The 40,819-nt window shown below is 48.7% G+C and carries 46 protein-coding genes; 15 read left to right on the top strand and 31 right to left on the bottom strand.

Annotated elements, in window-relative coordinates:
* Window positions 1-233 (bottom strand): hypothetical protein (locus tag KDK16_RS09780; RefSeq protein ID WP_257275841.1); only part of this gene is annotated, 233 nt, incomplete at its 3' end.
* Window positions 234-253: 20 nt separating this feature from the next.
* On the opposite strand from KDK16_RS09780, the gene KDK16_RS09775 reads away from it, so the two are divergent.
* A complete protein-coding gene (locus KDK16_RS09775) occupies window positions 254-805 on the top strand; it encodes a C2H2-type zinc finger protein (protein WP_257275840.1) in 552 nt (183 codons plus the stop codon).
* A 156-nt stretch (window positions 806-961) separates the two neighbouring features.
* Here KDK16_RS09775 and KDK16_RS09770 read toward each other — a convergent pair whose 3' ends face one another.
* Together KDK16_RS09770 and KDK16_RS09765 are read right to left on the bottom strand one after the other, a co-directional pair.
* Window positions 962-2,170, bottom strand: a complete 1,209-nt coding sequence (locus KDK16_RS09770) for an MFS transporter (protein ID WP_257252946.1) — start codon at window positions 2,168-2,170, stop codon at window positions 962-964.
* A 35-nt stretch (window positions 2,171-2,205) separates the two neighbouring features.
* Window positions 2,206-2,649: a hypothetical protein gene (locus KDK16_RS09765; protein WP_257275838.1), complete on the bottom strand. Its 444-nt coding sequence runs from the start codon at window positions 2,647-2,649 to the stop codon at window positions 2,206-2,208.
* Window positions 2,650-3,119: 470 nt separating this feature from the next.
* On the opposite strand from KDK16_RS09765, the gene KDK16_RS09760 reads away from it, so the two are divergent.
* Both KDK16_RS09760 and KDK16_RS09755 read left to right on the top strand, forming a co-directional pair.
* A complete protein-coding gene (locus KDK16_RS09760; protein ID WP_257275836.1) occupies window positions 3,120-3,662 on the top strand; it encodes a hypothetical protein in 543 nt (180 codons plus the stop codon).
* A 9-nt stretch (window positions 3,663-3,671) separates the two neighbouring features.
* On the top strand, window positions 3,672-3,968 hold the full coding sequence (locus tag KDK16_RS09755; protein WP_257255361.1) for a DUF6482 family protein: 297 nt from the start codon (window positions 3,672-3,674) through the stop codon (window positions 3,966-3,968).
* On the opposite strand, the gene KDK16_RS09750 is transcribed toward KDK16_RS09755, so the two are convergent.
* From KDK16_RS09750 to KDK16_RS09735, 4 genes are all read right to left on the bottom strand, one after another.
* Window positions 3,934-4,227, bottom strand: coding sequence for a hypothetical protein (locus tag KDK16_RS09750; RefSeq protein WP_257255362.1), 294 nt, complete (start codon window positions 4,225-4,227; stop codon window positions 3,934-3,936). The genes KDK16_RS09755 and KDK16_RS09750 overlap by 35 nt on opposite strands.
* Before the next feature lie 16 nt (window positions 4,228-4,243).
* On the bottom strand, window positions 4,244-4,447 hold the full coding sequence (locus KDK16_RS09745; RefSeq protein WP_257255363.1) for a DUF2905 domain-containing protein: 204 nt from the start codon (window positions 4,445-4,447) through the stop codon (window positions 4,244-4,246).
* A 54-nt stretch (window positions 4,448-4,501) separates the two neighbouring features.
* A complete protein-coding gene (locus tag KDK16_RS09740; protein WP_257275835.1) occupies window positions 4,502-5,833 on the bottom strand; it encodes an acetyl-CoA hydrolase/transferase C-terminal domain-containing protein in 1,332 nt (443 codons plus the stop codon).
* Window positions 5,834-6,039: 206 nt separating this feature from the next.
* Window positions 6,040-7,098, bottom strand: coding sequence for an AraC family transcriptional regulator (locus KDK16_RS09735; RefSeq protein ID WP_257275834.1), 1,059 nt, complete (start codon window positions 7,096-7,098; stop codon window positions 6,040-6,042).
* A gap of 911 nt (window positions 7,099-8,009) precedes the next feature.
* Between KDK16_RS09735 and sstT the strand changes: the two genes are divergently transcribed.
* Window positions 8,010-9,260: a serine/threonine transporter SstT gene (gene sstT, locus KDK16_RS09730; protein ID WP_257275833.1), complete on the top strand. Its 1,251-nt coding sequence runs from the start codon at window positions 8,010-8,012 to the stop codon at window positions 9,258-9,260.
* Between the two features lie 68 nt (window positions 9,261-9,328).
* Here the strand turns inward: sstT and katG are convergent, their stop codons facing one another.
* From katG to KDK16_RS09715, 3 genes are all read right to left on the bottom strand, one after another.
* Window positions 9,329-11,509 (bottom strand): catalase/peroxidase HPI, encoded by a 2,181-nt coding sequence (katG, locus tag KDK16_RS09725; RefSeq protein ID WP_257275832.1) that lies wholly within the window; start codon window positions 11,507-11,509, stop codon window positions 9,329-9,331.
* A gap of 242 nt (window positions 11,510-11,751) precedes the next feature.
* A complete protein-coding gene (locus KDK16_RS09720; protein WP_257275830.1) occupies window positions 11,752-11,940 on the bottom strand; it encodes a hypothetical protein in 189 nt (62 codons plus the stop codon).
* 77 nt (window positions 11,941-12,017) lie between these two features.
* Window positions 12,018-12,269 (bottom strand): hypothetical protein, encoded by a 252-nt coding sequence (locus tag KDK16_RS09715; RefSeq protein WP_257275828.1) that lies wholly within the window; start codon window positions 12,267-12,269, stop codon window positions 12,018-12,020.
* Between the two features lie 427 nt (window positions 12,270-12,696).
* On the opposite strand from KDK16_RS09715, the gene KDK16_RS09710 reads away from it, so the two are divergent.
* From KDK16_RS09710 to KDK16_RS09695, 4 genes are all read left to right on the top strand, one after another.
* The gene (locus KDK16_RS09710) at window positions 12,697-12,831 is read left to right on the top strand and encodes a hypothetical protein (protein WP_257275827.1); all 135 of its coding nucleotides are present in this window, start codon (window positions 12,697-12,699) and stop codon (window positions 12,829-12,831) included.
* A gap of 124 nt (window positions 12,832-12,955) precedes the next feature.
* The gene (zigA, locus tag KDK16_RS09705; protein ID WP_257275826.1) at window positions 12,956-14,155 is read left to right on the top strand and encodes a zinc metallochaperone GTPase ZigA; all 1,200 of its coding nucleotides are present in this window, start codon (window positions 12,956-12,958) and stop codon (window positions 14,153-14,155) included.
* The gene (locus tag KDK16_RS09700) at window positions 14,152-14,583 is read left to right on the top strand and encodes a TraR/DksA C4-type zinc finger protein (RefSeq protein WP_257275825.1); all 432 of its coding nucleotides are present in this window, start codon (window positions 14,152-14,154) and stop codon (window positions 14,581-14,583) included. Before zigA ends, KDK16_RS09700 begins: the two co-directional genes overlap by 4 nt.
* 93 nt (window positions 14,584-14,676) lie before the next feature.
* Window positions 14,677-15,045, top strand: a complete 369-nt coding sequence (locus tag KDK16_RS09695) for an STAS/SEC14 domain-containing protein (protein WP_257275823.1) — start codon at window positions 14,677-14,679, stop codon at window positions 15,043-15,045.
* Between the two features lie 191 nt (window positions 15,046-15,236).
* Here the strand turns inward: KDK16_RS09695 and KDK16_RS09690 are convergent, their stop codons facing one another.
* Both KDK16_RS09690 and KDK16_RS09685 read right to left on the bottom strand, forming a co-directional pair.
* A complete protein-coding gene (locus KDK16_RS09690; protein WP_257275822.1) occupies window positions 15,237-15,863 on the bottom strand; it encodes a glutathione S-transferase family protein in 627 nt (208 codons plus the stop codon).
* A gap of 134 nt (window positions 15,864-15,997) precedes the next feature.
* The gene (locus KDK16_RS09685; RefSeq protein WP_257275821.1) at window positions 15,998-18,169 is read right to left on the bottom strand and encodes a carboxy terminal-processing peptidase; all 2,172 of its coding nucleotides are present in this window, start codon (window positions 18,167-18,169) and stop codon (window positions 15,998-16,000) included.
* Between the two features lie 466 nt (window positions 18,170-18,635).
* Here KDK16_RS09685 and KDK16_RS09680 point away from each other — a divergent pair, with 466 nt between their 5' ends.
* Window positions 18,636-19,613, top strand: a complete 978-nt coding sequence (locus tag KDK16_RS09680; protein ID WP_257254124.1) for an NAD(P)H-quinone oxidoreductase — start codon at window positions 18,636-18,638, stop codon at window positions 19,611-19,613.
* A gap of 80 nt (window positions 19,614-19,693) precedes the next feature.
* On the opposite strand, the gene KDK16_RS09675 is transcribed toward KDK16_RS09680, so the two are convergent.
* The 4 genes from KDK16_RS09675 to minC form a co-directional block, all read right to left on the bottom strand.
* Window positions 19,694-19,870 carry a hypothetical protein gene (locus KDK16_RS09675; RefSeq protein ID WP_257275820.1) on the bottom strand — a complete coding sequence of 59 codons (177 nt, stop codon included), beginning with the start codon at window positions 19,868-19,870 and terminating at the stop codon, window positions 19,694-19,696.
* 305 nt (window positions 19,871-20,175) lie between these two features.
* Window positions 20,176-20,433, bottom strand: coding sequence for a cell division topological specificity factor MinE (gene minE / locus KDK16_RS09670; protein ID WP_257253361.1), 258 nt, complete (start codon window positions 20,431-20,433; stop codon window positions 20,176-20,178).
* Entirely contained in the window at window positions 20,430-21,245 is an 816-nt protein-coding gene (gene minD, locus KDK16_RS09665; RefSeq protein WP_257275819.1) for a septum site-determining protein MinD, read from the bottom strand. The genes minE and minD overlap by 4 nt, the downstream gene beginning before the upstream one ends.
* A 47-nt stretch (window positions 21,246-21,292) precedes the next feature.
* Entirely contained in the window at window positions 21,293-22,075 is a 783-nt protein-coding gene (gene minC, locus KDK16_RS09660; RefSeq protein ID WP_257275817.1) for a septum site-determining protein MinC, read from the bottom strand.
* A 270-nt stretch (window positions 22,076-22,345) separates the two neighbouring features.
* Between minC and lpxL the strand changes: the two genes are divergently transcribed.
* Window positions 22,346-23,293: an LpxL/LpxP family Kdo(2)-lipid IV(A) lauroyl/palmitoleoyl acyltransferase gene (gene lpxL / locus KDK16_RS09655; RefSeq protein WP_257275816.1), complete on the top strand. Its 948-nt coding sequence runs from the start codon at window positions 22,346-22,348 to the stop codon at window positions 23,291-23,293.
* Window positions 23,294-23,426: 133 nt separating this feature from the next.
* Here lpxL and rapA read toward each other — a convergent pair whose 3' ends face one another.
* The 9 genes from rapA to KDK16_RS09610 form a co-directional block, all read right to left on the bottom strand.
* Window positions 23,427-26,297: an RNA polymerase-associated protein RapA gene (gene rapA, locus KDK16_RS09650; protein ID WP_257275815.1), complete on the bottom strand. Its 2,871-nt coding sequence runs from the start codon at window positions 26,295-26,297 to the stop codon at window positions 23,427-23,429.
* 381 nt (window positions 26,298-26,678) lie between these two features.
* Window positions 26,679-26,975 (bottom strand): YebG family protein, encoded by a 297-nt coding sequence (locus KDK16_RS09645; protein WP_257275814.1) that lies wholly within the window; start codon window positions 26,973-26,975, stop codon window positions 26,679-26,681.
* Between the two features lie 146 nt (window positions 26,976-27,121).
* On the bottom strand, window positions 27,122-28,033 hold the full coding sequence (gene rluB / locus KDK16_RS09640) for a 23S rRNA pseudouridine(2605) synthase RluB (RefSeq protein ID WP_257275845.1): 912 nt from the start codon (window positions 28,031-28,033) through the stop codon (window positions 27,122-27,124).
* 117 nt (window positions 28,034-28,150) lie between these two features.
* Entirely contained in the window at window positions 28,151-29,056 is a 906-nt protein-coding gene (scpB, locus tag KDK16_RS09635) for an SMC-Scp complex subunit ScpB (protein ID WP_257254257.1), read from the bottom strand.
* Window positions 29,056-29,919: a ScpA family protein gene (locus KDK16_RS09630; RefSeq protein WP_373690692.1), complete on the bottom strand. Its 864-nt coding sequence runs from the start codon at window positions 29,917-29,919 to the stop codon at window positions 29,056-29,058. The genes scpB and KDK16_RS09630 overlap by 1 nt, the downstream gene beginning before the upstream one ends.
* Window positions 29,920-30,067: 148 nt before the next feature.
* Window positions 30,068-31,282, bottom strand: a complete 1,215-nt coding sequence (locus tag KDK16_RS09625) for a tryptophan--tRNA ligase (protein WP_257275812.1) — start codon at window positions 31,280-31,282, stop codon at window positions 30,068-30,070.
* A 161-nt stretch (window positions 31,283-31,443) separates the two neighbouring features.
* Window positions 31,444-32,067: an L-threonylcarbamoyladenylate synthase gene (locus KDK16_RS09620; protein WP_257275843.1), complete on the bottom strand. Its 624-nt coding sequence runs from the start codon at window positions 32,065-32,067 to the stop codon at window positions 31,444-31,446.
* Window positions 32,068-32,227: 160 nt separating this feature from the next.
* Complete coding sequence (locus KDK16_RS09615) at window positions 32,228-32,686, bottom strand: hypothetical protein (protein ID WP_257275810.1); 459 nt, start codon at window positions 32,684-32,686, stop codon at window positions 32,228-32,230.
* A gap of 128 nt (window positions 32,687-32,814) precedes the next feature.
* Complete coding sequence (locus KDK16_RS09610) at window positions 32,815-33,762, bottom strand: PHP domain-containing protein (RefSeq protein ID WP_257275808.1); 948 nt, start codon at window positions 33,760-33,762, stop codon at window positions 32,815-32,817.
* Window positions 33,763-33,942: 180 nt separating this feature from the next.
* On the opposite strand from KDK16_RS09610, the gene ispZ reads away from it, so the two are divergent.
* From ispZ to KDK16_RS09595, 3 genes are all read left to right on the top strand, one after another.
* On the top strand, window positions 33,943-34,518 hold the full coding sequence (ispZ, locus tag KDK16_RS09605; RefSeq protein WP_257275806.1) for a septation protein IspZ: 576 nt from the start codon (window positions 33,943-33,945) through the stop codon (window positions 34,516-34,518).
* Window positions 34,519-34,818 (top strand): YciI family protein, encoded by a 300-nt coding sequence (locus tag KDK16_RS09600; protein ID WP_257275805.1) that lies wholly within the window; start codon window positions 34,519-34,521, stop codon window positions 34,816-34,818.
* Between the two features lie 101 nt (window positions 34,819-34,919).
* Window positions 34,920-35,618, top strand: a complete 699-nt coding sequence (locus KDK16_RS09595; RefSeq protein ID WP_257275804.1) for a TIGR04211 family SH3 domain-containing protein — start codon at window positions 34,920-34,922, stop codon at window positions 35,616-35,618.
* A gap of 122 nt (window positions 35,619-35,740) precedes the next feature.
* On the opposite strand, the gene KDK16_RS09590 is transcribed toward KDK16_RS09595, so the two are convergent.
* Window positions 35,741-36,022, bottom strand: coding sequence for a SelT/SelW/SelH family protein (locus KDK16_RS09590; protein ID WP_257255404.1), 282 nt, complete (start codon window positions 36,020-36,022; stop codon window positions 35,741-35,743).
* 205 nt (window positions 36,023-36,227) lie between these two features.
* Here KDK16_RS09590 and KDK16_RS09585 point away from each other — a divergent pair, with 205 nt between their 5' ends.
* Together KDK16_RS09585 and KDK16_RS09580 are read left to right on the top strand one after the other, a co-directional pair.
* Window positions 36,228-36,863 (top strand): O-methyltransferase, encoded by a 636-nt coding sequence (locus KDK16_RS09585; protein WP_257255403.1) that lies wholly within the window; start codon window positions 36,228-36,230, stop codon window positions 36,861-36,863.
* A 179-nt stretch (window positions 36,864-37,042) separates the two neighbouring features.
* Window positions 37,043-37,663 (top strand): phosphoadenosine phosphosulfate reductase family protein, encoded by a 621-nt coding sequence (locus KDK16_RS09580; protein ID WP_257275802.1) that lies wholly within the window; start codon window positions 37,043-37,045, stop codon window positions 37,661-37,663.
* 63 nt (window positions 37,664-37,726) lie between these two features.
* Here KDK16_RS09580 and KDK16_RS09575 read toward each other — a convergent pair whose 3' ends face one another.
* The 5 genes from KDK16_RS09575 to KDK16_RS09555 all read right to left on the bottom strand — a co-directional run.
* On the bottom strand, window positions 37,727-38,425 hold the full coding sequence (locus KDK16_RS09575) for a DUF3313 domain-containing protein (protein ID WP_257275801.1): 699 nt from the start codon (window positions 38,423-38,425) through the stop codon (window positions 37,727-37,729).
* Window positions 38,426-38,523: 98 nt separating this feature from the next.
* Window positions 38,524-38,970 carry a hypothetical protein gene (locus KDK16_RS09570; protein WP_257275800.1) on the bottom strand — a complete coding sequence of 149 codons (447 nt, stop codon included), beginning with the start codon at window positions 38,968-38,970 and terminating at the stop codon, window positions 38,524-38,526.
* 102 nt (window positions 38,971-39,072) lie between these two features.
* Window positions 39,073-39,564, bottom strand: a complete 492-nt coding sequence (locus KDK16_RS09565; protein WP_257275799.1) for a hypothetical protein — start codon at window positions 39,562-39,564, stop codon at window positions 39,073-39,075.
* Window positions 39,565-39,659: 95 nt separating this feature from the next.
* Complete coding sequence (locus KDK16_RS09560; RefSeq protein ID WP_257275798.1) at window positions 39,660-39,971, bottom strand: BolA family transcriptional regulator; 312 nt, start codon at window positions 39,969-39,971, stop codon at window positions 39,660-39,662.
* 92 nt (window positions 39,972-40,063) lie between these two features.
* Window positions 40,064-40,819, bottom strand: a 756-nt coding sequence (locus KDK16_RS09555) for a hypothetical protein (protein ID WP_257275796.1), incomplete at its 5' end; no start/stop codon positions are given.

Genomic DNA, 40,819 nt, shown 5'->3' with positions numbered 1-40,819 from the left:
CTTCCGACATAGCCTTGACGAAAATTGCCATGAACAGCCCTGTTGTCATCGACAAGGACGCTGTATCTTCGCTCCCTCCACAAGTACCCAGTGTCGTTCAACCTCAGACGACTCTTTCGCTTGCAGAACAGATGTTTATTTGCAGACAGGTGATAAGACATCTGGCTCGGTAAGTCATCCTGCTGAAGGCCCGACCGTTGTCTCAGGTACTCACAGCACAGCTGCTCGATCATTAAAATTAAATCCACCTCCTGTGAAAAAACAAAGGAAGGCAGGCTCCAAAAAATACCGATGTGATCACTCTGGCTGTGAAAAATCTCTTGGCTCTCAAGCCTCATTGAACACTCACAAAAGTCAATATCACACCGGAGAGCGAACCTGCCCTGAGTGCCAGAAGACCTTACCAAACGCTCAAGTCCTGTCAGTTCACAAAAGAAAAGATCACACCCCGGAGCAAACTTGTCCAGAGTGCCAGAAGACCCTGCCAAACGCTCATGTCCTGTCAGTTCACAAAAGTCAATATCACAGCGGAGATCAAACCTGCCCTGAGTGCCATAAGGTTCTGTCAAACACCCAAGCCCTGTCGGTTCACAAAATTCAATATCACACCCCAGAGCAAACCTGCCCTGGGTGCCAGAAGGCTCTGCCAAACAAGAAAGCTTTGTCGGAACACAAAAGTCGATACCACACCGGAGAGCAAACCTGCCCTGAGTGCCAGAAGTCCCTGCCAAACGCGAAAGCCCTGTCGGATCACAGAAAGCAACACCGAAAACAAAAGTTTGATGATGCACAGTCAAGTGATTGATTTTTTCGGTTTGTGCAGCCCTGCACGACGTGTCCATGGCGCCAGTCGATCCACATACTATTTCGAATACCTCAAAAATACAGCTATTTATCTGAAAAGGAGAGCTATGACGGGATGCATTCATGCACGTATTCCCGGAGGCTATTTGTCTTTTACTCAAGGCGCAGCCATGGTTGGTGTTTGGTGCGTGGAGTCATACTTTCTCAGTCTGAAGCACATCCAGTACATTAATCCATAGAGCGTCATTGACCCCACTAATACTCCCCCCCAGGCTGCTGTCTGCCAGCATGCGATCAGAAGAAATCCTCCCAGACTGCCGCCCAGATAATAAGCAACAAGGTACAGAGCGGTAGCCGTAGCCTTGGCACGGGTGGCATGATGACTGACCCAGCCATAAGCCAGAGAGTGAACAAAGAATGCTCCGGAGCTGATCAGCAATAATCCGATAATGATTGTCGTCAAGGCCTGAAAACTGGCTATCCATAACCCACACATGCTAATAAATGTTCCGATCAACAGGCCTTGGGTGATGGTGTTTTGCTTACGCCAGTGCCCACTGAGTCGGGAAGAAATAGTGCCGCTCAGGTAGCAAAGAAAGATCAGTGCAGTCCAGCCCACAGGAAGAGAGTGGGGGGGAGCAATCAGTCTGAGACCCATGACAGTGTATAAATTGACGAACAGGGCAAAGTTTAGGCCACCAATTAATACAGCCAGTAACAATTTTGGATTATGCAGGTGCCCGGCAATAATACGGGTAGCTCCTTTAACACTGACCCCGGATTCTTGCTGAAAATGAACCGCTCTGGGCAATAACGCGTAGACAGTCAGAGCACATAGCAGACTGAACAGTGCCATGGCCGCAACGGCTGTCTCCCAGTTCCACTGTTCGGACACCAATCCCCCAAAGATACGGCCACTGATACCTCCCAGGGAGTTTGCGCTGATATAAGTGCCGACAGCCATCACGAGGGCGTTTTGGGTGAATTCTTCTGCCATGTAGGCCACTGCTACGGCAGCAAAACCTGCCAGAGCGACGCCCAGCAGTGCTCTGGCAACAATCATAACCGTCAAGCTGTTTGAAAGGAGTATGCCCAGTCCTGTCAGAGGTATCAGTGCCAGGCTAATCATCATCACAGGGTAACGTCCCAGCTTTTCTGAAAGAATGGCCCAGGGCAACAGTGACATTGCCAGACCGGCCGTACTTGCTGCCAGCAGGCCATTGGCCTTGAGCACAGATATCGAGAATTGATTAGCCATGACAGGAATCAATGGCTGAAACAGATACAGGTTACAGAATATCAGGAATGACCCCAGTGCCAGGGCAAAGGTGGCTTTTCGATAAGAGGGCGTGGCTAGATCAATCATGTTATTACTGCTACCTGAATGCTGAACTATATATTTTACAAGTCAATTTCTTGTGAGCTTATAGATTTCTGGAATGCTAATTTCTCTTTATTGAACCATGCTGTTGATTCACAATCCCATCCCGGAATAAAAAAATCTTCTGTGCAGTGTACAGCATCAAACTCAGTCGCTACTCGTTCCCAGTCTATATAATTATCATCTTCTGCATGAGGGAAGTTTTTTAATAAGTATTCATATTTTTCAGTGGAGTCAATATTAAATATTTTTGCTGTTTCTGAAACCTTAAATTGAGCAGCACTGGTTCCTAACCAAAAATTCAATCCATTTTCCCTGCACCATTCTATCCATGCAGTTGTACTTTTACCTTTTGGTATAAATACCTGGAATGAATGATAATCGTCAGTTGTTGTAAGTTGATTTGAAAACGCAGTAGCTTGGGAGCTTGTTGGCTCAGAGGGCTGAACAGGAGGTAAATTCATAGTAAATTCCTTATAGTTATTTATTCTTAGAGAGTTCATTCACCATAAAGTTCATAACAATCCGGCAACCGTGTCTGACAAATTCTTCCCGTTCGTTCCCGGGTTCTACCCCTCCACCTCACTCAGCTTTGCCTCACGGTTAAAGCAAACGTTGAATTTGAAGCCAGTGTGAGAATAAAGTTATATGAAGACAACCTTGCTATGTGCCTCTGCCGGAGGCTCGTTGCGCAGAGTGAACGCCAGGTCTGCTCTCTACCTTTCTCTGAGCCGCTAAAATTGGAAATTGTGATGGTCTGGCGAAAAAAACGGTTATCTGTCTCTGGCTGATTGAGCCTTCAAAGAGTTAGTAAGAGAGAGGTGCGTTATAAAGTCCTGATTCTTTCCATATGATCCAAATTCGCTAATTATGCGTAAACGCTCTAACATTGGGTTTTGAGACCTTAATTAATCACCGAAGAAAGGTGTTTTGTATGTTAAGAGTACTCTATCGTCTGCCTGACCTCTCCTTCGCCCAAAAGTTGAACGATCTTGCAGAAGCTGAAGGGGTTAACCACAACCGGATCCACATCGCTCACAAAGATCATCTGGCTACGCAAAAAAAACATCTGAATGATCTGTCCTTCCTCGAGGAATACGACACTGTCCACTCGGGTGGACGAGGGTTTCTCGTGGGCATCCTGTTGACAGTTCTGACCGGACTCTCGGTTCATGAGTTAACGGAGGGACATCCCGTTGCCTCAGTCGTTACCTTTTTCTCTTGCCTGGTGGTACTGGGTTACTCCACCTGGCTGGGAGGTTTGATCGGAGCTTCCAGTGACAACTTCAGGCTTCAACCTTTCCATGATCACATAGAGCAGGGTGGAAGTGTGGTCATGCTGGATGTTGAACCTGACTCCCTTTCAAAACTGATGCATGTGATTGCACAACACATCCCTGAGGCGGAACCGGCTGGCAGAAGCCAGAGGTTAGACAACCCATTTAAGGGATCATGGATTCTCAAAAAACACTCGTGAGGCTAGCTTATGAATCTGAAAACGCTGACTGCCATTGTTCGCCGGAAGCCGACCCACCTGGAATTGATCTCGGCTGAGGGTGACATCTATCTATGCCGCATTAACGATAAGGAGTGGCTTACCGAGCGTGCCGAAAAAAAACCCAAGGTCTTTCACAGCATCTTTGAGGCCAAATACACGTTAGGCAAATATCTGTCGGATCAGCTGGATATGGTCATGTCTACAACCTACGACGAAATGATCAGCTCAGGGGATTACCGCGAAGGTAGAACTATTCGTCATGGGCTTTCAAAAATTGATCGATAGCCTCGCACCAGCGATCACTTGATCGATCAGGTAACAGGCCCTGATCTCGTAGATCCAGCCTGAACTCCACAACGGAACGCCACTCCGGAGAGCCGAGATCAGGGCCGTGACCCATGGAGTCACCAGTGAATAGTATCGACTCTACAAACTCATACCAGCTTTCGGAACACATCGACTTTTTTTCTGACCCTTTAAAAGCAGAACACCCCGTCAGAAGCAAGCCGATGGTTAACCCTGTCAGAAGATAGTGTGACTGCATCACTTCCTCCCTCCATTCAGCGCCATAGTTGGATGATTAGTGTCAATAACACACTGATGATAATCATTGAGGTGACAGGAATGAAGACCTGAAAGTCATTACTCTTCCAATGGAGGTCACCGGGAAGGTGACCAAACCATTTCAACAGCCCTGGCGCAAAATGCAGAATCAGTCCAAGGGACACCAGAACCAGACCCACGAAAATCAACAGCTTTACCATGGTAACGGTTTTGCTTGGCAATATAGGATTTCAGAATAGGATAAAATGTCCGCTTTAGTCGATCAGACCCGCTTCACGGGCCTCAATGGTGAGGGTCTCGCGAAAGTCCGGATGAGAGATTGCAATCAGGGCCGCAGTACGATCTTTCAGTGACTTGTTGTGCACGTCGGCAACACCGTACTCTGTCACAATGAACATAGCGTCACTGCGTGGTGTGGTCACCGGAGTTCCGGCGGGCAGGGTCAGTTGAATACGGGATTCCAGACCGTTTTTGCCTTTGAAAACAGACGACAGGGCGATAAAGGACTTGCCACCTTTGGACATGCCTGCGCCGCGGACAAAATCAAGCTGACCACCTGTGCAGGAAATCTGGTTCAGGCCAACACCTTCAGCCGCAATCTGTCCCGTCAGGTCGCACATCAAAGCACCGTTGATGGAAATGAAATTATCCTGCTCCGCTATTTTTTCCGGCTTGTTCAGGGTTGGCAGGGGCATGACGTGGGCGTCGTCGTTGTTATCCAGAAAATCCAGAAGTTCACGACTACCGACGGCCAGTCCGTAAACCAGTTTGTTTTTGTCAATGGTTTTATTGCTGTTATCAATAGCGTCTTTTTTAATCAGGTGCAGCAGAGAGTCCGTCATCATTTCCGAATGCACGCCCAGGTTCTTTTTATTTTCCAAACCATAGGCAACCGCATCTGACAGTCCGCCAAAACCAACTTGAATGGTATCACCATCATTAATGTAAGGCAGAATGTGGCTGGCAATACTCTGTTCCAGTTCGCTTGGCTGTGCCTGGGGCGCGAAGGGCAGTTCGTGGCTGCATTCAACCAGTTTGTCAACCTGATCCACATGGATAAAGTTACTTTCACCTTTAAGGTAAGGTACCTGATCGTTGACAACTACTATAACCTTTTCGGTACTTTCAACAACGCTGTCGCCTAACAGGGCACCAATATGACCCAGACTCATAAAGCCATTTTCATCAGGCCGGGAAACTTCCATCAGCAGAACATTTGGCTTCATGATGTTTTTCATAAAGCTCTGTGTCTGCGAAAAATGCACAGAATTAATCTTTATATTGCCATGAGGTCCCAGGAATTTTCTTTCCAGTGGCCCGGTAAACAAGCAGTTGTAATTAATGTGGCCTTTAAATTCTGCCTTGAGAAAATCAAAAGGAAACATTAATAGTGCGCCGTATAATTCAACGTCTTTTAATTCATCTTTACGATGGCAAAGCTGTTTGAGAACCGGAATGGCAATACCATTGGCACCGCCAATCCAGACCCGGTCCCCGGATTGGATTTCATTGGCCGCATTGTCCAGGGGTGAACATTTACGATCGTAGGTAGATTGCCAGTTTTTGATATCAAATTGAGCAGTCACGATGACTCCTTTTTTGTCTGCTAATAGTGACCCATTTGATGAATGCCCCGTAAACATTGGAAACGCAGGGTCTTGTTTGAAAACGATAGGGTCTTCACTCTACATCAATGGCCCACTAAAAACTTGACAGGGCGCGCCATGTACTTGTTTGTTACCGACTGTGACTAAAGGCGTTGATTTGAATCATATTTCGAACTGTTTCAATACTAAACGCCGGAGGCTTGGGTATTTCGGTACTGCCTTGGTGACATACCTGTCCAGCTTTTAAATGCCCTTGAAAAGCTGCTTAAATCGCCAAATCCTAACTCATAAGCGACAGTGGACAGCGGTGTGTCACTGGACTCAATCAGGGCAATGGCTTTTTCATGGCGTATTTTGTTAACCAGCTCCCGGTAACTCAGCCCCAGCTCTGACAGTTTTCTCTGGAATGTACGACCGCTTATATTCATTAGGCCGGCCATTTTAGAAGTGGCCGGCGGAATAAGCGGGCTTAGTTCCAGCAGTGAGCGACTGACTCTTAAAACGAGGTTTTTTTGTTCAATCATTAACAGTTTTTTCTGTACCAGTGATTCAGTTGCCTGAAGTAACTCCGGGTCACTGGTCCGCAAAGGCAGATCCAGCGCATCGACACTGAATTCTATTCGATACTGAGACATGGAGAATTTCAGAGTGCACTCCAACTTGTCCTTGAGTTTTTTATGGTATGTGGGTTGTTCAAATGGCAAGTGTATCGTTATTTCAGTTTCATGGTCCCAGCGTATTACCCTGGCAACTGCTGAGACCAGGGCCATCATGCCGTGTTTGGTCAGGTTGACCTGTTTATCGACAGCGTCATTGTCAATTAATAATAATGACGCTGTCCCGGCTGTTTCATTGAAGATGATTCGCGTGGTTGTCGTGATCAGTGACTGATAAGTTTCCAGTTTTTCAATTCGTTGCCTGAGTGATGCAGAGCTCCATAAGACAATACCCAGTGACTTGAAATCAAGCGGTTGCAGTGAAAGCCCCAGATCGACAGGCAACAGGGGTTCATCCGTCTGCTCTACGGCCCAGTAAAGCAACCTGCGAGCGCCATCGACAGGGATTGGCCTGTCGCAGTATGACCCGCTTTCAAGAGGAATATTAAAATGCTCGGGAGGTAATGGACTGACCCCATGTTTCTGTAGTTGCAGATTAATCAGGTCAAACCATCGTCCACTGACCGTTCCGCGGTACTTATTAATCACTTCCGATGATGAATCGGTAAAAGATGTTTTACGGTGCATAAATTTCTGGTTTGTTGTAAAGGTGTGCTGAGAACAAGCAAACTTGGTGGATTAACCTTTCAGCATGGCCTCGCGGTCCAGCGACAAAAGACCCGACTGAACGAGCCGGAGTGCGGGTACACCCGTGTACGCAATGATGATAATGTTTGCATCACTGCTGTTCAGCATTTTCAATGCCTGTTGCAGATTATACCGCTCAAAAACAGACTTGAAACTGATCTTTTCCTCATTCCAAAAGAGGAGTATGTGTCCTTGGATCTTGATGGATTACTTATGCGGCAGAAGACAGTGTCGCAGAACGAATATACGTATTTCTTATCGTGAAAAATATTTCATCCCTGAGTGTGAAGAAGAATTGTTTCAGTTGTTCATGGCTGATTGATGTAATTTACTGACAAATGTCTGGGGGAGCCCCTTCTTATTACCGTTTAATCCACAATGGCCTGTGGTCAGAGATTCTCTATTCTCAATTTTGTGTTCAATAAACAAATGGGTAAAAAAGCAGTTTTCAAAGCCGGAAAACAATGGAAAAAGCTTATTTTTCAGCCCCGAGACAAAAAGTCAGCAGAGTTGAGGGGCGTATTTGAATGTCCTTTAAAATGACCATTAGGCCAGCTGGCGGAAAAATAAGAGTGAACTTACTCTATGGATTAAAGGTCTAATTAATTGACACATATCAATACTGCAGTGGGGCTGATCCATTAGGTTTGCACACTCGATTTGTGCGAATTGCTTATAAAGTGATCACCCGATTGGTGATTTCCGTACCGTGAAAGGGTCTTTCAGACAGATGACACGCTATGGAAGTTGGAATGATCAAACAGCCTGGAGCTGGGGGTTTAGCCTTTCCCTGATTATCACCTGATTATCAGAAAGGGCGCGAACTCTATTATAAATAAAGTAGGTACAGTATGGGTGAAACTCAATCTCTATTCGAACGCATGGCCAGCACGAGCCTGGTGCTGAGGATTCTCATTGGTATTTTGCTGGGTGCAGGCCTGGCGGTCGTTGCTCCCGATACAGCTCTTTCTTTCTCTGTTCTGGGCTCTTTGTTCGTCGGTGCTCTCAAGGCCGTAGCGCCGGTTCTGGTTTTTATGCTGGTGGCTGCCTCTATTGCCAACCAGAAAAAAGGTCAGCATACCAACATGAAACCCGTGATTGGCTTGTACCTGATTGGTACTCTGGCTGCTTCTCTGACGGCTGTTGTCATGAGCTTTGCCTTTCCGGTCACTCTGACTCTGGTCACCAATGAAGCCAGCGCCAATCCTCCACAGGGTGTTGGCGAAGTACTGAACACCCTGCTGTTCAGCATTGTCCAGAACCCTGTTGAAGCCCTGATGAGCGGCAACTTTATCGGTATCCTGGCTTGGGCCGTTGCTCTGGGTCTCGCGCTGCATCGTGCTTCAGATACCACCAAACGTGTGGTTCACGACCTTTCCGATGCGGTATCCAACGTCGTTCGCTTTGTTATCCAGCTGGCACCTTTTGGCATTTTCGGTTTGGTAGCCAACACAGTAGCCAAGACTGGTTTCTCTGCCCTGGCTGAGTACGGCCAGCTGCTGATGGTTTTGATCAGCTGCATGTTGATTATTGCGCTGGTTGTAAACCCACTAATCGTGTTTGCCAAACTGAAGCGCAACCCATACCCGCTGATTTTCCAATGTCTGCGCGAAAGCGGTGTAACCGCATTCTTTACCCGTAGTTCTGCTGCCAACATTCCAGTGAACATGGAACTGTGCAAAAAGCTGGATCTACATGAAGATACCTACTCGGTATCCATACCTTTGGGGGCGACCATCAACATGGCAGGCGCTGCTATCACCATCACTGTGATGACCCTCGCCGCAGTTAACACTCTGGGTATTCAGGTAGACATGCCAACCGCTCTGATTCTAAGTGTGATCGCTGCCATCTCGGCCTGTGGCGCTTCCGGTGTTGCAGGTGGCTCTCTGCTGCTGATTCCACTGGCTTGCAGTCTTTTCGGGATCTCTGCCGATGTGGCCATGCAGGTGGTTGCTGTCGGTTTTATCATCGGCGTTATCCAGGATTCTGCTGAAACCGCTCTAAACAGTTCAACCGACGTTGCGTTCACTGCTGCAGCATGCATCTCTGCTGAAGAAAGCGGTCAGGTCGTTCAGGTGACCCGGGAGGTCAATGCCTGAGACTGAAGTACTATCCAGTCCATAAAAACCGCCAGCTGATCCTGGCGGTTTTTTTTATGATGAAACAATCAGGAAGCTCTGAGATCGAATCGGTCAAGATTCATCACTTTGACCCAGGCGGCAGCAAAATCATGAACAAACTTCTCGCCAGCATCGGATGAACCGTAGACTTCAGCCACAGCACGCAGTTCGGAGTCAGAGCCAAAAATCAGGTCTACACGGGTTGCACTCCACTGACTGGCACCGGTTTTACGATCATGACCTTCAAAAATATCTTCATCCACAGACGTCGGTTTCCACTCAGTATTCATATTCAGCAGATTGATGAAGAAATCATTGGTCAGTGCATCTGTTTTAGAGGTAAAAACCCCATGCTGACTCTGGTCACTGTTGGTATTGAGAACACGCATGCCTCCAATAAGCACCGTCATTTCAGGAATGGTCAGGGTCAACAGCTGAGCCTTGTCGATTAAAAGTGCTTCAACAGGTACATCTGTGGTTTTTTTCTGATAGTTTCTGAAGCCGTCTGTCATGGGCTCCAGTAGCCGAAAGCTCTGAACATCCGTTTGCTGCTGTAAAGCATCCATACGACCAGGGGTGAATACCAGTTCAATATCGTGGCCAGCATTTTTAGCAGACTGTTCAATGGCTGCACAACCGCCCAGAACAATCAGGTCGGCCAGGGAAATCTTTTTATTACCTGATTGAGAGCCATTGAACGCTTGCTGGATATCTTCAAGTTGCTGCAGAACACGTGAGAGTTGTTCTGGTCTATTAACCGCCCAGTTTTTCTGCGGCTCAAGTCGGATTCGAGCGCCATTGGCACCTCCACGCATATCCGAACCTCTGAAGGTTGAGGCAGAAGCCCAGGCGGTTGATACCAGTTCGCGGATGGAGAGGGTCGAATCGAGAATCTGCTGCTTAAGTGCCTCTTGATCATCTTTATCCACCAGTTCATGATCAACAGGTGGAACGGGGTCTTGCCAGATCATCACTTCGCTGGGCACTTCCGGACCCAGGTAGCGTGCTCTGGGCCCCATGTCTCTGTGAGTCAGCTTAAACCAGGCGCGGGCAAAGGCATCGGCAAACTGATCCGGGTTTTTATAAAAGTTTCTGGATATTTCCTCGTATGCTGGATCAACCCGGAGCGACAGATCGGTGGTTAGCATGGTGGGCTGATGACGTTTTGCTGGTTCATGAGCGTCAGGAATGGTGGCTTCACTGTCCTTGGCCATCCATTGATAAGCTCCGGCCGGGCTTTTGGTCAGTTCCCATTCGTATTTAAACAGATTTTCAAAATACAGGTTGCTCCACTGGGTAGGCTGGCTGGTCCAGGTGACTTCAGGACCACCCGTGATGGTATCACCGGCTTTACCGCATCCATGGCTGCTGCTCCATCCCAGTCCCTGTTCGGTGATGTCTGCCGCTTCGGGCTCAGGACCAACCAGAGAAGGGTCACCCGCCCCGTGAGATTTGCCAAAAGTATGACCACCAGCAATCAGGGCAACGGTTTCCTCATCGTTCATGGCCATGCGGGCAAAAGTACTGCGAATTTCCATAGCAGCGGCTTTCGGATCAGGGTTGCCATCGGGGCCTTCGGGGTTAACGTAGATCAGGCCCATCTCGACCGCGGCCAGTGGCTTTTCCAGGTCGCGTTCACCGATGTGGCGCTCATCACCCAGCCAGGTTTTTTCGTTGCCCCAGTATATGTCTTTTTCTGATTCCCAGATATCCACTCGTCCGCCGGCAAAGCCAAAGGTTTTAAAGCCCATGGCTTCGAGGGCTACATTGCCTGCGAGAATCATTAGGTCGGCCCAGGACAGTTTTTTGCCATATTTCTGTTTAACAGGCCAGAGCAAACGACGGGCTTTGTCGAGATTGGCATTGTCCGGCCAACTGTTGAGCGGTGCAAAACGCTGGCTACCTGTGCCTGCACCGCCCCGGCCATCAAGGGTCCGGTAGGTTCCGGCACTGTGCCAGGCCATTCGTACAAAGAGAGGGCCATAATGACCAAAATCTGCTGGCCACCAGGGCTGGGAATCAGTCATCAGTGTTTCCAGGTCAGTTTTGACTGCTTTGAGGTCCAGAGTGTTGAACTCAGCCGCATAATCGAAATGCGCGCCCATCGGGTTAGAGGCATCACCGTGTTGTCGGAGAATTTCCAGCTTTAACCGATTGGGCCACCAATCCTGATTGGAAGTGCCGCCGCCAGCGGTATGATGCAAAACCGGACATTGACTAGCAGACATACAGTGCCTCCGATTCATTCCTGCAGTGATGTAGATCAAACTTCTTAAGGTCAAGATAGCCGCTTGAATGCGTCAAAGAAATTGTGTGATTACGATGAGGCTACCCAAATGCAGTTGGATTTTAGCCAAGGGGTATGGTGACTAGAAGTGTAAGAGCCATTGGCTGCGTACGCAAATGATAAGGTGATTGCTTACGAGACAGGCTTTCAGTCCCAGTCAATCATTGCTCAATAAGTTCTGGATCAATGATCAAAGTTCCTGAGCAAGCTGAATTGAGTGAGGCGTGAAGCCCTGCGATCAAATGTCCGGGTGGCTTTACATTGAAGCTGGTTATGATGACCAATCATTGCATCGGCAAAATCGTAACCGTTGGTATAATCATCAAGGGCTTTGAGCGTGGCCTGATAATCCTGCGTCAGGCACTTTTGCAACTGAATAACGGCTCTTAATTTCTGACATTGCTGACCTGGACTGACTTGATAGTAGTGAGTGAGTACCCAGGCACTTTCTACTTCAGTTCTGCATTATGAACGCCGCCAACCACCATCAGCAAGTCAATGGGAGGGTGGTTATAGAATCCATAGTCAGGATTCACGCTATATCCGGCGCGGGCAGAAACAGTTTCACCAGTCTCTCTTATCAGAAAGACATTAAAAGGCTTGTGGTCTGCACAGACCCGACTGGCTGTTGAAAATACTTCAAAAGAACCGGAAAAATCCAGTACTTCTGCATTGTCGTATATATAAATGGCAATGTTCATGGATTCTTATTCTTGATTTGGCTACTAATGAGTTTCCCGAATATAAAGAGATCTGAACAGTGGGGCAAGCTACAGAGCAGAGATACCAGACTCCTCTCAGCTCTGAATGTTGTTGGCTTTAATGCTCTGATAGCTCCAGCTGGCTTTGGGCCAGCGAAATCCTGTGTTTATCGAGGTTTTTGATCAATCAAGGTGAGCGCCGATGATCTCAGCGCCTGCTGCATTTGATTTCAAACCCTGTCTGTTGATACCAGGTTTTTGTCTGAATTTCGCTCCAAAAAGGACATCAGTTGTTCTTTATTCGGATTTGCGAACATGCTAAACAAGATGTGTTCACAGGTCTTTCCTGAAATCAAACTCATCTTTTCAACTTTGTGTTGTGACCAGAGGTTCTATGTGCTTGCCCTGAAGGGATTTAGAAAATGTAATGGATACAAAAACTGACATCAGGATCGGCTTCAAGAGCCCATTGATGTTTACCCTTGACAGGGACAAACACCAGATAGGTATCAGTGTTGCTAAAGCCGAAGCTTTTGGACATGGACTGTCATTCCCCGATTAGCTTGGTCGGGCTCAGGTAAGAACCAGCATTCAGTTGTCATTGACTAGATTGTAATTGTTATAATATAACATAACAAATTAGGGTGTACTCACCTGTATATTTACCTCAACCGGAACTATCCGTCATGACTCAACTCCCCGTCACTGTGCTGTCAGGCTTTCTTGGCGCAGGAAAAACTACTGTACTAAGCCATATTCTGAATAACCGCCAGGGTAAAAAAGTGGCCGTTATCGTTAACGATATGAGCGAAATCAATATTGATGCAACTCAGGTTCAAAACGAAGTGTCGCTGAGCCATCAGGAAGAGAAGCTGGTGGAAATGAGCAATGGCTGCATTTGTTGTACCCTGCGTGAAGATCTGTTGCTGGAGATCAACAAATTGGCCCGGGAGGGGCACTTTGATTATCTGGTGATTGAATCCACCGGCATTTCCGAGCCTTTACCCGTCGCTGAAACCTTTACCTTTGCCGATGAAAAGGGTAAATCGCTTTCTGATGTCGCCACGCTGGATACGATGGTCACAGTGGTGGATGCAGTGAACTTCCTCAAGGATTATGACGAGGCCAAATACCTTCAGGATACCGGAGAGTCTCTGGGGGAAGAGGATGAACGCAGTGTTGCTGACTTACTGGTAGATCAAGTCGAGTTCGCCGATATACTGTTAATCAGCAAAACCGATTTGATAGAACAGCGCGAGCAGGAACGTTTGACTGCGATCCTGAAAACACTCAATACCAATGCCCGAATCATTCCCATTACTCATGGTCAGGTAAATGTTGACGATGTATTAAACACTGGGCTGTTTGATTTTGAGCGGGCACAATTAGCGCCGGGCTGGCTTAAAGAAATGCGCGGCGAACATGTGCCGGAAACGGAAGAATACGGCATTGGAAGTTTTAGTTACACCGCTCGCCGACCCTTTCATCCGGAAAAGTTTTATCAGTTTCTCCACACGGCAAGAGACTATGGAAAACTGATTCGATCTAAAGGGTACTTTTGGTTGGCCACTCGTCCGGAATTTGCAGGCCAATGGAGTCAGGCTGGTGGTATCGCGCGCTATGGTTTTGCAGGGATGTTTTGGAAAGCTATCCCGAAAGAGAACTGGCCTACCGATGAAGATTACCTTGCCTCGATTAAAAGTAACTGGGTAGATCCCTTCGGCGATATGCGGCAGGAGCTTGTTTTCATCGGTCAGGCTTTAGATCAACAGGCCATTACTAAAGCCCTCGACGATTGCTTATTAACAGAAGGCGAGGTTCTCAAAGGTAAAGAGCACTGGGCAACTTTGAGTGATCCTTTTCCTGACTGGGGAGAAAATCAATGAGCTCAACATCACCAGGGCAATGCCCGTTGACTGAAGATCAGATTAAACAGGCTGCCGAGTCTGACTACATGAATAGTGAGCAACTGGATTTTTTCAAGCACCGACTATTGGTGCTTCACGAATCGACGGAAGCTCGAATTCAAGAAGCCAAAAATCAAATGGCCAGCCCACCAGAGTTGAATGATGATAGTGACAGAGCATCTTGGGAAGAAGAGTGCAGTACTTCTTTGCGTATTTTAGAACGAGAACAAAAATTACTATCCAAGATCAGACTGTCACTGCAGCGTATACGATCAGGTAGCTACGGTTATTGTCTTGAGTCGGATGAACCCATAGGCATACCTCGTCTTTTAGCAAGACCCACAACAGAATACTGTGCCGAAGTGAAAGCCCGGATTGAATACAAGGAGCAGGTGTACCGAGACTGAGGGTTTCGGTAGTTGTGGAGTGGAGAAGACGGTAATTCGGCCTATAGTGATTGCAGTGAAACTCTATTTCATTCATATGGAGGCTTAACTAGTATGCTTTCTATTGAGATGGACAGGGAAGACGGCATTGCCTTTCTGGAACCCCATGGACCTCTTTCAAAAGAGGACTTTGTTTCTGCCGCCCAACAGATTGATCCTCTGATTGAAGAGAGGGGTGGGCTGGCTGGGCTGATTATCCATACCGATCATTTTCCCGGTTGGGAATCCTTTGGTGCTCTGGTCAGCCACATTCGATTTGTGAAAAACCATCACAAACATCTGAGAAAAATTGCCATTGTCACGGATGCAAGAGAGGGCGGTCCAAGAGAAAAAATAGCAAGGCATTTTATTGCTGCAAAAATCAGGCACTTCAGATACGAGCAGCTGGAGGCGGCAAAGCTCTGGATTCTGGAAGAGGATTAAAACACAAGTGAACGGGCCGATTTGTGCGAGCATTACCTTTTTGCCGGGCGGCCAGGTGCTCGGAGTTATTCATGCAGAGCCAGCTCGCGCATACGCTGGGCAAGTTGACTGTATTCCTGATCCAGTTGTTTGATGGTGGCTCTGAAAATGACAGCGTACATAGGCATTTTTTCGTTAGGTGGCGTAAAGTATCAGGCGCAGGAATCCATTGAAACAAACCCCGGTAAAGAGCGAATACGTGAAATCCAGCGTTGGATCCCCGGATACTGTGACAACTCAAAACCGCCTTCGTGGGCGACATGGGTGTACCCAAACAAAGATACGTCAGCCGTTGTAAGTTGCTCGCCAACCAGAAAAGCGGTTTTCGAAAGCCGCTGCTCCATGACCTTAAGAGCTTTGTGGCCGCCTTCCTGTTTCCTTTCGAACTCTTCCCGTCGATTGTCCGGCATGCCCAGATACTTGTTAATGAAGCGGGCAACGGCAATATAAGGTTCATGGCTGTATTGCTCAAAAAACTGCCATTGCTGGTTTTTTGCCTGTAAAAAAGGGTCCGTCGGCAACAGCTCAGAATCTCTGGCCAGGAAGTTCAGGATGGCATTGGATTCACTGAGAATGCGGCCATCATCAAGCTCCAGCAAAGGAATTTTGCCGTTAGGGTTTTTGGCGAGAAAATCCGGAGTCTGGGTTTCATTATTCAGAATATCAATGGCAACCCATTCATGATTCAGGTCAAGCAGGGCAGTGAGCAGTTTGATTTTGTAACAGTTGCCGGACTGGATATCGCCATATATTTTCATTCTTGGGGTTCTACCTACCATTGAGCCACTGATGTTTTGAGTGATATTGTGCCAGTACTTTTTATCGAAAGGTAGATATCAGTCTCTTAAGAGCTGGCAAGAGTATGAACTCTTGAGACTATAAGGGCCTGAAAAACAGGCCCTGAGAGGGATAGTTAACGGCTGGCAGTTTGTTTTTTCTGTATCTGAATCAGGTCCACCAGAACCATTCCAGCTTCCTTGATAAAGGCGTCGGTTTCTTTCTTTTTCTTCTTGGTTTCAGTAGAGGCTTCTTCCTGTTCTGCTTCTTCCAGTTCATCCAGGTTATTCAAAAGGGGTTCACCCTTGGCCTTTCTTAGCCGGTTCTCAATGGCCAGTCTCTGACTGCGCATGGTCTGGATTTCGTGCTTGCGCTTTGCTTCGTTAAGTGACACTTTTTCCTGGTTTTCGTAGCGAGACAGGTAGTCTTTCATTTCGTTCAGGTAGACAAAATCCGGATCCTCGTGCGTCCGCTTGCGGTGCTTTTCATCGAGAGGTTTCAGAAAAGGTTTCATGTCTGAGTACTTTCTGTATGGGATCGGCTTGATGGTATCCCAGGGCAGGGCATCAGGCAGCTTGCTTTCGCCGATATCACGGCCATCGTACAGCGATGGAAAGGCGATGTCGGGCAGTACGCCCTGGTTCTGGGTGCTCTGACCGGAAATGCGGTAGAACTTGGCCAGAGTCAGTTTCAGCTGTCCGTGGTTAAGCGGCTGAATGCTCTGAACAGTACCTTTTCCGTAAGTCTGACCACCAATCACCAGTGCCCGTCCATAGTCTTGCATGGCGCCGGCAAAGATTTCTGAAGCAGAAGCACTCAGTCGGTCAACTACAACAGCCATGGGACCACTGTATACCTGAGTCGGGTCCGGGTCTTGCTGACGCTCGGTGCGTCCTCTGCTGTCCCTGACCAGAACCGTTGGACCCTGCTCAATGAACAGGCCAGTCAGTTCGTTGGCTTCCTGTAAGGAGCCGCCGCCATTGCCTCGCAGGTCTATAATCAGGCCGTCCAGGTTTTCTTTCTTGAAATTATCAAGCAGCTTGCGCACGTCGCGCGTTGTGCTCTTGTAATTGGGGTCGCCGGACTGGGCGGCCTTAAAGTCAATGTAGAAGGTAGGTATTTCGATAACACCCACACGCTTGGTCTTATTATTCTGTTTAAACTCAAGAATGTGGCTTTTGGCATCCTGTTCTTCCAGCTTGACTTTGTCCCTGATAATTTCATAAATACGGGTGTTACTGCTTTTGCTGGAGCCTGGAATAATTTCCAGTCTGACCAGAGTTTTCTTTTTACCGCGGATCAGATTAACCACATCATCCAGACGCATGCCCACGACGTCCTCCAGCGTGCCTTTGAGGCCCTGGCCAACGCTGATGATTTTGTCGCCAGGTTTCAGTTGGCCTGCTTTATCGGCAGGACCACCGGGGACCACGCTGACCACTTTGGTGTATTCATCCTCCGAGGACAGAACCGCACCAATGCCTTCCAGAGAAAGACTCATGTTAATGTCAAAGTTCTCGGCAGTCTGGGGCGAGAAGTACTGGGTGTGGGGATCAAAAATTCCGGTAAAAGAATTAATGTAAGTCTGGAAAACGTCTTCGCTCTTACTCTGATGCAATCGGCGCAACAGGTTGGTGTTGCGTCGAGTCAACTGATCTGCAATTTCTTCATCAGTTTTGTTGTTCAGCTTCAGGGTCAGTACACTGTCTTTGAACTGTTTTCTCCAAAGGTCTCGCTGGTTCTTTTTATTGGCCAGCCAGGGCTGTTCCTTGCGGTCAACAATCAGGTCTTCGTTCTTTTTCAGATCCAGTTTGTTAACACCCTGCTTGACCAGAGCCAGCATGTAGCGGGCACGTTCTTCTGCCCTGACTGTGTATCGATTGAATATTTCAAAAGCTGGTTTCAGGTCGCCGCTTTTAAGAGAGCTGTCGAGCTTTTCTTTATAAGGGGCAAACTGGGCAATGTCGCTTTGCAGGAAGAAGCTGCGGTTGGGGTCCAAACGGTCGAGATAGCGCTGAAATACTTTTTCTCCACTCTCTTTGTTCAGGTCAATTTTGCGATAATGGTTGCGTGACAGCAGTTGCACCACATTGACACTGGCAATGGCCTGTTGCAGGCTGGGTTTTAGTTCGTCAATGGGGCGGTCAAGATTCTGATCAGCGGCAAAAACCGAACTGGTGGTTATACAGAGCGCGGTGAACAGGGCAAAAAAAACCGATGGTATTTTCCTGGCGTTTAGCAGGGTCGGTATCATGGATTGTGAAGCTCCGTGTCGTTTTTCGATATCGGGTGTGCCGCCTCGGCTCATGAAGGAATAAGTCCTGTTATGGAGTGTTTAAGACGACGTTCATCGACTATAGGCTACTCCACCCCTCTGTGCCTGAAACACATGTACCAAAAATATCCGGAACATGCGTTTAAGCCTGTTCCACACCGGAGATAATCCAAAGCCTGTCAGGGCGTTGTTTCCAGCTGATGCTGCTTGTGGTGCATGTGGCACTGCTGGCTACCAGACAGTCGGTCCATAGGCCTGTCCCAGAGCATTGGTTGACTTCTATTTTTAAGTTACCAGTGCTTTGGGGGCTTTCTCAATCAGTTTTGTTCAGTGATTGTGAATATCCCCTGAGACATAATACAGTCTATAACTGAATGCAGCCAGTCAGGGGACTTTACCGGACTCCAGTCAGGCTGATAACCCCCTATTCAATGAAGCCCGATAACCGAGGTATTTCATTGATACCTGTATCGGCTTGATCATTAAGGTTTGGGTAAAGATGCAAGAGAGCAAAAACTTTTACGGACTTGTGGCTATTGACAGGGCGTTACAATGGCGGACCTTTCCCGGTGAGCCTTTGGGTAAAGATCAGGTAAAAATTCGAGTAGTGGCCGCAGGCCTTAACCGTGCCGACCTGTCGCAGTTGGCTGGAACCTACAATCCACCAAAAGGTGTAACACCCGTCTTGGGACTCGAATGCTCCGGGATCATTGAGGCGGTGGGAGCCAATGTCAGCCAATGGCTGCCAGGCCAGCATGTTTGTGCGTTGTTGCCGGGTGGAGGTCTGGCGACAAGCGCGGTGTGTGATCAGCGGCTGTTGTTACCAGTTCCTGAATCACTGAGTCTCGTGCAGACCGGAGGCGTTGTTGAGGTTTATGCAACCGCCTGGCTCAACCTGTTTCATCGTGGCAAAGTCAAAGCCGGAGACAAGGTTCTGTTAATGGCTGGCGCCAGCGGTGTGGGTACCGCAGTTCTGCAGCTGTGTGCTTATTTTGGAATCGACGTAACCGTGGTGGTCGGCAGTGATGAAAAGTTGCAATTCTGCAAGGAGTTGGGAGCGAAAAATGGCTTGAACCGACATCAGCAGGATTGGAAGCTGTTAAAGGCTTTTGGTCCTTTTGATATGGTGCTGGATTGCTGTGCCGGAGACTGGCTGGAAAGATATCTGTCTTTAATGAATATCGGCGGAAGAATTGTCACCATTGGTTTAATGGCAGGACGACAAGCACAATTGGATATGGGGCAACTACTGATGAAGCGGATTCAAGTGATGGGATCCACTCTGCGCTTTTTGCCCATTACCGAAAAAGAAAGGTTGTTAACCGAACTAATGGAAAAGGTTTGGCCTTTATTCGCCTCGGGTCACTTAAAACCGATTACAGATACGGTTCTCCCAATCGATCAATATCAGAAAGCGTATGATTTAATGGCATCCAATAAAACAACAGGCAAGGTTATTCTCACCTTGCCTGCTTAATCCATTATGAATGGCTTTAAAAAACATTGAGGCCTCTGATCATTCTGCGGTGGACATTGAAAGGTGTCTGGCAGAGTCGATCAGTTATACCCGAGCTCAAAGCATTCGTTGCCTTCGGGCTTGCTGTTTGGCAGCTGGCTGGTGTTTTTCATCAGGGGCTTCAGATTTTTTGGGTAGGCTATAGCATTAATAGCGCGACCCTGTGTGCGAATAGTGGTTTTCCGGCTTTTAAATGGCGCAGAGTAGTGGTGTTTCATAGTCTTTCCTGACCGTGCTGGCTTTTGCATGAATACTATTTAAGAATAACAGTAACTCAACCGTTGGGTTAGTCTGAATTTGTACTTAAGTGAGAGTTTCAATTGCAGTATGCAACGCTATGTTAATAAAAGGTTGCAAACTGTTGAGCTAGTAAAATTCTGGTGATTTAAACAGTATTTCTTTTAACACGGTATGGCTGTTAATAGAAATTGAGTAAAGCAAGCGATAGGAGTTTGCAAAGAGAGGCCGACACAGAATGGATCTGTGCCAGTGCTGTAAGAGTATCAAGAGAAGGCTTCGGGTGTCAGGAGTTTTCCGGTAACTGCACGTTGACTTCAAGGGTCGAGCAGTCACCATCGGTATCCAGCCGGACGGAGATGGTGTTATCGGCGACCTGAAAATACTTTTCCACGACTCTCAGTATGTCCTGTTTCATAGCTGGCAGAAAGTCATGACCAGAGCGGTTCAGCCTTTCATGGGCAACCAGTATCTGAAGGCGCTCCTTTGCGACCGATGCGCTGCCCCCGGATTTGCTGGATTTAAAAAATTGCAGCAGACTCATGCACGACTCCTGAAAACTTTCTGGAAAAAGCCTTTTTTCGGAGGTTCAATAAACCGGTGAGGTAATTCAGCGCCCAGAAAGCGTGCGACCATATCGTTGTAAGCCTGACCGGCATCGGTTGTCTGCTGATGGATAACCGGAATACCATGGTTTGATGCCTTCAGAACGTCCTTGGATTCCGGGACAACGGCCAGCAATGGAATGGCAAGGATCTCCTGAACGTCTTCAACATTAAGCATATCGCCCATTTCCACCCTCGTCGGGTTATAACGGGTCAGCAACAGATGTTCTTTGACAGGATCAAGCTTCTTTTCAGCTCTCCGGGATTTGCTTTGCAAAATCCCCAGGATCCGGTCTGAATCCCTGACGGAAGAAACTTCAGGGTTCGTTGTTATGATCGCTTCGTCAGCAAAGTACAGAGCCATAAGCGCACCATGCTCAATACCGGCCGGTGAGTCGCAGATAATGTATTCAAAATCTTTTGCCAGCTCGTCAAAAACCGCTTCAATGCCTTCCAGAGTGAGTGCTTCTTTGTCGCGGGTCTGTGATGCCGGCAATACACTCAGGTTCTCGGTGTGTTTGTCTTTAATCAGGGCCTGATGGAGAGCTGCTTCACCATTAATAACATTCACCAGATCATAGACGACTCTGCGCTCACACCCCATGATAAGGTCGAGATTTCGCAGCCCGACATCAAAATCGATCACCACGGTTCTGTGTCCTTTCATGGCCAGACCTGTGGCGAATGAAGCGCTGGTCGTGGTCTTACCAACACCGCCTTTTCCTGACGTTACGACTATTATGCGTGCCAAGTTCAAATCCTGTGAATAGTAAGTGATGGTCGATGTTCAAGTATTTATTAAAGCCTGCTGATGTGCAAGCGATCCTCAGTGAGCTTTATTAAAACAGACTCACCCCAGTGGCGGCTCCAGGAGGATTCTTCCGTCTGGCCGGTCAGTTTGTAGTGACCACTGATGGAAATCAGTTCGGCCTCAAAGCGATGACAAAAAATTCTTGCCTCAGGGTCACCATTAACCCCGGCAAGCGCTCTGCCCCTTAAAAGTCCGTAGACGTGTATGTGCCCGCCAGCCAGCAATTCTGCACCCGGACTGACCTGTGATAGTATAACCAGGTCGCCCGGGGCATAGATTTGCTGACCGGAGCGAACAGGCTGATCGATAATTTTTGTTTCTGAACCTGAAATGCCTGATGTATCTTCTTTTTGCCCGGTGCCATTAAGCTCATGACGTTCGACCGGCATCGGTTGTCCGTTCTGTTGCATCATGACCACATTTTTCTCTGACTTTGTCTTCTGAAATGGCAGCCAGGCCAGGCCGGCAGACTCTGCCGTGTATCTGAACTGTTCACCACCACGAACGGCAACCAGAATCATACCGGACTCCCTCAGTCGCCCTGCAATGGCTCTCAGATCGGGAGCATCAACCGTTGCCGGTAATGTCTCCAAAGCCATTACCACCGGTGTCTGTTGAAAGAAGTGTGGGGCTTTTTCTGACATCGCCTGTAACTGCTGGCAGAAACTAATCAGACAGCTGTTGTGCAATTCAAGGGTAGTCAGTGTAAAAATACCGCCTTTTAGCTGGAAGGCGGTATTTGAGGGCTTTGAGGTCAGAGTTGAGTTCATGGTGGCCACGTCATTTACGGAAGTGTGTCAGTTATGTTCCTGCTGTATCTGACGGATAATAGGGAAAAGTTTCAGTGCTTCTCATTTTCTGACCTATCGCTCCGTATTGCCTCTCAGGCTACGATCAAAACCAAGATTTCTCAAGTCATTTTACAAGGTATCTCCAGAGAAATATGACCTCAGCCTTGGCAGCTGAGATAATAGGGCTCACTTATGGCAGGTAACTGACTGCTTGTGAAGGTTTCTTGAGAAAGCGTTTTTGGTGAATAGATGAAGTCGGATGAATTAAGCAACACTACAGAGGCGGATCGGTTTCTGTGGTGTTATTTGAAACCAAAGTTCTGGCCGGTATGGCTGGGGTTGGGATTCACTGCTCTTGTGGCAATGCTTCCCTATTCAGTCATGGTGCATCTGGGGCGCTGGATAGGTCGCCTTTTATTGCGTTTTGGTGGCAACAGAGTGCGTATTACCCGGGTCAATCTGGAAAAATGTTTTCCCCAGATGACTGAAGCGGAAAGGGAAATCCTGTTGCAGAAAAACTTTGAGTCGGTCGGTATCGGTTTGATGGAAGTGCTCATGGCCTGGTGGTGGCCGAGAGAGAGACTTGAACGGCTGGTGACCTATAAAGGTCTGGAAAACCTCGACTCAGAGAGTGGGCAGGGCAATCTGTTGCTGATTCTGCATTTCACGACCATAGAAATAGCGGGCGCTCTGATCACTCTCAGGCACAGTGTCGACGCGACCTACCGTGAACACAAGAATCCTGTTTTTGAGTATATGCAGAGAAGACAGCGTCTACGCTATGACCGGGGTAGCCGTTTGTTAGGCCGAAGGGATGTGCGCGGTATGCTGAGATCCCTGAGACAGGGAAAAACCGTCTGGTACTCACCTGATCAGGATTATGGTCCCAAACAAAGTGTTTTTGCCCCTTTTTTTGGTATGCAGGCGGCATCAGTGACTGGCACTTCAAGAATGACCAAAATGGGTAAGGCCAGGGTCGTGCCTATGGTGGTCACCCGAAAACCGGGTTCCCGGGGCTATGTCCTTGAGGTGTTTGAGGCCTGGAAGGACTTTCCCCGGGGCGATGATCTGCAGGATGCGATCCGGGTCAATCAATTTGTAGAAGAGCAGGTCAGGAAAAAACCGGATCAGTATATGTGGCTGCATCGCCGATTTAAGACCCGGCCTGAAGGTGAGGTGGGTTTTTATCAAAAGTAGTTGCCACGATCTGATGAAATAACTGAGTACCAATGTTGCCTCTGTGATTCAATTGTTTTGGAAGTAGATATATACCTAAAAAGAAATGCAGCTGGATAGCTGCATTTCTTCATGGGTGGGTCAGAACAGATTGTTAACCCGCAATCATCAACCGCAAACCATCCAGCCTGAGCATCGCTTTCTGAAGGCATTGATGACCCATTGCGGCACGCAGTTTGAGGTGTTCGATCTCTTCATCACGCACGTTCGGGTTCACTGCTTTCAGGGCAGCCAGTCGCTTGATCTCTTCCGTAACATGGCTTAGCAGGTTTTTGCAGGCTTCAGTCACAATGGGATTAACCTGTTCCTTCGCTGCTTGCTCTGCTTTGGCCAACATGGTCAGAATCGGTTCCCGTTGCGCTTTCACCAGTTTTTTTGCCATCCCTTTCTTAATGGGCTGAAGCTGGGCATTGAGGGTATCGAAGGCAACTTTTTCTGATAGGTTGTTCATGCCAGGGTCGATCAGGCAGCGAATCGGTGTCGCGGGCAGGTATCGATCCAGTTGCAGTTTTTTCTCTCCCGTAGCACCGACGACATAGATCGCTTCCAGCAACATTGTGCCGGGTTTCAGCGCTTTGTTTTTCAGCAGAGCGACCGAAGTGTTGCCCATCTCACTGGTGAGCAGCATGTCCATGCTTTCACGAACCATGGGGTGCTCCCAGGTGAGAAAATGCATATCTTCCCGGGAAAGGGCCAACTCCCGATCAAAGGTGACGGTAATGCCGTCAGCCGGAAGACCTGGGAAGGATGTCACCATATGGCTGCCAGGACGTACAACGAGGCAATGCTTGGAATGATCTTCTGAATCGACGCCAAATCCTTCAAACAGCTTTTCCATATAGCGCTTGAGCTGTCTGGGTTCTTCCTGTGCTTCGATGTCGTTTATCAGGTCTTCACTGGAAAGAGTGCCACGGGAGTTGATTTCCAGCAGGCGATCCCGACCATTGTGGAGGTACTCATTCATTTTTGCATTGAGCTTGGCGGTTTCCTCTATCAAAGGCTGAATATCAGCCAGTGTCGTTTTTTTCTCCGGAATCAGTGTTTCAGTGAACGCTTCACCTAACTGCTCAAAGACCATGCTGCCAGACGGGCAGGTATCAGCGAATGCGTTCAGGCCCTGGTCATACCAGTGGAAGATTAATTCCTGTCCAGTGCCTTCTATGTAAGGAACATGAATTTTGATGGTCTCGGTCTGGCCAATTCGATCGAGTCGTCCGATACGCTGTTCCAGCAGATCCGGGTGAGCGGGCAAATCGAAGAGCACCAGGTGGTGGGCAAACTGGAAGTTTCGACCTTCACTGCCAATTTCGGAGCAGACCAGAACCTGGGCGCCGTATTCTTCATCAGCAAACCACGCAGCTGCACGATCTCGTTCCACGATCGTCATGTTCTCATGGAACACTGCCGTGGGTATGCCTGACAGAATTCTGAGGGCGTCCTCGAGGTCCAGAGCGGTATTGGCGTTGGCACAGATCACCAGCACTTTCTGCTTTTTGAGCAGTTTTAGCAGGTTAATCAGCCAGTCTATGCGTGGGTCGACTTTCCACCAGGGGTCCATGTCGTTAACACGGATATGGGACTGGTAAGCCAGTTCAGGATAGAGCGAACCGCGGACTTCAGTTTCTTCTTCCTGGGCAATCTGATAAAGCTCAGGCAGTTTCTGGGCGTAGCCCTGTACGACACGACCGGGGAATCCACCTACGGCTGCACGGGTATTTCTGAACAACACCCGGCCAGTACCATGGCGGTCCAGCAGAGTTTTTAGCAGTTGTTCACGAGCTGCTTCTTTTTGCTCATCAGAGCCATCATTGATCAGGTCGATCAGTGGTTGGCAGTCCTGGCCGAGGAAACCGGCCAAATGCTGACAGGCGGCTTCCGGCAGATGGTCATTTTCCAGCAGCTCCTGTACCGCTTCGGCCACAGGCTCATAGCTCTTCTCCTCTTTCTGGTAGGTCTCCAGATCATGGAAACGATCCGGGTCCAGTAGGCGGAGTCTGGCAAAATGACTTTCGGGGCCCATCTGTTCAGGCGTGGCTGTCAATAGCAGCAGTCCGGGAATCTGTGACGACAAGGTTTCTACAACCTGATATTCACGGCTGGGGTCTTCTTCTGACCAGACCAGATGATGAGCCTCATCGACGATCAGCAGATCCCAGTCAGCTTCCAGGACCTGTTGGAAACGATTTTCGTACTGGCTCAGGAAGTCCAGGCTGCAGAGAATCAGCTGTTCGGTGTTGAACGGGTTTTCATCTTCAATCGCACGGCAACGCTCTTCATCAAACAGGCCGAAGTGCAGGTTAAAACGACGCAGCATTTCGACCAGCCATTGATGTTGAAGTGTTTCCGGAACCAGAATCAGGACCCGGCTGGCACGTTCTGTGATCAGTTGCTGATGAAGGATAAGACCGGCTTCAATGGTTTTACCCATGCCAACTTCGTCAGCCAGCATCACTCTGGGCGCATGGCGTCCGGAAACCTCACGGGCTATGTGCAGCTGATGGGGGATCAGGCTGGTACGGGCACCGAGAAGCCCTCTTACTGGAGCGCTCAACAGGCGACAATTGTTCAGCAATGTCTTGTAACGCAGAGAAAAATTGCTGTTTTGGTCGATTTGACCTGCCAGCATTCTGTCCTGCGGTTTGTTGAAGTGAATAAAGTTGCCCAGCTCCGATTCGGGAAGCTCTCCGGGCTTGCCGTTGGGAAGAAGACCCTTATAGTGCAGCAGACCATTCTCTTCGATGACTTCTGTCACCGTCATGGTCCAGCCCTCGTGACTCTCTATCTTGTCACCAGGATTAAATTGTACCCTTGATAGCGGGCAGTTATTAATGGAGTACAGCCGGGTTTCACCGGTGGTGGTGAACAATAGGGTAACCATGCGACTATCGAAAGTCAGAACGGTACCTAATCCTTGTTCAGTTTCGGTGTCACTGATCCAGCGCTGTCCAGGAACGAAGCTCGTCATGTCGTGACTACATACCTTGCCAGACAAAAAGGCCGCTATATTAGCGGAATTCGCTGTATTAGCAACCAGTACAAGTGCTACTTGGCGGGCTGCTTCACTAGTGTCTCGGTCTGATAATGGGAAAAATGACCGCTAGAACCACTATCTTTGGTAAAAAAAAGGGTTTCTCAATCAGGAATGAAAGAAAGATTTTTTTTCATACAAAGCTATTTTTAGCTGAATCTGAAGCTGATCAGAGGGACGGTTAATGCCCATGACGCTTTGTTTTTGATTCGTTTATGAACAGGAGGTGAAATGAAAAAGGATTGAAATGAAAAAGGTGCTGACGGCAGAGCGAATCAGGGCATTCCGCTCTGGCAGTCGGGAAGTGCGTGCGCTGGATCAGGCCGCGGCCTCATCCTCATCCTTATCCTTTGTGTCGTTGTCTTGCTCAGAAGTCTGGCCAATCTCAAGCACCAGGTCCGGTTTGCCTTTAAAGGCTTTGGCAAAGGCTTCCTTGTTTTTAGCGAACATCAGGCCGATCTCTTCAGCCAGGTCTTCATCGATTTCAAAGCGGTCTTCCAGCAGGCTGGAGATGTTGGCGGCCAGCTCCAACATACGATCGTATTCTTCAGCGGCTTTCTTGTCTGTAAACATGCTTCCGTCCCGGTCAACTCGCCACATGGGGGTAATAGACATGGCCCTCTCCTGTAAGGCTTGGTTTAAAGTTACTGTATATAAATACAGTCATTCTGTCCAGTGGAACCCCTGAAGGTTAGCATGGAAACTCAAAGCATTTTCAGGACTTGGCAAGAGCTCCGGGTCATGGTTGGAGCTCAACAGCATTAACGATGTCTGTTCTTTTTGAAAACGCCGGGCTTTTTGTGAGGCGAGGGACGCTTCTTGTTGATAGCGGGGTTGCCACGGGAGCCCCTGGTTTTCAGGCCTGTTTTTGTGTGTCGTGGATCGGCTCTGCGTGTCACTGCGTTGGGCGCGGGTGGCAGTTGAACGGCAGCGGCCAGATCGTCGATGTCCGCTTTTTCTACTTCTTCCCACTGGCCCATGCGCAGGTGGTCAGGAATGATGACATTGGCAAAACGTACACGCTTCAGACGGCTGACAGTCAAATCCTGGGATTCCCAGAGTCTGCGCACTTCGCGATTACGGCCCTCCAACAGGCAAACATGGAACCAGCGGTTGATGCCCGAACCGCCTGAGTCAACAATATCGGTGAAGCGGGCAGGGCCATCTTCCAGCTCTACGCCATCGAACAGGTTCTTTACTTTCTGCTCTGTCGCATTACCCATGACTCGAACAGCGTATTCACGTTCAACCTGGTAAGAAGGATGCATGAGACGACTGGCCAGCTCACCATCTGTGGTGAACAACATCAGTCCGGAGGTGTTGATATCCAGACGGCCAATGGCAATCCAGCGCTCTCCCTGAAGTTTGGGCAGTTTGTCAAAAACAGTGGGGCGGCCTTCCGGGTCGTGGCGGCTACAAATCTCGCCTTCAGGCTTGTTGTAGGCAATGACGCGGCGGATTCCGGACGCATAGGTTTCCAGTTTGACCGGGCGACCGTCGACAGCAATCTTGTCTTCAGCATTGGCACGATCGCCGAGGCTGGCCTGTTCACCATTTACGGAGATTCGACCTTCGCTGATCCAGCGTTCCATCTCACGGCGCGAGCCCAGGCCGGCGCCCGCCAGGATTTTTTGCAGTTTTTCACCCTGGGGAGGAGTGGTTTCAGTTGTCATGGTATTTATGGCTATGCCGCTCTGTTTTTCTATCAAAGGGGCCAGAGTATAGCGACTTAATATAGGTTAAGACAGCGTGGATTTACGCTGCTGTTATGCTGAGTGATCAGACATGGTTCAGGGGTCAGTTCTTTCGTTTGATATTTCCCCGGATATTTCTGCTTCAGGAGCGGGCTCTTCCTCAATGGGCATATCGGTCGTCTGATATCGAGTTTCATCGCCTTCAGTGGGAAGTTCTGTCAGTTTCTCTGATGTCTGAATGTCCTGTTCAACTAACTGCTCTTCTTGCTCTGGTGCTTCGGCTTTCTTTTTACGGATCAGGTCATCAAAGTTGTCTGGCAGATCGGCTTCCAATTCATCCAGTTCGGCAAATAGCTCATCAGAGGATTGACCTTCAATCTCAATGGCCTCCTGATCTTCTGCGTCCTCTGTCGTTGGCTCCCTCTGATCGTTGGCTTCAGCCAGCTCCCGGGCAGCTTCCTCCAGATTACGAATCTCGGATAGGGGGGGCAGTTCATTGAGGTTTTCCAGATTAAAATAATCCAGAAACTGACGAGTTGTGGCAAACATGGCCGGGCGACCCGGCACATCCCGGTGACCCACCACACGTACCCATTCACGATCCTGAAGGGTTCGTATGATATTACTGCTGACGGCTACCCCCCGGATGTCTTCAATTTCCCCCCGGGTGATTGGCTGACGATAGGCGATGAGTGCCAGAGTTTCCAGCAGTGCCCGTGTGTAGCGCTGTGGTTTTTCTTCCCAGAGTCTGCCAACCCAGGTGGATAGTTCCTGTCTGACCTGGAAGCGGTAACCCGATGCCACCTTTTTGAGTTCAAAGCCCCGTCCCTCACAGGCTTCAGAGATGGACACCAGAGCTTCGCGGATCTGGTTGCCATCCGGACGCTCTTCCTCGGGGTAAAGGTCTTCGGGGAACAGGGCGGCCAGCTTTTCTTCAGTCAGGGGTTTCTGGCTGGCCAGCAGGGCTCCTTCCAGGATGCGTTGCAGCTGTTCTGCTTCCATTAGTCAATCCGGGCCTTAACGTGAATGGGACCAAAAGGTTCATTCTGTATCAATTCGATCAGGGATTCCTTGATCAGTTCCATCACCGCCATAAAGGTAACGACGACACCGAGTTTGCCTTCCTCCAGCCGGAACAGGGCAACAAAGGGGGTGAAGCGTTCAGATGTCAGCATGGACAGGACCTCACTCATACGCTCACGGGTGGACAGAGCCTCCTGTTCAACCTGATGATTGACGTACATTTCTGACCGGCGGAGCACCTCTCCCATGGCCAACATGATCTCCTTGAGATCGACTGCCGGATGGGGGCGATCCTGCTCAAGGTTGGGTGGGGCAGCATTGGCTTCATGAAGATCCCGAGTCATCCTGGGCAGTTGGTCAATATCTTCTGCGGCTTTCTTGAAACGCTCATATTCTTGCAGTCGACGAATGAGCTCAGCACGGGGATCTTCTTCCTCGTCTTCGTCCTCAGAGACTCGTGGCAGCAGCATGCGGGATTTGATTTCGGCCAGTGTAGCGGCCATGACAAGGTATTCTGCTGCCAGCTCGAATTGTCCTGATTCCATCAATTCTACATACTGCATGTATTGCTCTGTAATGACAGCTACCTTTATGTTCAGGATGTCCATGTTGTTGCGTTTGATCAGATAGAGCAGCAGGTCGAGAGGGCCTTCAAAGGCTTCCAGAAAGACCTGCAGGGCATCCGGTGGGATGTAAAGGTCGTCAGGCAACTTAGCCATGGGCTGACCCATAACCCGTATCTGGTGTTCAATGATTGCAGGCTCAGAGCCTGATTGAGTTTCCGGTGCCAGCTCTGCAGGGAGTTGTTTTCCGGGCTCAGCCACGGTTTCCGTGGAGGTCATTGATGCATCACCCTGTTGTAAATCCTCTAGCTGAAAAAAAGCAGCTTGACCGACCAGGCTCCTGACGGTGAAACTGCTTTTTATGATGATCAGGCTTAAAACCTGACCCGTATTTTGCAATGGCTGTTACATCACTGAAACACAGTGTTCAACGATAGTCCAGTCCTATGGCTTCCCGGACCTCCCTGAGGGTGTCCTGGGCTTCGTCCCGTGTCTTTTCGGTCCCTTCGGCAATGATACTTTTCACGACATCGGGATTGTTTTCCAGTTCTCTGGCTTCCGTGCGAATAGGCTCCAATTCGGCCTGAATCGCTTCAATCAGAGGTTTTTTGCAGTCCAGACAGCCGATACCTGCTGAGCGACAACCCTCTTGAACCCAGTCTCTGCGCTGCTCATCTGAATAGACTTGGTGAAGCTGCCAGACCGGACACTTTTCCGGTTCGCCCGGATCATTCCTGCGAATGCGGGCCGGGTCTGTGGGCATTTTTTTCAGTTTCGACGCAACACCGTCCTGATCTTCCCTGAGGCTGATGGTATTACCGCAGGACTTGGACATTTTCTGACCATCGAGGCCCGGCATACGGGCCTGTTCAGTGAGCAGAGCCTGAGGCTCCGGCAGGATAACCTTGCCTGTACCTTCCAGATAGCCAAAGAGTCGCTCCTGATCGCCCAGAGTGATGTTGCTCTGCTCTTTCAACAGCGCCTTGGCCGTAGCCAAGGCTTCGTCATCCCCGTGTTCAAGATAGGCTCGACGGAGCTTGCGGTAAAGGTTGGCGGTTTTTCGACCCATTTTACCGATGGCTGCCTCGGCATTATCCTCAAAGCCGGGCTCTCGTCCATAAAGATGGTTGAAGCGTCTGGCGATTTCCCGGGTGATCTCTATATGGGCTTCCTGGTCAGCTCCGACGGGTACCAGTCCTGCACGGTAGGCAAGGATATCGGCGCTTTGCAGCAATGGATAGCCAAGGAATCCGAAGGTGGAGAGATCTTTTTCCTTCAGTTTTTCCTGCTGATCCTTGTAACTGGGTACTCGTTCCAGCCAGGAGAGCGGTGTGATCATGGAGAGCAGCAGATTCAATTCTGCATGTTCCGGAACTCTGGACTGAATGAACAGGGTGGCCGAACCCGGATTGATGCCAGTTGCCAGCCAGTCAATGACCATGTCCCAGACGGAGTCTTCCAGTTTTTCTGGCTCTTCGTAGTGAGTGGTCAGTGCGTGCCAGTCAGCTACGAAGAAAAAACACTCATATTCATGTTGCAGCCGAAGCCAGTTTTTCAATACCCCATGATAATGGCCAAGATGTAATCGGCCAGTGGGTCGCATGCCAGACAGAACACGCGACTGTGAGTCTACAGCGCTCAAGAGGCTCTCCCGTTAGAATCCTGTGTTGACAGGGTACGACAGTTTGCACGACGGTAAAAGCGTGTTTTTACACGGCATGAATAAATCAGTCATGAGTGACTGAAAAATTCCGGTCATGGAATCGGATTTCTTCAACAATAGATTCGTACAGTGATCGTTGTTCAGCTGAGAAACGGTTCCGGATTGCCTTTACCTTCCCGAAGGATTTCAGGCGTGTCCGCCAGCAAACTGATCACTGTGGTTGGCTCCATACCCCTATAACCGCCATCAATGACCAGATCCAGCTGGTTTTCAAGTGTTTCACGAATGTCGTATGGGTCCAGCATTGGCTCATTGTCACCCGGCAGCTGTAAGGTGCTACTCATTATGGGAGCATCCAGTTCATTGAGCAGGGCACTGACAATGCTGCATTGAGGTACTCGTATGCCCAGGGTCTTTCTTCTGGGGTGCATCAGGCGGCGGGGAACTTCCCGGGTGCCTCTCAGGATAAAGGTGTAAGGACCGGGTGTGTGATTTTTCAGCAAACGATATTGAACATTGTCGACCTGGGCGTAGGTTGCCAGTTCGGAGAGGTCTCTGCACACCAGTGTGAAGTTGTGCTTTTCGTCCAATCGACGAATCTGGCGAATGCGCTCAACCGCTTTTTTGTCACCAATCAGGCAGCCCAGAGCATAAGCTGAGTCAGTAGGGTAGGCAATCACCCCGCCGGCCCTCAGGATTTCTGCGGCCTGACGAATCAGACGAAGCTGTGGCGTCTCAGGATGAATCTGGAAAAACTGACTCATGGCTGTTGTGTACATGGTACCTGCACCTTTGAACCGTCTTTTAGATACTGTGTTCAAAGGGGTGTCGACAGGTTGCCATTCTCTTGCAGTTATAATGGAGCGCGCATCATACCACTGAAGCAAGGTAGTGCAACGATTCTGTTCGATCCGGAGGTTTTAGTTAATGATTTGATGCAACATGCATACAGCTATGTTCGTGTTCATCTGTTGACACTGATAAGTAGGCAATGGGTAAAGAGTCAAAGACTAAGCCGTCAATGATATCTTCATTAAGGCGATGACTTTTCAATAGAATAGGGGTCATTATGTCTTTTTCTGAATATTTGAAGGACAGTAAACAATGATCAGGAATCATTTTTTTGATTGCTCTATCCGATGTGATTTTATGAATGGTTGATTCATGCTCTCCATAAACAGACGGTTCAACCAGTAGCTCATTATGCTTCAGTCGATGTTTAATGGTACAGCTTTCTAAAATTTCTATAATTCTTGAATTAAAGTAGGCGGGTGCTTGAATCTCTTTGAGCCTTAACTGTTCAGGAGTCAACTTTGAGGTGTCGTCATTTTCTGAGGCATATGGCATTGTTAACAAGACATCATTACAGTAGTGAGCATCCATGCTGCGTAACCTCATCCTAAGTTAATAGGTTCGGCAAAAATTAATGGAAAAAGTTCATAACACAGATGTCAGTGTTGCTTACTTTTTTGAGAAATAGCAGGAATTAGCCGAAACGGGACATCCACCATTTAAAGCTGATGGCGATCATTTGGTGACCACCAGCTCTCCCAGACAGGCAGGGTACCATCGGGAAGTTCTGGTGCTCTGCCCAGTTCTACCCACGGATTGGCAGGGGTATGGAAGTCACTCGCTCTTGAAGCCCCAAGTTCAAAGTTCTGGCAAAGTCTGGCCAACGTTTCCCGCTGTCCGGGAGGTTGCTGGCAGCTGCTGACTTCAAGGGCGTGGCCACCTGCCAGTTTGAAGTCCCTGACCAGAGCCCTGAGTTTGGTGCGGGTCATTTTGTATTTTCCCGGGTGAGCTAATACAGCCGAGCCTTTCAAAGCTCTGATCCAGGCTACGGCCTGACCCATGGGAGGCCAGAAGGCCTTCAAGTTGCCTATTTTCTGATGCGACAAATGTTTATCAAAAGCCGCCTGCAACTCATTGATGTAGCCTTTTTCCAGCAACCAATGGGCGAAGTGAGGGCGGCCTGTCTGGATATTTTTTCTCGATAAAACAAAGCCGTCAGCCGTTTGTTTCTGCCGGTTTAAGGCCAGTTCAATGACTTCATCCATCAAAACGTCTGCACTGATATCGAGTTTCAGTTTCTTCACCAGGCGGTTGGCGATTAGCAGTGATCGCTGCTTTCTGGCAGAGCGCTGGTGATGAATGATTTTTTCAAGATCCGGGTGTGACAGGGAAAAATTAAGGCCAACAATATGGATTTCCATCGCAGACCAGGTAGTTGATAATTCCATCCCGGTGATCAGCCTGGGGCCTTCGAGCGTTTTATTCTTTAGAAACTGGTGTGCGGCCACCGAGTCATGGTCCGTAATAGCCAGTATATCGACACCTTGATCACGTGCTCGTTCATAAACTTCCAGCGGTCCCATGGAACCATCGGATGCGGTGGTGTGGCAATGGAGGTCGACATTCAGGGTCATTGCGATACAAATAAGTAGTAACTGTCGGTACACTCTACCACCAATGGAACGGTAAAGGCTTTTAAAAAATTGGCAGGATAGATCCGGTCAGGCATGGCAATGAAGTCGTTCCATAGTAAACTACAGGGTGATTTAGCGAGCTCTGAATTCGGCTAGTGAGCCGCCCTGAGCAAAATATCCAAGTAAATCACAAGGTAACCCGACTGGTTTAATATGAAGCAACTGATTGATTTTATTCCACTGATCATCTTTTTTACGGTCTACAAAATGGACCCCAGAATGGTGGATGTAGCCGGATATTCTCTTGAGGTGGGAGGAGCCATCAGTGGCACTTTCTTCCTGATCATTACATCTGTCATTGTTTACGGTGGCAGCTTCATCAAGAACAAAACTCTTGAGAAGAGCCAACTTATTACTCTGTTAGCCGTGGTTTTATTCGGTGGTATGACTCTGGCTTTTCAGGACGAGAACTTCCTGAAATGGAAAGCACCGATTGTAAACTGGATCTTTGCTGCCGCCTTTCTGGGCAGTCAGTTTATTGGCCAAAAACCACTGGTGCAGCGAATGATGGAACATGCCATCAGCCTGCCCGATGAGATCTGGATCCGTATGAATCTGAGCTGGGTCATATTCTTTACACTACTGGGTGCCGCCAACCTTTATGTCGCCTTTACCTTCCATGAGTTCTGGGTGGACTTTAAGGTGTTCGGCAGTCTGATTCTTACTTTTGTCTTTGTCGTCTTGCAGTTCCTGGTGATCTCAAGACATATTCAGGCCGAGGAAAAATAAATGCTATACGCAGTCATCAGTGAAGATGTTGAAAATAGTCTGTCTCTGCGCAAGACAGCCAGGCCTGCTCACCTGGAAAGACTTGAGGTGCTAAAATCCCGGGGGCGCCTGGTTCTGGCAGGCCCTTGTCCTGCTATAGACAGTAATGACCCGGGTGAGGCCGGGTTCAGTGGCAGTATTGTTATCGCTGAATTTGATAGCCTCGAAGCCGCACAATTATGGGCTGATGATGACCCCTATGTGGCCGCTGGTGTTTATCGTTCTGTGAGTGTGAAGCCATTCAAGAAAGTACTCCCCTGATTTTCCTTCCGGAAGTCTGTCATTTTGATATTAAGGTATACAGGCGCCTCGCCCTGTCTGAAGCATTCTGATAGCAGGGCAGCCTGGCTAAGAGAGAAAACGTGAAACAATCCTTACACAAACTGTTTTTGTCCCTTGGTGCTATAGTGCTACTGGGTTCAATGGTTCAGGCTGAACCGGTTCAGGCTGAAACTCGTTATGTTACTGATGTTGTTTATGTCCCACTGCGTTCAGGGCCCGGTGCTCAATACCGGATTTTGCACCGGGGTCTGAAAACAGGACTGAGAATGACAGTTCTCGAAGCTGATGCCGGAGAAGGATACAGCAAGGTCAGAACGGCTGACGGATTAGAAGGGTATATCCCCCGTCAGTATCTGGTGGTCGAGGAGCCTGCCAGAGAGCGTCTGCCAAAGGTGCTGGAAAACCTTTCGCAACTGACCAAAGAGAACACGGCTCTAAAATCTGGATTATCTGCCACTGAGGATGAGCTGGACAATGTTAAAGGTACTCTTGAAGAGACCACCGGGCTGTTGGACGACAAAACCTCTGAGTTTATCGCCTTGAGAGAAGCGACCGCTGATCCTCAGGCACTGGATCGTCGGAACAAGCAATTGATGGAAGAAAATTTACAGTTGAAAAACCGGATTGAGGTAATAGAGGCTGAAAATAACCAGCTGATTCGGAGTAGCAGTATGCGCTGGTATCTCTATGGAAGTGGTACGATCATAATAGGTATTCTGCTGGGTTTGTTCTTGCCAATGATCCGATTCCGCAAAAAGCCTGCTTCCGACTGGGTTTAACCGTCTTCCTGAAGGTTTGAAAGAAGCCCCTGATATGACACGATCGGGGCTTCTGAAAGTAGCTGGATGCTGTCAGAGCCTGCTGGAAGTAGCGAGATTCTCTTTGGCCGGACTAGCATAAATCAGGAACGGTCATTGTGTCCGAGATCCCGTTCAGGATCTATCAGGTCACGGACTTTCTGTTTGATCTGCTTGGGTTGCGGAAAGCCGCCGTCCTGTTTTCTTTCCCAGATCTGTTTGCCGTTCAGGGTGATGACAAAGACACCACCTGTTCCGGGCTTCAGTCTCACCTCTCCCAGATCGGTGCTGAACGTACTGAGCAATTCCTGAGCAAGCCAGGCGGAGCGGAGCAACCACTGGCACTGGCTGCAATAGTTTATTTCTACAATGGGTTTTTCTGTCACGGTTTACTGCCTTGCAAGAGTTGAGTGAGTGATAGGTTCTATTTATTTTTGCCAGTGCCCTCTGTTCCTTCCTGGCTTGCTCAGAGTGTTCGGGAAGCCGCTTCAAATCCTACCATGAGTGTATCAGTCGGGCACGGTTAAAAGGCATTTTTTACTCAGCAGGCTCCTGATAGAATCTGCCCGTTAATGCAGTGAAGGAAAGGCCATGACGGTCATTGTAAATCCCGATATCGAACAATATTGCCATGACATTACCGGCGGTGAGTCGCCACTTCTGAAAGAGCTGGCCCAGGCGACAGAAGACCGGACCCGCTATCCGGGAAATATGTCGGGAAGAATGGTGGGGCAAACCTTGAAACTGCTGGTAGCCTTAAGTCACAGCAAGAGGGTGTTGGAAATCGGCATGTTCACCGGCTACGCGGCTTTATCCATGGCTGAAGCCCTGCCAGAGGATGGTGAAATCTATTGTTGTGAAACTAATCCTCGTGCCATTGCTATTGCAGAGGAATTCTTTGACCGATCACCCCATTCTCATAAGTTGAAAGTACTGTTTGGCAAAGCATTGGAAACCATCCCTACCATTGAGGGAGAACTCGACTTTGTTTTCATTGATGCCGACAAGAAAAAATACTTTGAATATCTGGAGCTGATTCTCCCCATGCTGAAGCAGGGAGGCGTTATTGTTATTGACGATGCGCTCTGGAAAGGCGGTGTATTGAACCCTCTGGATGAGCGGGATGAGGTGATTGCAAAGCTGAACCGCTATCTGTCTTCCAGGGCGGATCTGGATAATGTTCTTTTACCCGTCAGACATGGCCTTCATGTGGTACGTAAGATCTGATTTTAATCCTCTTTTTGACATTGTTTTAAATCTGACAGGTTTCTGGGGCATTAGTCCAACTCACTATTTGCAAAGAAAGATATGTTCTAGACGATCCATTGCCTCCCGGGAACCTCATCACCTATAGTTTGGCTAAACCAAGACACAAATGTTAAAGAATAAGTATTTCGGGGGAATCAATGGATCTGGAGACCATTAACCGTGAGCTTGCCGAGCGCTCGCCACAAGAGATTATCCGCTGGGCTCTGCAAAAGGCTATGAAGCCGGTGGTTACCACTAACTTTGGTCCTCACGAAGCTGCCATTCTGCATATGTCCACCCGGATTCAACCGGATTTGCCGGTGATCTGGATTGATTCTGGTTACGGCACACGGGCGACCTATCGCTTCGCCCGGGATCTGATCCAAACGTTGGAATTGAACATTCAGATTTATCACCCGGAATACAGTCGTGCCTATCGTGATGCCATCATGGGTGGTGTGCCAGAGGTGGATACGCCAGCGCATGACGAGTTTACCCGACAGGTCAAACTGGAGCCTTTTGGACGGGCCATGCAGAGTTTTTCTCCTGACTATTGGTTGACGGCTATCAGAAAAGACCAGACAGCTTTTCGTCAGGGTTTGGAGGTCGTCAGTGAAACCAAAGACGGTTATTACCGGGTAGCCCCTCTGTTGAACTGGACAGAGCTGGATGTTGAAGAGTACCTGGTAATGAACGACCTTCCCATTGAAGAAGATTACTATGACCCTACCAAAGTCATTGGTAACCGTGAGTGTGGTTTACACACCTCGGTCTCCTGAGTGTATGGGGGGATTAAGAGCAGGCTGCCTGATGAGCCCGACAGGCAGCCATGTTGGTGATTTTTACTGATCTTTATGGGTTAGCTTGTCCAGGCCACGGCTGTAGAAGTCCAGCCAGTCATCCAGAACGGCTTTGACATCTTCTTTGGTGACTTTGTCGTTGTCCGATTGCTTGTTGATTCCTTTACGCAGCACCTCACCTTCCAGTCTGCCTGTTTTGCCATCTCTCAATTGCACTTCCAAATACAGAGCCACGATGTAATCCAGACGGTCGGTGGCTGTTTTGATCAGGGTTCTGGCAACGGCGACGGGGAGAACAAATTGTCTGGGTTTAAGATCCTTCATCTCTGACACAATGCCGGTAATGGCTGGCTGAATAACCAAAACACCGGGTCCGGGTTTTTCTGCCAGTATTCCTCGCTGCTTCAGGCCTTCCCTGAAACCATTGTTCAGGTAGTCAGCGACTTTAGTGGCTACTTCGCGCTGGGCATCATTGGTGGCGTTGTAATTTGGGAACAGATTGACGGGCTCAAGATAAACCTTTTTATACTTTTTCAGATCGCCGCTGACCCAGCGCATGGCGGTATCATCATCAAAAGCAGTCAATCTTTCATAGTTTTCTAGATAGCCGCTGAAGGGTTGTTCTTCAGTATCAATTTTTTGCTGCGTTGAGCAAGCTGTGAGTAGCAGGGCGCTGACAAGCACAAAAGGCAGAGCAAGAGGCAGAGTAAAAAGTCGGCGAATTTTTTTATAAGCTGTCATGGTGCGAGCCGTTGTTTGATTAAGGTATTTGCTTTAACTGGGGTAGAGTGTCTACTAATGTTTGTCTTTTGAAAAGTATGATTTACCGAGATCGTCTGCTAAAAGAGTCCTTCTGAAGGGGCTCTGAGGGGTTCCGGGGCATCGATCACTCTGGGCCAGCGATGACTCTTGTGACAACTTTGTTCGTTTTCTTCGGTCACGACATACAGTCGGGTAAAAGGGCCATCAGTAGCGATCAGCCCCTGGATAAACTGCTGTTTTTCCAGGAGAAACCAGTGGCTCTCCCCCGCTTCATCTTTTTCCATAAAAGCATCAACGCTGATTTTGACGGGCCTGGGGCTAAACCGGTTCCAGATACCCTTTTTAATGGACTCCAGTCTTGCCCAGCCTCCCTGTGGTGTAAGGCCTGGCTGACTCTCGCGGCGACCCCAGGGAACCAGAACCTGCTGACCCTGTCGGCTCAACACCGGCAGGCGGGCTTTGGGATTTGGGAAATAGGTTTTGATGGTCTGACCATCCAGCTCGAATTGTACACCGCCGCACACGTCGGGGGCTCTCCACTTCAGATCCGGGGCGAAGGATTTTACATTCTATCAATCAATCGAAGAAGGACTGGATTGGATATTTCGAAGTAGTGCACATTGTTATCAGGGCCTCTCCTCTTGGTGAGCGATTGCTTGACTGGCATTGGTTGCCGCAGAAGATGAACGCTCAATATGCTTTTCAACTTGCTTAATATCACTTGCAATCTCTTCCATCACAGCGACTACAAATTCTTTCGCTTCTTCATTCTTAACATTATCAGGATTATACCTGGGTTCAATGTAATCCAGAGAACGATAATGCTCTAACTGCTTGACCCCGTTTATCATGGTATCGGTGATAGACTTGATTTGTCCGGGAATTAATCGCTGTTCGGAGTCCAATGCTTCTCGACGTGAATCGAAATTTTTAACATCTTTTCCAACATATTGGGTAAATTTCGCAGAATGCATACTGTCGACATAAGTCATCAATACTTTAACCTGATACTGTCCGAAATTCACCGGTTCTCGTGTTTGAAATTCCGCAAGCGTTTCGCCCTTTGAGGGAATACTATTGGAATTACCGTGCACATTATCTCCTGTCACACTATTCATTTTAAATGCCTCTTCAAGGAAATGAGTTGTTTGTTTAGCTCCTTTACTCAGACAATCCCACCCCAGAAAGATTCCCTATCATATAAGGTCGCATGTCAATTGCTGCCACCTCTGCAGTCCGGACTGTCAGGTGCTTGTCCTTTACGCTCGTTCCACTCACCGGGGGTATAAGTATGAAGGGCCAGGGCATGAATGCCCCCTTGCATTTCATCGGAGAGGATTTTGTAAATCAGCTGGTGGCGTTTAACCGGCATTGTGTCTTCAAATGCCTGGCTAACCAGAACCACTTTAAAATGGGATTCAGAGCCCGATGGCACATTGTGCCTATGGCTTTCATTGAATATTTCAAAGTGTTCAAGCTCCAGGGCAGCTGTCAGTTTGTCACTGACTCGATCTTGCATAGTCATACTTCCATTCCACCTTTTTAATCTTGCCGAGACGATCAGATAGATGATTTTAGATTAACAGGAAGAGTGTGGGTTGCGAAGGGAAAAGTGGATCAGGAAAGTTCACTGTTCAAAGTGATGCATTCGATACCTGCTCGAAGAGAACAGGTGTACTCAATAGATGTGCTGAAGGTGATGTCACCGGCGCAAATCACTCTAATCGATGAGGCCTCTGATAATGCCGAGTCCAGCCATTGTCCATAGTCCTGTCGCCCTGTGGTCAGGGTGTAGCTGAATTGATCCATTTGCGAGAGTGCTTCCAACGACCCAAGACCGTAATGTTCGTCGCTGCTGTATGTTTCGTGGATTAGATGAATTCTAAGATGTGATGAGGACTCAATATTGCCCAGGGCTTCACGGGCATAAGCCAGCAAGGGGGCCAGCCCTATTTCCTGGGCAATAAGGATTTGGTCAGGGGTATCGAGCAGATTTCCACAAAGATTTAATCCACGGGGGCTGCTGATGCTGACTCGCTGTCCTGCTCTGGCAGCATCGTGCGCCCAGGTGCTGAAAGGGTCTGCCACCTTACGCTGGATATGGATGACCATCGATTGATCAAGGTTTGGCATTGACGCCAGATAACACTCTTTTTGCAGCTGTTGTCCTACGTCTATACAGATGTGTTGGCCGGGGGAATAGCTCATCGGATGCCGGAGAGCGAGCGTCAGGGCCACGACAGTGGGGCTTAAGAACTGTTTCGCAGTAATAGCGGCTTGAGTGTGGCTTCTGGAGGGCAGGGAGACGGTCATATCATTTTCAGGCAGACACTGGCACGCCAGAAAATACCCTTCACGGACTTTTTCACTGCT

It is taken from the genome of Endozoicomonas sp. SESOKO4 (assembly GCF_024606275.1).
The sequence above is the reverse complement of the archived record's forward strand: the minus strand, read 5'-3'. Positions and strand labels throughout refer to the sequence as shown.

Coding starts and splice junctions, on each gene's coding strand:
- ispZ (WP_257275806.1), top strand. CDS start 33,943: ATGAAGCAACTGATTGATTTTATTCCACTGATCATCTTTTTTACGGTC.
- zigA (WP_257275826.1), top strand. CDS start 12,956: ATGACTCAACTCCCCGTCACTGTGCTGTCAGGCTTTCTTGGCGCAGGA.
- KDK16_RS09615 (WP_257275810.1), bottom strand. CDS start 32,686: ATGGATGCTCACTACTGTAATGATGTCTTGTTAACAATGCCATATGCC.
- KDK16_RS09680 (WP_257254124.1), top strand. CDS start 18,636: ATGCAAGAGAGCAAAAACTTTTACGGACTTGTGGCTATTGACAGGGCG.
- KDK16_RS09710 (WP_257275827.1), top strand. CDS start 12,697: ATGGATACAAAAACTGACATCAGGATCGGCTTCAAGAGCCCATTGATG.
- minC (WP_257275817.1), bottom strand. CDS start 22,075: ATGAACTCAACTCTGACCTCAAAGCCCTCAAATACCGCCTTCCAGCTA.
- KDK16_RS09685 (WP_257275821.1), bottom strand. CDS start 18,169: ATGAGCCGAGGCGGCACACCCGATATCGAAAAACGACACGGAGCTTCA.
- KDK16_RS09755 (WP_257255361.1), top strand. CDS start 3,672: ATGAATCTGAAAACGCTGACTGCCATTGTTCGCCGGAAGCCGACCCAC.
- KDK16_RS09585 (WP_257255403.1), top strand. CDS start 36,228: ATGACGGTCATTGTAAATCCCGATATCGAACAATATTGCCATGACATT.
- KDK16_RS09690 (WP_257275822.1), bottom strand. CDS start 15,863: ATGGTAGGTAGAACCCCAAGAATGAAAATATATGGCGATATCCAGTCC.
- KDK16_RS09700 (WP_257275825.1), top strand. CDS start 14,152: ATGAGCTCAACATCACCAGGGCAATGCCCGTTGACTGAAGATCAGATT.
- rluB (WP_257275845.1), bottom strand. CDS start 28,033: ATGACAACTGAAACCACTCCTCCCCAGGGTGAAAAACTGCAAAAAATC.
- KDK16_RS09760 (WP_257275836.1), top strand. CDS start 3,120: ATGTTAAGAGTACTCTATCGTCTGCCTGACCTCTCCTTCGCCCAAAAG.
- rapA (WP_257275815.1), bottom strand. CDS start 26,297: ATGACGAGCTTCGTTCCTGGACAGCGCTGGATCAGTGACACCGAAACT.
- sstT (WP_257275833.1), top strand. CDS start 8,010: ATGGGTGAAACTCAATCTCTATTCGAACGCATGGCCAGCACGAGCCTG.
- lpxL (WP_257275816.1), top strand. CDS start 22,346: ATGAAGTCGGATGAATTAAGCAACACTACAGAGGCGGATCGGTTTCTG.
- KDK16_RS09580 (WP_257275802.1), top strand. CDS start 37,043: ATGGATCTGGAGACCATTAACCGTGAGCTTGCCGAGCGCTCGCCACAA.
- KDK16_RS09745 (WP_257255363.1), bottom strand. CDS start 4,447: ATGGTAAAGCTGTTGATTTTCGTGGGTCTGGTTCTGGTGTCCCTTGGA.
- KDK16_RS09765 (WP_257275838.1), bottom strand. CDS start 2,649: ATGAATTTACCTCCTGTTCAGCCCTCTGAGCCAACAAGCTCCCAAGCT.
- KDK16_RS09715 (WP_257275828.1), bottom strand. CDS start 12,269: ATGAACATTGCCATTTATATATACGACAATGCAGAAGTACTGGATTTT.
- KDK16_RS09695 (WP_257275823.1), top strand. CDS start 14,677: ATGCTTTCTATTGAGATGGACAGGGAAGACGGCATTGCCTTTCTGGAA.
- KDK16_RS09575 (WP_257275801.1), bottom strand. CDS start 38,425: ATGACAGCTTATAAAAAAATTCGCCGACTTTTTACTCTGCCTCTTGCT.
- minE (WP_257253361.1), bottom strand. CDS start 20,433: ATGAGTCTGCTGCAATTTTTTAAATCCAGCAAATCCGGGGGCAGCGCA.
- KDK16_RS09645 (WP_257275814.1), bottom strand. CDS start 26,975: ATGTCTATTACCCCCATGTGGCGAGTTGACCGGGACGGAAGCATGTTT.
- KDK16_RS09750 (WP_257255362.1), bottom strand. CDS start 4,227: ATGCAGTCACACTATCTTCTGACAGGGTTAACCATCGGCTTGCTTCTG.
- scpB (WP_257254257.1), bottom strand. CDS start 29,056: ATGGAAGCAGAACAGCTGCAACGCATCCTGGAAGGAGCCCTGCTGGCC.
- katG (WP_257275832.1), bottom strand. CDS start 11,509: ATGTCTGCTAGTCAATGTCCGGTTTTGCATCATACCGCTGGCGGCGGC.
- KDK16_RS09630 (WP_373690692.1), bottom strand. CDS start 29,919: ATGACCTCCACGGAAACCGTGGCTGAGCCCGGAAAACAACTCCCTGCA.
- KDK16_RS09560 (WP_257275798.1), bottom strand. CDS start 39,971: ATGACTATGCAAGATCGAGTCAGTGACAAACTGACAGCTGCCCTGGAG.
- KDK16_RS09565 (WP_257275799.1), bottom strand. CDS start 39,564: ATGAATAGTGTGACAGGAGATAATGTGCACGGTAATTCCAATAGTATT.
- KDK16_RS09600 (WP_257275805.1), top strand. CDS start 34,519: ATGCTATACGCAGTCATCAGTGAAGATGTTGAAAATAGTCTGTCTCTG.
- KDK16_RS09620 (WP_257275843.1), bottom strand. CDS start 32,067: ATGAGTCAGTTTTTCCAGATTCATCCTGAGACGCCACAGCTTCGTCTG.
- KDK16_RS09675 (WP_257275820.1), bottom strand. CDS start 19,870: ATGAAACACCACTACTCTGCGCCATTTAAAAGCCGGAAAACCACTATT.
- KDK16_RS09735 (WP_257275834.1), bottom strand. CDS start 7,098: ATGCACCGTAAAACATCTTTTACCGATTCATCATCGGAAGTGATTAAT.
- KDK16_RS09770 (WP_257252946.1), bottom strand. CDS start 2,170: ATGATTGATCTAGCCACGCCCTCTTATCGAAAAGCCACCTTTGCCCTG.